At 38.1% G+C, this 57,671-nt stretch carries 52 protein-coding genes and 1 riboswitch (1 of these 53 running past the window's edge); of the genes, 24 read left to right on the top strand and 28 right to left on the bottom strand.

Annotated elements, in window-relative coordinates:
• Positions 1-154, bottom strand: partial view of an NF038105 family protein gene (locus tag AVJ19_RS05350; RefSeq protein WP_111858746.1) — the 5' portion only. Its footprint begins 32 nt before the window's first position; only the first 154 of its 186 coding nucleotides appear in the window; it begins with the start codon at positions 152-154; its stop codon lies beyond the left edge, outside the window.
• 179 nt (positions 155-333) lie between these two features.
• Here AVJ19_RS05350 and AVJ19_RS05345 point away from each other — a divergent pair, with 179 nt between their 5' ends.
• The 6 genes from AVJ19_RS05345 to AVJ19_RS05320 all read left to right on the top strand — a co-directional run bounded on the left by AVJ19_RS05345 (position 334) and on the right by AVJ19_RS05320 (position 5,339).
• Positions 334-1,308 carry a class 1 fructose-bisphosphatase gene (locus tag AVJ19_RS05345; protein ID WP_111858745.1) on the top strand — a complete coding sequence of 325 codons (975 nt, stop codon included), beginning with the start codon at positions 334-336 and terminating at the stop codon, positions 1,306-1,308.
• A 103-nt stretch (positions 1,309-1,411) separates the two neighbouring features.
• Positions 1,412-2,188 (top strand): TrmH family RNA methyltransferase, encoded by a 777-nt coding sequence (locus AVJ19_RS05340; protein WP_111858744.1) that lies wholly within the window; start codon positions 1,412-1,414, stop codon positions 2,186-2,188.
• A gap of 158 nt (positions 2,189-2,346) precedes the next feature.
• Positions 2,347-2,961 (top strand): RNA polymerase sigma factor, encoded by a 615-nt coding sequence (locus tag AVJ19_RS05335; protein WP_162626542.1) that lies wholly within the window; start codon positions 2,347-2,349, stop codon positions 2,959-2,961.
• Positions 2,954-3,280: a hypothetical protein gene (locus tag AVJ19_RS05330; protein ID WP_111858742.1), complete on the top strand. Its 327-nt coding sequence runs from the start codon at positions 2,954-2,956 to the stop codon at positions 3,278-3,280. The genes AVJ19_RS05335 and AVJ19_RS05330 overlap by 8 nt, the downstream gene beginning before the upstream one ends.
• Entirely contained in the window at positions 3,270-3,674 is a 405-nt protein-coding gene (locus AVJ19_RS05325; protein WP_111858741.1) for a DUF3106 domain-containing protein, read from the top strand. The genes AVJ19_RS05330 and AVJ19_RS05325 overlap by 11 nt, the downstream gene beginning before the upstream one ends.
• A gap of 111 nt (positions 3,675-3,785) precedes the next feature.
• Complete coding sequence (locus AVJ19_RS05320; RefSeq protein ID WP_111858740.1) at positions 3,786-5,339, top strand: DUF4139 domain-containing protein; 1,554 nt, start codon at positions 3,786-3,788, stop codon at positions 5,337-5,339.
• 191 nt (positions 5,340-5,530) lie between these two features.
• On the opposite strand, the gene AVJ19_RS05315 is transcribed toward AVJ19_RS05320, so the two are convergent.
• From AVJ19_RS05315 to cysD, 4 genes are all read right to left on the bottom strand, one after another.
• Complete coding sequence (locus tag AVJ19_RS05315; protein WP_111858739.1) at positions 5,531-6,850, bottom strand: DUF262 domain-containing protein; 1,320 nt, start codon at positions 6,848-6,850, stop codon at positions 5,531-5,533.
• A complete protein-coding gene (locus AVJ19_RS05310) occupies positions 6,851-7,618 on the bottom strand; it encodes an FRG domain-containing protein (RefSeq protein ID WP_111858779.1) in 768 nt (255 codons plus the stop codon).
• Between the two features lie 86 nt (positions 7,619-7,704).
• Entirely contained in the window at positions 7,705-9,318 is a 1,614-nt protein-coding gene (cysN, locus tag AVJ19_RS05305) for a sulfate adenylyltransferase subunit CysN (RefSeq protein ID WP_111858738.1), read from the bottom strand.
• Positions 9,319-9,475: 157 nt separating this feature from the next.
• Positions 9,476-10,384 (bottom strand): sulfate adenylyltransferase subunit CysD, encoded by a 909-nt coding sequence (cysD, locus tag AVJ19_RS05300; RefSeq protein ID WP_171334166.1) that lies wholly within the window; start codon positions 10,382-10,384, stop codon positions 9,476-9,478.
• Between the two features lie 147 nt (positions 10,385-10,531).
• Between cysD and AVJ19_RS05295 the strand changes: the two genes are divergently transcribed.
• Positions 10,532-10,978: a GNAT family N-acetyltransferase gene (locus AVJ19_RS05295; protein ID WP_111858736.1), complete on the top strand. Its 447-nt coding sequence runs from the start codon at positions 10,532-10,534 to the stop codon at positions 10,976-10,978.
• A gap of 1,055 nt (positions 10,979-12,033) precedes the next feature.
• On the opposite strand, the gene AVJ19_RS05290 is transcribed toward AVJ19_RS05295, so the two are convergent.
• Together AVJ19_RS05290 and lysS are read right to left on the bottom strand one after the other, a co-directional pair.
• A complete protein-coding gene (locus AVJ19_RS05290; protein ID WP_111858735.1) occupies positions 12,034-13,491 on the bottom strand; it encodes a capsule assembly Wzi family protein in 1,458 nt (485 codons plus the stop codon).
• Positions 13,492-13,717: 226 nt separating this feature from the next.
• The gene (gene lysS / locus AVJ19_RS05285) at positions 13,718-15,244 is read right to left on the bottom strand and encodes a lysine--tRNA ligase (protein WP_111858778.1); all 1,527 of its coding nucleotides are present in this window, start codon (positions 15,242-15,244) and stop codon (positions 13,718-13,720) included.
• Here lysS and AVJ19_RS05280 point away from each other — a divergent pair.
• Together AVJ19_RS05280 and AVJ19_RS05275 are read left to right on the top strand one after the other, a co-directional pair.
• Complete coding sequence (locus tag AVJ19_RS05280) at positions 15,233-16,075, top strand: hypothetical protein (protein ID WP_162626541.1); 843 nt, start codon at positions 15,233-15,235, stop codon at positions 16,073-16,075. The genes lysS and AVJ19_RS05280 overlap by 12 nt on opposite strands.
• Positions 16,076-16,451: 376 nt before the next feature.
• The gene (locus AVJ19_RS05275) at positions 16,452-16,943 is read left to right on the top strand and encodes a YqiA/YcfP family alpha/beta fold hydrolase (RefSeq protein ID WP_171334163.1); all 492 of its coding nucleotides are present in this window, start codon (positions 16,452-16,454) and stop codon (positions 16,941-16,943) included.
• Between the two features lie 78 nt (positions 16,944-17,021).
• Here AVJ19_RS05275 and AVJ19_RS05270 read toward each other — a convergent pair whose 3' ends face one another.
• The gene (locus tag AVJ19_RS05270; protein ID WP_111858732.1) at positions 17,022-17,564 is read right to left on the bottom strand and encodes an adenine phosphoribosyltransferase; all 543 of its coding nucleotides are present in this window, start codon (positions 17,562-17,564) and stop codon (positions 17,022-17,024) included.
• 600 nt (positions 17,565-18,164) lie between these two features.
• Here AVJ19_RS05270 and rubA point away from each other — a divergent pair.
• The 4 genes from rubA (at position 18,165) to oxyR (ending at position 21,529) form a co-directional block, all read left to right on the top strand.
• Entirely contained in the window at positions 18,165-18,329 is a 165-nt protein-coding gene (gene rubA, locus AVJ19_RS05265) for a rubredoxin RubA (RefSeq protein WP_065994895.1), read from the top strand.
• 91 nt (positions 18,330-18,420) lie between these two features.
• Complete coding sequence (locus AVJ19_RS05260; protein WP_111858731.1) at positions 18,421-19,608, top strand: NAD(P)/FAD-dependent oxidoreductase; 1,188 nt, start codon at positions 18,421-18,423, stop codon at positions 19,606-19,608.
• 60 nt (positions 19,609-19,668) lie between these two features.
• Positions 19,669-20,607: an esterase EstB gene (gene estB, locus AVJ19_RS05255; RefSeq protein ID WP_111858730.1), complete on the top strand. Its 939-nt coding sequence runs from the start codon at positions 19,669-19,671 to the stop codon at positions 20,605-20,607.
• Positions 20,608-20,620: 13 nt separating this feature from the next.
• Positions 20,621-21,529, top strand: a complete 909-nt coding sequence (oxyR, locus tag AVJ19_RS05250; protein WP_111858729.1) for a LysR family transcriptional regulator OxyR — start codon at positions 20,621-20,623, stop codon at positions 21,527-21,529.
• Positions 21,530-21,597: 68 nt separating this feature from the next.
• Here the strand turns inward: oxyR and ppk1 are convergent, their stop codons facing one another.
• On the bottom strand, positions 21,598-23,673 hold the full coding sequence (gene ppk1 / locus AVJ19_RS05245) for a polyphosphate kinase 1 (RefSeq protein ID WP_111858728.1): 2,076 nt from the start codon (positions 23,671-23,673) through the stop codon (positions 21,598-21,600).
• Positions 23,674-23,799: 126 nt separating this feature from the next.
• A complete protein-coding gene (gene mtgA, locus AVJ19_RS05240; protein ID WP_111858727.1) occupies positions 23,800-24,474 on the bottom strand; it encodes a monofunctional biosynthetic peptidoglycan transglycosylase in 675 nt (224 codons plus the stop codon).
• Between the two features lie 75 nt (positions 24,475-24,549).
• Here mtgA and AVJ19_RS05235 point away from each other — a divergent pair, with 75 nt between their 5' ends.
• Positions 24,550-25,359: a rhomboid family intramembrane serine protease gene (locus AVJ19_RS05235; protein WP_111858726.1), complete on the top strand. Its 810-nt coding sequence runs from the start codon at positions 24,550-24,552 to the stop codon at positions 25,357-25,359.
• A 75-nt stretch (positions 25,360-25,434) separates the two neighbouring features.
• Here the strand turns inward: AVJ19_RS05235 and AVJ19_RS05230 are convergent, their stop codons facing one another.
• Both AVJ19_RS05230 and AVJ19_RS05225 read right to left on the bottom strand, forming a co-directional pair.
• Positions 25,435-27,942 (bottom strand): ABC transporter permease, encoded by a 2,508-nt coding sequence (locus tag AVJ19_RS05230; RefSeq protein ID WP_111858725.1) that lies wholly within the window; start codon positions 27,940-27,942, stop codon positions 25,435-25,437.
• Positions 27,939-28,670 (bottom strand): ABC transporter ATP-binding protein, encoded by a 732-nt coding sequence (locus AVJ19_RS05225; RefSeq protein WP_111858724.1) that lies wholly within the window; start codon positions 28,668-28,670, stop codon positions 27,939-27,941. Before AVJ19_RS05225 ends, AVJ19_RS05230 begins: the two co-directional genes overlap by 4 nt.
• Positions 28,671-28,686: 16 nt before the next feature.
• Here AVJ19_RS05225 and AVJ19_RS05220 point away from each other — a divergent pair, with 16 nt between their 5' ends.
• Complete coding sequence (locus AVJ19_RS05220; protein WP_111858777.1) at positions 28,687-29,331, top strand: arylesterase; 645 nt, start codon at positions 28,687-28,689, stop codon at positions 29,329-29,331.
• A gap of 444 nt (positions 29,332-29,775) precedes the next feature.
• On the opposite strand, the gene thrH is transcribed toward AVJ19_RS05220, so the two are convergent.
• Entirely contained in the window at positions 29,776-30,393 is a 618-nt protein-coding gene (gene thrH / locus AVJ19_RS05215) for a bifunctional phosphoserine phosphatase/homoserine phosphotransferase ThrH (protein WP_068973431.1), read from the bottom strand.
• A 353-nt stretch (positions 30,394-30,746) separates the two neighbouring features.
• On the opposite strand from thrH, the gene AVJ19_RS05210 reads away from it, so the two are divergent.
• Both AVJ19_RS05210 and AVJ19_RS05205 read left to right on the top strand, forming a co-directional pair.
• Positions 30,747-31,481: a phosphoadenylyl-sulfate reductase gene (locus AVJ19_RS05210; RefSeq protein ID WP_111858723.1), complete on the top strand. Its 735-nt coding sequence runs from the start codon at positions 30,747-30,749 to the stop codon at positions 31,479-31,481.
• Positions 31,482-31,653: 172 nt separating this feature from the next.
• Positions 31,654-33,045, top strand: a complete 1,392-nt coding sequence (locus AVJ19_RS05205) for a WS/DGAT/MGAT family O-acyltransferase (RefSeq protein ID WP_111858722.1) — start codon at positions 31,654-31,656, stop codon at positions 33,043-33,045.
• 63 nt (positions 33,046-33,108) lie between these two features.
• Here AVJ19_RS05205 and AVJ19_RS22180 read toward each other — a convergent pair whose 3' ends face one another.
• The 6 genes from AVJ19_RS22180 to AVJ19_RS05180 form a co-directional block, all read right to left on the bottom strand.
• Positions 33,109-33,282 (bottom strand): PA1571 family protein, encoded by a 174-nt coding sequence (locus tag AVJ19_RS22180; protein ID WP_171334162.1) that lies wholly within the window; start codon positions 33,280-33,282, stop codon positions 33,109-33,111.
• Between the two features lie 128 nt (positions 33,283-33,410).
• Positions 33,411-34,865 (bottom strand): ribonuclease G, encoded by a 1,455-nt coding sequence (rng, locus tag AVJ19_RS05200; RefSeq protein ID WP_111858721.1) that lies wholly within the window; start codon positions 34,863-34,865, stop codon positions 33,411-33,413.
• A gap of 39 nt (positions 34,866-34,904) precedes the next feature.
• A complete protein-coding gene (locus AVJ19_RS05195) occupies positions 34,905-35,471 on the bottom strand; it encodes a Maf family nucleotide pyrophosphatase (RefSeq protein ID WP_111858720.1) in 567 nt (188 codons plus the stop codon).
• Positions 35,459-35,956 (bottom strand): rod shape-determining protein MreD, encoded by a 498-nt coding sequence (gene mreD, locus AVJ19_RS05190; protein WP_111858719.1) that lies wholly within the window; start codon positions 35,954-35,956, stop codon positions 35,459-35,461. The genes AVJ19_RS05195 and mreD overlap by 13 nt, the downstream gene beginning before the upstream one ends.
• Complete coding sequence (gene mreC / locus AVJ19_RS05185) at positions 35,943-36,800, bottom strand: rod shape-determining protein MreC (RefSeq protein ID WP_111858718.1); 858 nt, start codon at positions 36,798-36,800, stop codon at positions 35,943-35,945. The genes mreD and mreC overlap by 14 nt, the downstream gene beginning before the upstream one ends.
• Positions 36,801-36,831: 31 nt before the next feature.
• Entirely contained in the window at positions 36,832-37,872 is a 1,041-nt protein-coding gene (locus AVJ19_RS05180; protein ID WP_111858717.1) for a rod shape-determining protein, read from the bottom strand.
• A 134-nt stretch (positions 37,873-38,006) separates the two neighbouring features.
• Here AVJ19_RS05180 and gatC point away from each other — a divergent pair, with 134 nt between their 5' ends.
• The 4 genes from gatC to AVJ19_RS22330 all read left to right on the top strand — a co-directional run bounded on the left by gatC (position 38,007) and on the right by AVJ19_RS22330 (position 42,123).
• Positions 38,007-38,321 carry an Asp-tRNA(Asn)/Glu-tRNA(Gln) amidotransferase subunit GatC gene (gene gatC, locus AVJ19_RS05175; RefSeq protein WP_111858716.1) on the top strand — a complete coding sequence of 105 codons (315 nt, stop codon included), beginning with the start codon at positions 38,007-38,009 and terminating at the stop codon, positions 38,319-38,321.
• Between the two features lie 51 nt (positions 38,322-38,372).
• A complete protein-coding gene (gene gatA, locus AVJ19_RS05170; RefSeq protein ID WP_111858715.1) occupies positions 38,373-39,851 on the top strand; it encodes an Asp-tRNA(Asn)/Glu-tRNA(Gln) amidotransferase subunit GatA in 1,479 nt (492 codons plus the stop codon).
• A complete protein-coding gene (gene gatB, locus AVJ19_RS05165) occupies positions 39,851-41,326 on the top strand; it encodes an Asp-tRNA(Asn)/Glu-tRNA(Gln) amidotransferase subunit GatB (RefSeq protein ID WP_111858714.1) in 1,476 nt (491 codons plus the stop codon). Before gatA ends, gatB begins: the two co-directional genes overlap by 1 nt.
• A 113-nt stretch (positions 41,327-41,439) precedes the next feature.
• The gene (locus AVJ19_RS22330; RefSeq protein ID WP_213067194.1) at positions 41,440-42,123 is read left to right on the top strand and encodes a hypothetical protein; all 684 of its coding nucleotides are present in this window, start codon (positions 41,440-41,442) and stop codon (positions 42,121-42,123) included.
• Positions 42,124-42,217: 94 nt separating this feature from the next.
• On the opposite strand, the gene AVJ19_RS05155 is transcribed toward AVJ19_RS22330, so the two are convergent.
• Positions 42,218-42,601, bottom strand: coding sequence for a lysozyme inhibitor LprI family protein (locus AVJ19_RS05155; protein WP_111858713.1), 384 nt, complete (start codon positions 42,599-42,601; stop codon positions 42,218-42,220).
• Positions 42,601-43,125 carry a hypothetical protein gene (locus AVJ19_RS05150; RefSeq protein ID WP_111858712.1) on the bottom strand — a complete coding sequence of 175 codons (525 nt, stop codon included), beginning with the start codon at positions 43,123-43,125 and terminating at the stop codon, positions 42,601-42,603. Before AVJ19_RS05150 ends, AVJ19_RS05155 begins: the two co-directional genes overlap by 1 nt.
• Positions 43,126-43,355: 230 nt before the next feature.
• Here AVJ19_RS05150 and AVJ19_RS05145 point away from each other — a divergent pair, with 230 nt between their 5' ends.
• Positions 43,356-45,521, top strand: coding sequence for a TonB-dependent siderophore receptor (locus tag AVJ19_RS05145; RefSeq protein ID WP_228203293.1), 2,166 nt, complete (start codon positions 43,356-43,358; stop codon positions 45,519-45,521).
• A gap of 95 nt (positions 45,522-45,616) precedes the next feature.
• Here AVJ19_RS05145 and AVJ19_RS05140 read toward each other — a convergent pair whose 3' ends face one another.
• The gene (locus AVJ19_RS05140; protein ID WP_111858711.1) at positions 45,617-46,720 is read right to left on the bottom strand and encodes an AAA family ATPase; all 1,104 of its coding nucleotides are present in this window, start codon (positions 46,718-46,720) and stop codon (positions 45,617-45,619) included.
• Between the two features lie 131 nt (positions 46,721-46,851).
• Positions 46,852-48,267, bottom strand: a complete 1,416-nt coding sequence (gene sthA / locus AVJ19_RS05135) for a Si-specific NAD(P)(+) transhydrogenase (protein WP_111858710.1) — start codon at positions 48,265-48,267, stop codon at positions 46,852-46,854.
• Positions 48,268-48,465: 198 nt separating this feature from the next.
• Between sthA and lipA the strand changes: the two genes are divergently transcribed.
• A complete protein-coding gene (gene lipA, locus AVJ19_RS05130; protein ID WP_111858709.1) occupies positions 48,466-49,479 on the top strand; it encodes a lipoyl synthase in 1,014 nt (337 codons plus the stop codon).
• 100 nt (positions 49,480-49,579) lie between these two features.
• Here lipA and AVJ19_RS05125 read toward each other — a convergent pair whose 3' ends face one another.
• From AVJ19_RS05125 to AVJ19_RS05105, 5 genes are all read right to left on the bottom strand, one after another.
• On the bottom strand, positions 49,580-50,200 hold the full coding sequence (locus tag AVJ19_RS05125; RefSeq protein ID WP_111858708.1) for a hypothetical protein: 621 nt from the start codon (positions 50,198-50,200) through the stop codon (positions 49,580-49,582).
• A 67-nt stretch (positions 50,201-50,267) separates the two neighbouring features.
• Positions 50,268-53,888 carry an urea carboxylase gene (uca, locus tag AVJ19_RS05120; RefSeq protein WP_111858707.1) on the bottom strand — a complete coding sequence of 1,207 codons (3,621 nt, stop codon included), beginning with the start codon at positions 53,886-53,888 and terminating at the stop codon, positions 50,268-50,270.
• Between the two features lie 4 nt (positions 53,889-53,892).
• A complete protein-coding gene (locus tag AVJ19_RS05115; protein ID WP_111858706.1) occupies positions 53,893-54,543 on the bottom strand; it encodes an urea amidolyase associated protein UAAP2 in 651 nt (216 codons plus the stop codon).
• Between the two features lie 17 nt (positions 54,544-54,560).
• Positions 54,561-55,304: an urea amidolyase associated protein UAAP1 gene (locus tag AVJ19_RS05110; RefSeq protein WP_111858705.1), complete on the bottom strand. Its 744-nt coding sequence runs from the start codon at positions 55,302-55,304 to the stop codon at positions 54,561-54,563.
• Positions 55,305-55,332: 28 nt separating this feature from the next.
• Positions 55,333-55,455, bottom strand: a riboswitch (guanidine-I (ykkC/yxkD leader).
• Positions 55,456-55,682: 227 nt separating this feature from the next.
• Complete coding sequence (locus AVJ19_RS05105) at positions 55,683-56,642, bottom strand: TauD/TfdA dioxygenase family protein (protein WP_111858704.1); 960 nt, start codon at positions 56,640-56,642, stop codon at positions 55,683-55,685.
• 350 nt (positions 56,643-56,992) lie between these two features.
• Between AVJ19_RS05105 and AVJ19_RS05100 the strand changes: the two genes are divergently transcribed.
• The coding region (locus AVJ19_RS05100) for an aliphatic sulfonate ABC transporter substrate-binding protein (RefSeq protein WP_162626540.1) at positions 56,993-57,671 on the top strand (679 nt) is incomplete at its 3' end.

Here is a 57,671-nt window from a genome sequence, read left to right as displayed (position 1 = left end):
GCATGGATTCAATGAGATCATGCTTATTGAATTTTTTATACTCAGGTTTTGCTTCGTAATCTTTCCATGCAGCCTTTACATTTTCGGTACTAATTTCAGCTAAATCAATACCTTCACCTTGTGTTGGAGTCGCTTCAAACTTTTGCGTGGTCATAACAGTGCTCCTTAACGCTATCCTTTTGTACCTTCAACATAGCAGTTTCTAAAATACTTTCAAGCCTAAAATCACGACAAATAACACAGGATGATTTTTAATTTGCAGCAAACTCATCTAAAATAGCCAGATTGTTTAATTTGTTAGAAAATTATCGCTTTTATTGGAGCAGCTTTGCTATGTCAAATCGCACTTTATCCCAGTATTTACAACTACAACAAGGGAACTTAACACCTGAACTTGCAGATGTTATTGAAACCATTGCCAACACGTGTAAATCTATTGACCAACTGCTACAAAAAGGTGCATTGGCTGGTGTTTTAGGAAGTGCGCAACATGAAAATGTTCAAGGCGAAGAACAGAAAAAATTGGATGTAATTTCAAACGATTATTTAATTGATGCCTTAAAAATCAATAAAAATGTTGGTGGCTTAGCATCTGAAGAATTAGATGAATTCACTGCTGCACAAGAAAATGGTAAATACTTGGTTTTATTTGATCCACTCGATGGTTCAAGTAACATCGACATTAACATGTGTGTCGGTACGATTTTCTCTATTTTAAATGCAAAAAATGCAGTCACTCAAGCAGAAGACTTCATGCAAGCAGGTAAAGATCAAGCTGCTGCAGGTTATGTACTTTATGGTCCATCTACCATGATGGCATTAACTGTAGGTGCTGGTACTGTATTCTTTACTTTTGACCCTGAATCAAAAGAATTCTTATTGACTTCTGAAAATATCCAAGTCGCTGCTGACACCAAAGAATATGCGATCAATGCATCAAATCAACGTCACTGGGAAGCACCTGTAAAACGTTATATTGATGAATTACAAGCAGGTAAAACATCTGTACGTGAAAAAGATTTCAACATGCGTTGGGTGGCATGTATGGTTGGTGACATTCACCGTATCCTTTGCCGTAGCGGTATTTTCTTATACCCATACGATACCAAAGATCCGAAAAAAGCTGGTCGTTTACGTTTGATGTATGAAGCAAATCCGATGAGCATGCTCATGGAACAAGCAGGTGGTGCGTCAACTACTGGTCGTGTCCGCATTTTAAATATTCAACCAACAGAATTACACCAACGTGTTCCTGTGGTGATTGGTTCTAAAAATGAAGTTGAGCTTGTAACAAGCTACCACAACTAAGTTATTATATTTTAATCATTTTTACTCTCTGTAAAGGGAGTAAGTCCATTTAGGGGTTGTTGCATATGCACAACCCCAATTTACATTTTTTGGATGCACTCCCATGCCTACCATATTTTTAGAATCACGTGATAACCCAAAAATTAAACACTTACGTGGCTTAATTGAACAAAACACCTATCGTAAAAAACAAGGTCAAACCGTACTTGAAGGTACACACTTGACTTTGGCATGGCTTGAAAAAAAGCGTCAGATCAAATCAATTTTCACCACTGAACATGCACTTGAACACCCTGATTTTGATGAAATTTTTTCTCAATACACAGGTATCGTTTTTGTCTTAAGCGAAGCGTTATATAAAGATCTCAGCACTTTAGGTACATCTATCGCCTGCCTAGCAATCGTAGACCTACCATCATCACGTGAAGCATTAAATTTTACCGAAGACACTTTAATTCTTGAAAATATCCAAGATCCTGGAAATGTAGGTACACTGCTGCGTTCAGCTGCTGCAGCAGGAATCGAACAAGTCGTCTGCACGAAAGGCTCAGCATCGTTATGGTCACCACGTGTCCTCCGTGCAGGTATGGGTGCACATTTTTCACTACAAACTTATGAAAACATTGTTTTAGAAGATATTCTCAAACAATTTAAAATCCCTGTATATGTGACTAGCTCACATGAATCTGAAAGCCTATATAGCAAAAATCTACGCCCACAATGTGTTTGGATCTTAGGCAATGAAGGTCAGGGTGTCTCTGAATTTGCACTACAACATGCGCAGGCAGTCAGTATCCCCCAACCAGGCGGTCAAGAATCACTCAATGTTGCTGTTGCTGGTTCAATTTGTTTCTTTGAAATGGTACGTCAACGCCTTTAATTGGTTAAATTATTTTATTGTCTGTACCGTACCTTAAAAAATCCTTTAAACTGATAAAAATAATTGTATTGTTTGTCAACCCACCTTAGTTTTTAAACGTTATATGTGTAGGTTTATAAAATTATGGTGGGTGCCCAATGACGGGATTTTCCATCTCTATGGATTTAGCGCCAAAGAAGTCACAGTCTGAAACAACTGCAGCTCTAAAGAGTACGGCTGAACAACGTCTGAAGTTTTTTATGCAAGACGTGACAGGTCGTGCCTTGGTGATGATGGAAAGTGCAACACAGGGTCATAATGGTATCGCAATGGACTTGGTGCAAGAAGCCTTCATTTCTTTACACAAGTCTTATGCTGAGAAATCAACTGAGGAATGGTATCCCCTATTTTATACGATCTTAAACAATAAGTTACAGGATTGGCGTCGTAAAGAAGCTCGTCGTGCTTCACCTTTTTCATTATTCCGTAAAGTCGATCTCGACAGTGACGATGAAGAAGTGATGGACATAGTTGATGAATCTACGCCTAATCCTTTACAGTTTTTAGATCAAGACCTAACTATTGAAGAGATTCAAGAAGCGATTAGTCGTTTACCTGTACGTCAACAACAAGCATTTATGTTACGTGCATGGGAAGGCTTTGATACTCAAACCACAGCATCTATTATGAACTGTACAGAAGGTAGCGTTAAAACCCATTACCATAGGGCGATTCAAGGATTGAGAACTACGTTATCGCATTTAAATCCTTATGGAGGATCATCGGATGAATAATGATGATTTTACGAAACAAGTAACATCTAAATTGGACGGTCTTGCTCGCAATCACCGTAACAAAGCGGTGGTCATGAATAATGTACTTGAACATATTCATGATAAACCGACATCTCGTTTTGGTCATTGGAAAATGACAGGTTTCGCTTTGGCAGCAGCATTAACAGGTATTGTGATTTTACCCAATGCTTTTGATTCTGAGCAGACCACACCTGCTGCACAACATGTTGTTGTTACACCTAAACTTTCACCACAAATGATGGAAGATTTAGAGATGTTATCTGTATTTGGTGAGGATAGTCATTCCCATGGCAGCTAAAAAACTCGTTTTGGCTTTTTGTGCAATTGGTTTTTTACAAACAAGTTTTGCAGGCTTTGAGCGTTTTTGGATTTTTTCCAAAGATGCGGATACGCAGGTCAACGATACTTGGGATGCGTTATCTGAAGACGAACAACGGGCTTTAATTAAGCGCTATCAAAATCTGAAAGAAATTCCTGAGTCACAAAGTGTCGCTTTGCAGCAGAGAATGGATTGGTTTACCCAACTCCCCGAAGAAGAAAAGCAAAAAATGCGTGAAGTTTGGCAGCAAATGAGTAGCTCTGAACGCAATGAAATGCGCCATAAGATGCAAAAAGCAACAACGACTGTACAGCGAAATGAGTTACGTGAAGAATATATTCAAAAGTATCTTTCTTCAGTCAGCTCACATTGATCATTTGCCTCGAAAGAGGCTTTTTTATTTAAATTTTATTTTACTTTGCCCTATACTAAATAAGCTTTAATATCTAAAAATCATATTTTTACAAACTTTATAGAGCTGACAATGAAAATTAAATCTATTGGCTATCTCATTTTACTCAATTTACCAATTTCAATGTGTTTTGCATTAACCCTCGCTGATGCCCCCATTCAACACGTCACTTTATATCCAAGCACCGCAAAAATTGAACGCAATATTCCTGTCAAAGCGGGAGAAAATATTGTCACTTTGCAAGGTCTTGCTGCCAATTTTGACATTGCACAACTGCAATATCAAACTGAAAACAATATTGAAATCAATGCTGTGTCACATCAAGACAGTGCTTTAGACAAACCTTCTGGCACAGAGTCTCGTGAATTAAAAAATCAAATAGAACAGATCGAAAAACAAATTTCTGAGCAAAATTCAATTATTCAGGCAGCTGAATTACAAAATAAATTTCTAGAAAATATGACGAAAGGCTCAGCAAACAAAGTACGCAATAAAGCCTATGATGCTTTTATTGCCATAGATCAAGCCAAAGTTGAAAAAACCAAATTAGAACAACGTTTACAAGAACTTCAGCAAGATTTAGCCGCAATTGGTGATCATCAATTTAAGCAACGTAGCTTAAAATTTTATGTACAAGCACCTAGAAATGGCATAATTAAACTGAGTTATTTGGTGCCATATGCACGTTGGCAGCCGATGTACAAAGCCGAATTAGATACACAATCTAAACAAGTCAAACTAACTCGTATGGCGATGATTGCACAAAAAACAGGTGAAGATTGGACAAATGTAAAATTAACCCTTTCCACTGCTACCCCACAAGGTTATGTGCAACAACTCACACCACAAAATTGGTGGGTAGATTATTATGAACCTCAGCCAGCTCGTGTGAATTATCTTTCAGGAGGAGCGATATTCCAAGAACCTGTCATGCCTGCACCCGTTGCTAAACTTTCCAATGTTCAAGATTCTTTAGAAAAACCACCTCTATTTCCACAATTCCAAGCCAATCAGTTAAATTTAAGTACCGAATTTCGCTCAAATACCCAAGCTACAATTTATAGTAGTCAACAGCAGATTTATTTACCTTTAAGTAGTGAAAGTTTCTCTACACAACTGGCTATTTGGGCAATTCCAAAGCAAAGTCAAAAGGCTTCTATCATTGCGAATATTACGAAATTAGACTCAAACTTGCCGAATGGTTTGGTGAAGTTATACCGTGATGGTGACTTTATTGGTGAGCGTCAATGGTCAAATACAAGTAATGACGGTATGCAAATCAGCTTCGGTACAGATGAACAGATTCAAATCCGTGTCATTGATTTATCAGATCAAAAAAGACCACTTGCGGATGCGAAATCTCAAACGATTCAAAAGCAGCAATATAGCATTGAGAACCTACACCCTTATCCTGTTCAACTGACTGTTTTTGAAGCTGAACCACAAAGTCGCAATGGAAAATTAGTAACGCATTCTACTTATCAGCCGCAACCGAATAGTACAACTTGGCAAGGTCAACCCAATATTAACCAGTGGAATATTGAGTTACGTCCAAAACAGAAATTTACGATAGACCTACAGCATCAATTTACTTATCCGAGTAAAGGGAATGTGTCGGGGTTGTAGATAAAATGTAATATCAAAAATAGGAAAGCTATTTAATAGCTTTTCTAAATGTAGATTTTAAAGAGTTTGCCATTCATTTTGACTATGTCGGGATTATAGCGATTTTGAGTAGGGTTTATTTGGTGTATAGAAGACCTTAGCTAAAAAACCCACTCCAATCTGAATCTGAATCTGAATCTGAACAGTATTAATTAAATTAAATTAAGCTGATCTTTCTCCACTAATTCAAAAATATCCACAGCCTCTATCAACTTTGTTAATTCAACATAATTTGTCGATGATGCATTATAATTAGGATCTTCTAAATAAGAGCTAGATAATAATTTACTAATATATTTAGTGACTTTAGTGATATTATTTAAATTAGTAACATTTTCACCAGAACTTAATAATTTATGAACTATTCCAGCTAAAATCATAGCAATTGATATTTGAAATTTATAATTTCTGCTAGATATTCCATAAATCTCTCTAGAAAAAGGATATTCAATTTTTTCGTTAATTTTAAGAATTAGACTATTAAACTGTCTAAATTTATCTTTAACAGTTACAAAATTTTTTTCAACTTCATCTTCTTTAATTTCAATAGTCCTTTTTAGTTCATCTATTTCAGTATCAGAAGTGCCTCTAGAATAATCCTCTTTAATCATAGAAATTTGAATTTCGTAATTATTAATGACTTCTTCTTGTTTTGCCTTTTCTTGCATATAACTTTCAGCATATTGAGGTGATTTTTTTAATTGCTCACTAAAACCATTCTCTAATACATTAAGAATTACAAAAACACTTTCTTGAATTTTTTTCTTTAAGAATCTATCCTGCGTTGCATTATAAATTTCACCTAGTTTTGCAAGATCATCTAAGCTATAAATATCAAAATCAACTCTCTGCTCTTCTTTTATACAAATCATTTTTGAAAAATTATTAACATAAGAATTAAATTTTGAACTATAAACAGCATTTCTTATTTCCTGCTGTGTCAAAGGTTTTGTACCTTTGTTATATCTATTAAATATTTCTAATTCAAAAACTTTACCAGGAAATTCTTTAAATATAATTTGTTGAATATTTGATGAAATAATTTTTTCTTTAACATCTGAATCAAGATCTCTAAAAAACTTATCATTTAAGTTTTCACATAGTTTAAGATTTTGTAATTTAAAGTCATTATTAATATACCGATGAAATGCCGTCAAACGATGTTGTCCATCAACAACATTTAATACTTGTATCCCTAAGTAACGAGTGTTAGCTAAAAAAATTGGTGGTACTGGAATACCTACAATAATAGACTCTATTAATAAACTTTCATCAGTAATCGTATAACGATATTCACGTTGATAATCTGGTTGAACAATAATTGCATCAATATATTCAAATCGTTCATTTTCTTCTAATAACTTTATATCATCACTAGTTAATTCCTGAAGTTTAAGACCATTCTTAATTTGTTTATTTAAATCTCTAATAGAACTACTTCTATCTTTAGGGTCAATTTTTGGAAAGCTCATTTATTCTTCACTCATTTTCACATATTCTTCAATATTTCTTTTCAACATTATATCTTTAGAGACTGAACCTAATTCAGGATATAAAGATGAATAACCAATTCCTAAAGCACTCAAAGATTTTAGAATTTCTTTCTTATAATCTTTTTTTATGACTACTCTCTTTAAAATATTACCATCAGCGTAATTTTGTAGTGACATCATTGAGTTTTCTTCTTGGAAATATACAAAGAGTCCATTTTGAGCTTGAATTCTTTCATGAATTTTTTTGCAAGTTACAGCTATAGGTCCAGATGCCTTATCTAACTCTTCACTTTGAATACTAATATTTAATACCTTACAACTAGATCTATCTGTACTTTTTTCATTAAGCGCACAAGGGTCAAGAAACCAAATCTCACCGTCTTCTGGGTCATTTTCATTAAATGCATTTTCAAGTGCAAACATTAACGATATTACATGAGAATATGTAAAATCTAACAGTTTTGTCGGAACACCATAGTGCTGTGCATATACCATCCATTCCTTATCATTTACAATAATGTTGGTATTCGAAATATAAGGATGTGAATTAATTTGAAAATCATCTAAAAATCTTTGTAAATCAATTTTCCTATATAATCTCTGTCCTTTCTTATTTTTTCTAAAAGCTGTTGGCAACAATTCATAGGCTTTCGAATGCCCTCTTGAAAGTATAAAATTTCTTGGCACACTTTCTAAAAAAGCAATGAATTCACTTAATTTTTCAATTTCAAAAACTTCAATTTCCATATGTATTTCATTAAATTCAATATTTATAATAATAAAACAAAAACCCACTTATTTAAAGTGGGTTTTATTTCAATCAGTCCAACCTATTAAAGACGAACCAATTCCACAATTTTTTCTGCCAGTTCTTCAACAGTTTCCTGAGCAAAACTCACATCGGCACCTTGCACAACATCACTGATGATCACAACACCCGTCTGACGAAGCAATGCTACTTGCTCAGCAGATAAACCTGCTTTGGCAATCGCAACGATACCTTGTTGAATCAACACGCTTTCAAGTGATTGCGCATTCTCAAGTGCTTTAGCTGATACCGCAACTACAGCAGGCTTTTGCCCCAAACGTGCAGCACGTGCTTCAGCAGTTACAGGCTCATCATGTGCAGTCCATTCCACCGCAGCTTCAACCATACCTGCACCAACCGTTACGTTGCTTAAACGGTCGATGAAGATGAACGAACCTGTATAACGACTATCTTGGTAACGGTCAAATACCACTGGCGCATCAAACTCAATCTCAACATCTGCAATAGCATTCAGATCAAGTTGTTCAACTTGGATTTTTTCCAAAGTATTCACGTTGGTACGATAGTTAATTTTTTCAACTTTCGCAGGAATGGTTTGCGTACCAATTTTGACATTGTACAACTTACCAATCACAAGCGGTTGATCCGCCATCCATACCACAGAGGCACGTACAGAACGAGACAAAGACGGTTGCTCGCCTGCTTTCACAAGGACATTACCACGAGAAACGTCGATTTCATCATTCAGTGTCAATGTCACGGCTTGACCAGCAATCGCATGTTCAAGATTGCCATCAAAAGTCACGATTTCTTTCACTGTAGACTTTTTGCCCGATGGTAAAGCCACAAGCTCATCGCCAACTTTTACTTCACCTAGAGCAATCGTGCCACAGAAACCACGGAAGTCGAGGTTTGGACGGTTGACATATTGCACTGGGAAACGAAATTCATGTGCACTGGTGTCACGTGTAATTTCAACCGTTTCTAGGGTATTCATCAGGGTTTTACCTGTATACCACGGCGTATTTGGTGATGGATTCACCACGTTATCACCATTCAACGCAGAAATAGGCGTGAAGATGATATTGGCAGGTTTACGATCACCCAGTTGGTTTACGAATGTATTATATTCTTCTTGAATTTCATTAAAGCGTGCTTCAGAAAATTCAACGAGATCCATTTTATTGATCGCAACCACGATATTGCGAATACCCAACAGACTCGCAATAAATGAGTGACGACGGGTCTGTGTTTGTACGCCATATCGCGCATCAATCAGGATAATCGCAAGATCAGCTGTAGACGCCCCTGTTGCCATGTTGCGCGTGTACTGCTCATGCCCTGGAGTATCGGCAATAATGAACTTACGTTTTTCAGTTGAAAAATAACGATAAGCCACATCAATGGTAATACCTTGCTCACGCTCCGCTTGCAGACCATCTACAAGTAATGCCAAATCAGGCGCATCACCTGTGGTACCGACTTTTTTCGAGTCACGGGTAACCGCTTGTAATTGATCTTCATAAATCAATTTTGAATCGTAAAGTAAACGACCAATCAAAGTCGATTTACCATCATCGACATTACCGCAAGTGAGAAAACGCAATAAGTCTTTATTTTCGTGCTGTTTTAAATATGCCAAGATATCTTGGCTAATCAATTCTGATTGATGAGACATTGCTCAAAACTCCACATATTCTTTAGAAATCGGTTTCTGTATCTGTTCAATCTTCAATCCCTCTAAATCTCCCTTTGTTAAGGGAGACTTGCTCCTTTCTATGAGAGTCCCCCCTCTTTCACAAAGAGGGGGTTAGGGAGAGATCATATAGAAATACTTAGAAATAACCTTCCTGCTTTTTCTTTTCCATCGAGCCCGCTTCATCATGGTCAATCATACGACCTTGACGTTCAGAACTCGTCGCCAAAAGCATTTCCTGGATAATTTCAGGCAATGTCGTTGCAGTTGACTCAACCGCACCCGTCAATGGATAACAACCTAAAGTACGGAAACGTACCGATTTCATTTGTGGAACTTCGCTTTCTTTTAAACGCATACGTTCATCATCCACCATGATCAGCGTACCACTGCGTTCAACCACTGGACGTTCAGCAGCTAAATATAGAGGCACCAAAGGAATACTTTCTTGGTAGATATATTGCCAGATGTCCAACTCAGTCCAGTTCGACAATGGGAATACACGGATACTTTCACCTTTGTTCACTTTACCATTGTAAAGATTCCAAAGTTCAGGACGCTGGTTTTTTGGATCCCAACGATGTTTATTGTCACGGAACGAGTAAACACGCTCTTTGGCACGTGATTTTTCTTCATCACGGCGCGCGCCACCAAATGCCGCATCAAACTGATATTTATCCAAAGCCTGTTTTAAGCCTTGAGTTTTCATGATGTCAGTATATTTAGAGCTACCATAATCAAATGGATTGACGTTGGCGTCTTTACCTTCTTTATTTTGATGTACGATCAGATCGAAACCATGTTCTTTCGCCATGTTGTCACGGAACGTGATCATGTCCTTGAACTTCCAGCCTGTGTCGACATGCAACAGTGGGAAAGGCAGCTTGGCAGGATAGAACGCTTTTAAAGCAAGATGCAGCATCACAGCTGAGTCTTTCCCGATTGAGTAAAGCATCACTGGGTTTTCAAACTCAGCAGCAACTTCACGGATAATATGAATACTCTCAGCTTCAAGCTGTTTGAGATGAGTAAGTCTTTCCTCAGATATAGACATTGACAGCACCAGCTCACAAAAAGGTGTACTTATTACACATATTAAAATTTATATTCATTATAGTGATTTGTAACTCACTCCATTTGCTTGTTTTTTTATATTCATATATAAAAACATCATAAGCAAATAATAGAGAAACCCATGACTATTCATATTCTTCCATTGGAAAACATTACTTTTGAACAATGGCTCCCGCTTTGGCAAGGCTATCTGACTTTTTATAAATCACAACTGAGCGAAGAACAAATAAGATTATCTTGGAAGAGAATCACAAATCCTGAACAGACTGATCTGTTTGGATTTGCCATTCAGGTGAATGATGATGTCGTGGGCTTTGTCCATTTAATTTCGCACATGAGCATGTGGACAGACAAGCCCTATTGTTATTTACAAGATTTGTATGTCAGTGAAACACATCGAAACCAAGGCTTGGTAAAACAACTGATTGAGCATAGCTATCAAGTCTGTGCTGGAAAATTTGACCGTGTCTATTGGCTCACGCAAGAATCCAACCTGACTGCCCAATATCTCTATGACAAAGTCGCAACAAAGACAGGCTTTATTCAGTATAAACATAATTTAGCTTAGATCACTGCGTTTCTTGGTATTACCCAACAATAAACTCTATACCAGAACAGGAGAAATTTATACATCCAAAATGGGTGGTGTTTCAAAAAGCATACTAACTATCTTTTACTCACCACCTCAATATTATAAAATATTAAAAATACAGTGAGTTTAGTTTCTAGATTTTCAATTTTTCTATTGACAGATTTGACTAGTATGCAGTTTATAACACAGCCAAATTCTACTTACTATATACAGATAAATTCTACTTACTATATACAGATAAATTCAAATCTATTCTTGCAGCAAAATAATTTGATCAAGCACAATTAAATTTTTTAGATATTATTATATTAAAGAACCAAATCCACAAAGTTAAAATATCCCTTGAATCAAATATTTTATTCTACAACAAGCTTTAGAAATACGAGTGCCTATTCAATAAAAAATAGACAAAAAAAAAGCTTAACTCTGGAGGAAGATAAGCTAAAATTAAATCTATACTGTTGATATCATATTATTATTCTTCAAACTATAAATTACATTTTTATGATTATTTAAATAATTTATGAAATATTAAAACGAAACACATCACAATTCTATACCCTAAATTAGGTATAAATCACACAAAATAATCATTTTCATATTATTCCTAACAAAACTTATAGAAAATGAATTTTTATATTAAATAATTTTCAGGCAAAAAAAAGCTTATCCATGTTAGATAAGCTATAAAAACAATTAAAAATATAACTTTGACATCATATTTTTAATGGTAGGAATTACTTCTTTATGGTCATGTAAAGAAGTCATTTAATATTAAGAAAAAAGTACTCCCTAATCTATACCCTAAATTAGGTATATTTCATAAAAATATCATTATATTTAAAGCAAAAAAAAAGCTTATCTATATCAGATAAGCTATAAAATACGATTAAAAATATAACTGTTATATTATATCTTTAATGGTAGGAATTACTTCTTTATGGTCATGTAAAGAAGTAACATCATTTTATTTCGCAACACATTTCCAATCTATCCCTGAGATCAGGTATTTTTTAGAAATTAAAGATCAATTAATGACCAAATATTGCTTTTTCCAATGGAATTTCCACACCTATTGATGCACCCGCATCATTACCATCATGATCAGAATCACTCACCCAACCATTAATTTTCAATGGAATGCTCGGTTTTAAATAATGTGTCCATGTAATATCCAAGGCTTTAACTTTATCATCTTCAGGGAAAGCAACATTAGTTAAACGATTTGATTGATTAACTTTAGCAAAGATCGCACGACCACTTAAACGATTCATAATATCAAAACGAATATCACCACCAACCGAGATCATTTCACCATCGCCACCCATTGCATGACCAAGCGAGAAACCATGTTGATAATAACCATCTTTATAAATGTGATGGTTATAAGAAATGCCTTTGGCATCACCATTGGTTTCAGTATTTGCCCATTCTGCATAAAGCTGGAAAGGCATATCTTTATATGAAGATGAGTAATCAGCACCCGCTAAATACATTTTTTTAGATGGTAATAAACCTGCTTCATCTTCACCAATAAATTGCCCATAAAGGCTCATAGGTACATTCGCCAATTGTTGTAAATTCAAACGTGCATCAAAACCTGCCAATTGGTTAGATGCATTGCCTTCACCAGAACAACCTTGTGCATTACATTCATTGTCTTTACCAATAAAGGCATTCCAATAAGCTTTACCACTACCAGGTTGACCTTCACCATCAATTTGGAATGTACGTGAAGCACCGAGTTCCAAATATGGCAAAGGTTGTGCAGTTAAACGTAAACCAACTAAATTTGCATCAGGCACAGCATTATAATCATCTAGACGACCTGCAAATGCCTGATATTGCCAAGGACCAATCCAAGATAACCATTTAGATTCAAATGCTTTTTGTTCTGCACGCTGTGCTGTAAAGCCATAGACTGGACGACTTGCATCACCACGAATTAAGCTACCATCATGTCCAGGTCCCCAATAAGTTGGAATCTGACCTGCAATTAACCATTGGTTAAACAGTTTACCTGCAAGATAAGAACCTTCAACATTGACATCTTGACCATTGTCAATCTGTGGATCTTTCTCACCATTCACACGAATTTTAGCATCCCAGTTTTCACCACCAGCATTAAACTCTAAAGAACCTACATATTGTGCTTTTTGACTATCACCAAATGCTTGCGGTACATTCTTTTGATCCGTTTCTGCAAATAAACCCAATTTTGCAGTTTGATTGTCAGCTTTTAAGGCATTTTGAATAGAATCAATAACTTTTTGCTGGGTATTATTACTCACGTTGGCTGCTGAAAGCGCACGTTGAATCTCATCACCGCTCATTGGCCAAGTTGATGTACTGATTTGAATCACACCTTGTTGATTTAACCAGTTTAAATCTGTACGAATATCTTCATTGTTCAATACCAAGCCTTGTGCGAACACAGGTAAAGATAAACTTGCCAATACCACAGCACATAATGATTTCTTGAAAAACATGCGTCTTATATTCTCTAAACATTGCTGTGCTCCACCTTAATTTTTTTAACCAAACTTTTCAATGGTGAAACTGTTTTATTACAATATTTTAACAGTGTAATAAATCATTTGCATTATGCCTTGATTTATATCAAATCATAATATTTTAAAATATGCTTTGTATACACAATACATTTAAATACAAAAGCCACTGTATTCAGTGGCTTTTTTACAATTTGGATTTCACTTAGTTTTTATGACGCATATGTGGGAATAAAATCACATCACGAATACTCGCTGCATTGGCAAATAACATCACCAAACGGTCGATCCCGATGCCCTCACCTGCAGTCGGTGGTAGACCATATTCCAATGCTTCAATAAAGTCTGCATCATAATGCATTGCTTCATCATCACCTGCATCTTTTTCTTCCACTTGCGCTTGGAAACGCTCTGCTTGGTCAATTGGGTCATTCAATTCTGAGAAGCCATTTGCCAGCTCACGACCACCAATGAAGAATTCAAAACGATCCGTAATGTGTGGATTGTCATCGTTACGGCGCGCTAGTGGAGACGTTTCCGCTGGATATTCAGTAATGAATGTCGGTTGACGTAATTTGGTTTCAACCGTTTCTTCAAACACGATGGTTTGCAGCTTGCCCAAACCAAAACCTGGTTTCACTTGCTCTTTTAGTTCATTTTTAACAAAGTCTGCAAGGAAGTCACGATCACCGACATTTTCAGGTGTGAATTGTGGGTTATGTTCCAAAATCGCATCAAACATTGAGATTTTCTTAAATGGACCTTTGAAGCTAAACACTTCTTCACCATAAGGCACATCAGTTGAACCTAAAATATCAATCGCCAATTTCTCAAGCATATTTTCAGTCAAAGCCATTAAGTCTTTATAATCTGCATAAGCTTGATAGAATTCAATCATGGTGAATTCTGGGTTATGACGAGTTGAAACACCTTCGTTACGGAAGTTACGGTTAATTTCAAATACACGTTCAAAACCACCCACCACCAAACGCTTTAAATAAAGCTCAGGGGCAATACGTAAGAACAATGGCATATCCAAAGCATTATGATGTGTTTCAAATGGACGTGCAGTTGCACCTCCAGGAATCACGTGCATCATTGGCGTTTCAACTTCCATATAACGTTCATTGATCAAAAACGTACGAATTCCAGCGATTACTTTGGCACGAATTTCAAAGGTTTTACGTGTTTCTTCATTCACGATCAAATCTAAATAACGTTTACGATATTTCGCTTCAGTATCAGATAAACCGTGGAATTTGTCTGGAAGTGGGCGCAGTGATTTTGTTAATAATTCAAAATGTTCAATATGAACATATAGATCACCTTTACCTGAACGACCGATATAGCCTTCAATTGCAATAATATCGCCAAGATCTAAACTTTTAATTGTATCTAGTACTTCAGGAGCAAGTTCTTTACGTGCGACATAAAGTTGAATACGTCCAGTCATATCTTGAATTACGATGAATGAACCACGGTTCAACATCACACGACCAGCAACTTTTACATAAACCTTGTCACCAGCTTCGATTTGTTCTTTAGATTGGTCAGCAAATTGGTCTTGTAAATCTTGTGCATAATGCTCACGCTTAAAGGTGTTTGGCCACGGGCTCACACCTGTTTCCTTAGCATGATCTTGAATTTGCTTGAGCTTGGCATGACGCTGTGCAATTAAATCGTTTTCGGAAATGTGTTGTTCAGAAGTCGATTGAGCGTTATGTTGCGTCATCTCTGCCTCGATTGTAATAAAAAACGGAAGTTGCATAGCATAGCAGATTTACAACATAATAAGCAGCACACAATTGCAGCAATTTCCAATAAAGCCGAATTAAATATTAAACCTATGTCTAAATTCTCAATTATTTTTCTCAGTCATTTATTTTTTATCACAACAGCGTGGGCGCTTGAGCAGGATAGTCCAACTCAAACAATCAACTCTACGCCAAACATTCATACTTTAAAAAATAAAGTGGAACGTACTAATTTAGACACTGAAAACTATATTTGGCAAATTGAACTCATCTCTGATCCTGAGAATAAAAGCATTTCACACAAATTACTCAATCCAAATCCCAAATTCCCAATGTTAGATCAACGTGCTTTAGAACTTGCTCAAAGTGATTCTCATGAAGAACTTAAAAAGTTAGACCAAATGCTGCTTGAACAACAAAAAAGCGCCGTAACAAATACAGTCCAGTCTAAGAAACACTATATTTTAAATGTCCAATTTCCCTTAGGCATCGCTTGGAAAAAACAACCTCGTTTTCAACGCTTAGCGGATATTTCGGCAAAATTTTGTAAACTGCGAGCAGATGATCCATTGTACGAACAAGCTGTGATTCGCAAAGATCGTGATTATACCTTTGAAACTAAACTGCGTATAAATGCTGATGGTCGAATACACGCTGTCGACTTAGTCAACCCATCATCCAATGTAGAACTCAATAATTTGGTACATAAAGAGCTGATTTCTTCACGATTTCAACCTTATAATAACAATGGCAAACCTACAAACTTTGAAGCAGAACAACCGATACAGTTAGTTTGCCCTCGGCACTAAAATGATCAATAAAAGCTCACAATGCAGATATAGAACTTTAGTCTGCTCCCTGCTCTTTTAACTAAAAAATAAGTCCACTCAAGCAATACTCAATGACCTTAGAGCATCAAATAAACTTACATTTTCACAAATAAATCCAAATTAAATGTGAAATAACCTACACTAATACTAGAAAATAATATTTAATGCGCAAAATATTATTCATAAAGAACGAACACTTAAACATTTTTAAATTTATCTTAGACCAAAATCTAACTATTTTTTTTAAATGAGCTGAGTACAATAATTTGAGAAATAGTTGAAAAGTAAACTATATCAATCTCACTATCTTTGTGAATAAAGACAGTTTCAAAAAGTGAAAAAAATGAATATGTATATGTCAAAAATATTGTTTATGCATGGGCTAGACTCATCAAAAGATTCGACTAAATTTCATGCATTAGATGCTGCACAAAAATATTGTCTTGATATTGATTATCGCAATTTAAATTATGACACTGTGGCTGATTTATATCAGGATATTATCCACAAAATTCAGCCTAAACTGATCATTGGACATAGCTTAGGTGGTTATTGGGCACTCAAAATGTCACAATTATTTCGCATTCCTGCCATTATCGCCAATCCAAGTTTACATCCAGACTTTCGCGCAGATTATGCACCTATCACAGAACATGATTTAGAACATGATATTCCACAAACAGCATATATCGAGTTAGGGGATGAAATCCTCGACATGTATGAAACTTCAAATATTTTAGAATCTTATATGCATGTTGAAATGATGCAAGGCGGACATCACCGTTTAGCATCACCTGATAATCTAAATCGCATGATCGAATATATGCAAGATACTTTTGTAATATAAAAAAAGCCTTGCGAATATTTCCACAAGGCTTTAAGAATATATTTTTTAAATCATGACCTAAAGATGCAACCCAATAAATTAAGCCACAGCCTCTTCAGGTTTAGATTGTTCATCTAGAACAGACCAAATATTTAAACCTAAATCGCCATGTAAGTCTTGCAAGTCAAGAAAAATACTCGCACCTAACACAGTATGATTACACTTATTCATCAATTGTTTAACTGCTTTTAAAGTACCACCAGTTGCCAAGACATCATCTACAATCATGACTTTTTGCGGTTGAATATCCGCTGACATTTCCAAACGATCCAGACCATACTCAAGGCTATAACCAACACCGATCACAGGAGGTGGAAGTTTACCTGCTTTACGCACCAACAATAAACCTTTGCCTGTACGTTGTGCCAATAGACTTGCTAACACAAATCCACGTGCTTCTACAGCCACAAAACTTTCAACTTCTGCCAATTGCTCAACAGGAATGCTTGCCACTAATGCATCTGTCAACGGCTCAAGATTTTTCATGAAAAGTGGTGTTAAATCATAAAAACAAATACCAGGTTTTGGAAAATCTTGGACAGTACGAATGTGAGACCACAAAGCTGTAGACATGTTCATAATGGGGAGACTGTATGAATGAAAGAATGTAGTAATTTTAACTTGAATAGTCTATTTTTTAAAGTCGCTAAGATAATGGAAGCACTGTTCATTTTTATAAGTTATTGATTCACCAACAACCATTTATTTAAAAAATATTAGTTATAGATTTATATAATCCAATTATAATGAAAATTGTCTAAAAATGCTTTTAGACTATCGTCTAAATAACGTATTTTCACCTAATAACAAATACAGGAGTTTTATAGTGGAAATCCAAATATTTTGATCATTAAATAAATTTTACGAGAAATATCCTAATGCTGCGTCATAACTCATTTTTGATCATACTTAGAACTACATGAAACATCACATATTGAAAAACAAGATTGTCTAACAAAAAGCCTCTAATTCGCCCAAACAACCACGCTTTTGTCCTACTCTGCCATTCAGCTTTACAATTAGTTGGGTAAACTCCATTATTTACTTTACATTCGTTCTTGAACTGCGTAAAAATTTGTTTGAATATGTAGGCATTGCAATGCATATCGCTAGAGTTAATGTAAAAGCAAGATTTTTGACTGACAGCAAATATACGCCATCTGTCAGATTTTGGAGAATTAGATGAAAAAATATCAATGCATCGTTTGTGGTTGGATTTATGACGAAGCAGAAGGCTGGCCACAAGATGGCATCGCAGCAGGTACAAAATGGGAAGATATTCCTGATGATTGGACTTGCCCAGACTGTGGCGTGTCTAAAGCCGATTTTGAAATGGTAGAAGTATAATCAGTACGTGAAAGACCATGTTTACATGGTCTTTTTTATCACTTGTATAATTTATCACTTATATAATATTGAAAATAGTATGGAGAATGATATGCAACCAGTCGTCATCGTAGGTTCAGGCATGGCGGGTTATACCCTAGCAAGAGAATTTCGTAAATTAAGCACAGAGCAAGAACTTGTGATGATTTGCGCAGATGATGCGGTGAATTATGCAAAGCCTACTCTTTCCAATGCTTTAGTGGGCAATAAAGCCCCTGACCAAATTGGTCTAGGCAATGCTGAAAAAATGGCAACTCAACTCAATATGCGCATTGAAGCAGATACTTGGGTTAAAGCCATTGATGCAGAAAAACACCAACTGACAATTGAAAAAGATGGTCAAGTGTCAACACAAGACTACTCAAAACTCATTTTAGCTGTAGGTGCAAACCCGATTCGCCTTGCGATTGCTGGTGATGGCAGTGATGATATTCATGTGGTTAACTCACTGATCGACTATCGTGCGTTCCGTGATTCACTTGAAACCTGTACAACAGGTGATTGCGCTGACAAACGTGTAGTGATCTTAGGTGCAGGTCTGATTGGTTGTGAATTTGCCAATGATTTACAAAATACAGGTCATCAAGTCACTGTGATTGATCTCGCATCACAGCCTTTAGGGCGTTTATTGCCTACGCATGTTGCACAAGCATTTCAGCAAAATCTTGAAGAATCAGGCATTAAATTCGCACTAGGTACAACAGTTGAAAAAGTATCTAAAACTGAACGTGGTTATGTGATTTCTCTGGCAAATGGTCAATCACTTGCAGCGGATGTCGTTTTATCTGCGATTGGTTTACAACCGAATATTGATCTTGCAAAAACAGCAGAGATTGCAACCAGTCGTGGTGTGATTACCAATACACTATTAGAAACTAACCAAGCTGATATTTATGCCATTGGTGACTGTGCCGAAGTCAATGGAACATTACTGCCTTATGTTATGCCTTTGATGCAACAAGCACGGGCTTTGGCAAAAACCTTAAGTGGGCAAACGACCAATGTGCATTACCCTGCAATGCCTGTTGCAGTTAAAACTCCAGCTGCACCACTGACAGTATTACCCGCTCCAATTGGTGTCGATGTCACTTGGAACAATGAAGAATTTGATGATGGTATGTTATCAAAAGCAACCGATGCAGATGGTACATTACGTGGCTTTGTACTGCTTGGGGCAACCGCAGGCAAACAGCGTTTAACACTCACCAAACTGGTACCAGACCTTATTCCTGCAACTTAAATTCAAGCGATACACTCAAGGATGTTCTCGCAATAGAACATCCTATAAGGAAAATAAAAAATGAATAGCGCACTCCAATTTGAAGCTTCTCCATATTCAACTTTTATGCAAGAAACCAAAGTCGATTTAGGCAATGGTATTCAGCTTCATGTTGAATCTGGAGGTAATCCTGAACATCCCACCATTCTCTTGATCATGGGCTTGGGTGCGCAAATGTTATTTTGGCCTGATTTTTTTTGTAAATCGTTGATTGATCAAGGCTACCATGTCATTCGTTTTGATAACCGTGATATTGGTCTATCTTCTAAAGTCCGTCACAAAGGTCCACGTCTAAATACGATGAAAATGATGGGACGCTTTGCCTTTGGTATGCAAAACCAAGGTGCACCATATAATCTCTTTGATATGGCTGATGATGTGGCTTTATTGATTGATCGTTTAGGCATAGACAAAGTCAATATTATTGGCGCATCAATGGGTGGCATGATTTCCCAAATCTTAGCAGCAAAATATCCTGAAAAAATCGAAAAAGTAGGCTTATTATTTACCAGTAATAATCAACCTTTATTGCCTCCACCCTTTCCTAAGCAACTCTTTAGTCTCATTGGTAAACCTGAATCACATGATGAAGCTGGTATTATTAACCATTCTTTGAAGGTTTTTAAAATCATTGGCTCACCAGGTTATGTTAACCCAATGGAAGCCATGCAGATGGCACGTAAATTATATCAACGTAGTTATCATCCTGCGGGTGTACTTCAACAGTTTTTAGCAATATTATGTACAGGTTCATTGCTGAAACTGGATAAACAAATCCAAAAACCAACGCTTGTGGTACATGGTTCTCGTGACCGTTTACTACCGCCAAGTCATGGCAAGGCGGTGGCAAAAGCAATTCAAGGCGCTAAATTTGAATTAATTCAAGGAATGGGGCATGATATACCTCCGCACTTTATTCCCCAACTTAGCGGTTTATTTGCGCATCACTTTAAATCATAAACATTAGGACACTATGGCTGCATTACCATCCCTAAGACAGCTGTCATATCTTGTAACACTGTCTGAGACGTTGCACTTTACTGAAGCAGCGCGCCGTTCGTTTGTAACTCAATCCACCCTTTCAGGCGGGATTATGGAGTTGGAACGTTTATTGGGTGGCGTACTCGTTGAACGTGACCGCCAAAATGTACGTTTAACCCCACTTGGCGAACAAGTCGTTGCCCGAGCCCGTGTTCTACTCGCTGATGCTCAAGACTTAATGCGTTTAAGCCGTGAGATGAGTGAGCCTTTGACTGGCGACTTACATCTTGGGATTATTCCAACGATTGCTCCTTTTATTTTGTCGCAGCTCTTGAGTGAAGTTCATAAACAACTTCCAAAAATTCAGTTGCATTTACATGAAGCACAAAGTGAAAAAATCGTAGAAAAACTTGAACATGGTAATTTGGACATGATCATGTTGGCGCTACCTTTTGACACACGTGGTTTAAAAGTTGCAGAAATTGCCAAAGAAAATTTATTTTTAGTGTGCAATAAAGCCGATCAAAATACAGCCAATGCTCGTTCTTTGGATGATTTAGATTTATCCCATCTAATGTTGTTAGAAGAAGGTCATTGTTTACGTGATCATACTTTGAGTGCCTGCCCGATCGGTGAGCGCAAAAATGATCATCGTTTAAAAGCTAGCTCTTTGCCAACTTTGGTTGAAATGGTGAACTCTAACTTAGGCTTTACTTTACTGCCAGAAATTGCTGTGCATACCCATATGCTGAAAAGCAATGAACAATTGATTGTCAAACCAATTGAAAATGCACCATCACGCACTTTAGCTTTAGTGACACGTAAAAGCACACCACTTCAAAGTGAATTTGATGTCTTGGTTCAAATTTTACAAAAAATTATTGCGGTAGAATTGCACTAAGTTTGTATTTTGTAAAAATTAAAAAATGGAGTCATCGGACTCCATTTTTTTATTGCTTCATATTAATTTTATTTAAATGCTTCAATTAAAACACGTTGTGCATTATGCAATTCTTCACCTTCTTTCGGCTCAGCACGCACCCAAGTGCCATCACCTTGCAATAACCAAGCTTGTTGATTATCTTGTAAATAATTTAATAAACCTTGTTGATAAATACGTTTTTTCAACGCAGGATCTTCGATCGGAAAACATACTTCAACACGATTAAATAAGTTACGATCCATCCAATCTGCACTTGAACAATAAATACGTGCATCACCATGATTACTAAAATAATAAACACGAGTATGTTCTAAGAAACGTCCTACAATCGAACGCACACGAATATTTTCCGAAAGATTTGGCAAACCTGGGCGTAAACAACAAATTGAACGAATAATCAAATCAATTTGTACACCAGCTTGTGATGCTTCGTAGAGTTTATTAATCAATTGTACTTCAGTAAGTGCATTTACCTTGACAATAATTTGTGCAGCTTTACCTGCTTTGGCATTGGCGATTTCATCATCAATAAATGCTAAAAGCTGCGCATGTAAAGTAAATGGTGCGTGGAGAAGTTTTTTCAGCTTCGCCATTTTCCCCATACCAGTCAGCTCTTGGAAAATACGATGCACATCTTCACATAACTCTTTGTCTGTGGTCATCAAACCATAATCCGTGTAGATACGTGCATTGGTCGCATGATAATTTCCTGTTCCCAAATGCACATAACGGACTAACTTATTGTTTTCACGGCGTACCACCAAAATCATTTTGGCATGCGTTTTATAACCCACAATACCGTACACCACGACAGCACCCGCTTCTTGTAAAACATTGGCTACTGCAATATTTGATTCTTCATCAAAACGAGCACGCAGCTCAATTACAGCCGTGACTTCTTTACCATTACGTGCAGCTTCAGCAAGCACTTGCACGATTTCTGAGTCTGCACCACTACGATACAAGGTTTGTTTGATTGCTAAGACTTGCGGATCACGTGCAGCTTCACGCAACAAGTTAATAACGGGCGCAAATGATTCAAACGGATGATGTAAAAGAATGTCCTGTTTTTGCATCGCAGCAAAAATATTTTCGGTCTTTTTCAATACTTTGGGAATCGCAGGCACATGTGAATCATAACGCATGTGTGGACGTTTAAAATTCGACACCAAGCGTGCCAAATTGACAGGTCCATCAACTTTGTAAAGCTGTTCTTTTTCTAAATCAAACTCATCTAACAAATATTCATAGATGTGCTGTGGGCAATTTTCTGTCACTTCTAAGCGTACAGCACGCCCAAAACGGCGTGAACTCAATTCACCTTTTAATGCAATCGCAAGGTCTTCAACATCTTCATTCAATGCCAAATCAGCATTTCGGGTCACACGGAATTGGTAACAACCTGTTGCAGTCATACCAGGAAACAAGTCAGATACATGCTCATGAATGATCGCAGATAACATGACAAAATGTTCTTTTCCACCTGTTAACTCATCAGGCAAACGTACAACACGTGGTAATGAACGTGGTGCAGGCACAACCGCAAGGTCGATTTGACGACCAAAAGCATCCTTACCCTCCAAAGTCACAATAAAGTTGAGGCTTTTATTGACTAAACGTGGAAATGGATGTGCTGGATCAAGGCTAATCGGTGTTAAAACAGGTGCTACTTGTTCTTGGAAATATTTTTTAATCCACGCAGACTGTGCTGGTGTTAACTCACCACGGCGTAAAAAACAAATATCTTCTTCACGTAATTTTGGAAAAATTTCTTCATTTAAAATACGGTATTGGCGCTCAATAGCAGCATGCGCTGTCTTTGAAATAGAGTCTAAAACTTGTTTTGGGGTTAAACCATCTGGGCTACGGCTTTCATTACCTAACGCCAACTGCTCCATCACACCCGCAACACGGATTTCAAAAAACTCATCCATATTACGTGAAAAGATTAGTAAAAAATTCATCCGATCTAAAATCGGATGTAAAGGATCAACCGCTTGTTCTAAAACACGTAAATGGAAGTCTAAAATAGACAATTCACGATTGATATAGCGTTCATTATAAGTATATTCAATGGGTGTATTATTTACTGTGGTACTCATGCAAATTTGCCTGCATTTAAAAAATCTTTCTCTTAGTATGCTTCAATTTTGTGACAATTTCATAAAAAAAAGTGCATCACCTGCACTTTTTCTAAATAAATTCATCGGTTTTACAGTACTTAAAAATTATTCTGGAATACGTGTAGAACGCATATATTTCAAAATTAAACCTTTACGATATTGCACTTTGCGATCATCAGGATGTTGTTGATAATATTTAGGATTAGTCAAAATCGCTGCCAAAAAAGCCGCTTGTTCACGGCTCAAACTTTTAGCACTTTTACCATAATAATGCTGTGTCGCCGCTTCAATACCATAGATATGATCACCAAACTCAACCGAGTTCATATACACTTCTAAAATGCGCTGCTTCGACCACATACGCTCCATCATAATCGTAGCAATGGTTTCCTGACCTTTACGGATATAAGAACGGCGATTATAGAAGAATAAATTTTTTGCCAATTGCTGAGAAATGGTTGAGCCACCCGCCACCACTTTTTCTTTTTTCATATTCCGTTCAAGTGCATACTCAATACCATCCCAATCAAAACCATGATGATCAACAAATTTAGCATCTTCCGCAGCGACAATCGCATGTTTGAAATAATCACTGATCTCATCATAATCACGCCATTGATGTTTGATCGGTTCAAAATCTGAAAAATAAGTCCATCGCATAAACATCGTGGTTTCTACAGGATGACTACGCCAATAGACCAAGCTTGAAAAAATCCACAATTGAATCAGAATAAGAATACTGACAATGATTAACAAAGTACGAACAATAAAGGCTTTCATGTCAGTTTGTTACTCCTGAATTTTTTAAAATTCATGCTAAGCTTAAATACATAATAATGCACAGAATATAATGTTATGTCAGAAATGCAACCACCTTTCCAAGTCCAACCACGACAAGCCATGGGTAAAATTACCTTGATGTTAATCGTCATTAATGTCGGCTTATTTGCTTGGCAAATTCTTTCAGGTGTCGACATTCGCAACCCCAGTATGAGGGATGCATTACTTTGGGGTGCAGATTATGCACCTTTAACTTTTCTAGAAGAACCATTTCGTTTATTTAGCAGCATGTTTTTTCACTTTGGCTTGATGCACTTAGGCTTTAACATGTGGGCACTTTATTCTTTTGGCAATATCGCAGAAGAAACCTTTGGTAAATTTTATTATTTAGGTTTATATCTGCTTGCTGGTTTGATGGGAAGTTTGCTCAGTGGTTATATCGACATTCAAAATGCCTATACCTTTTTGCAAACTCATGATCAAAGCTTAGTTCCTCGTATCTCCGCAGGAGCATCAGGTGCAGTCATGGGAATCGGCGGCGCTCTCACGTTATTATCACTCTTTCCACCAACACCACAGCAACGTTATATTTTTGATAAAAAATCCCTACTCACTATTTTAGCAATTAACCTTGCATTTGGTTTCTTCACTCAAGGCATCAACAATGCTGCCCATATCGGTGGCATGATCATGGGTGCAGCATTGGCATTTGTGTGGTATTTAACACAGCGCAATAAAGCTAATCCGATGATCAATATTGTCATTTTGATCATAGGTGCTGTTGTAACTTATCTGATCTACTTATATTTACAGACATTGATTCAACCACTTACACCTTTATGGAAAGATGCAGCAATACAAATACGAAACCAATTAAATCTTTAAGCTTAAGTTTTTTAAAATATTTTTCAACAAAAAAAGCCAATGTCTTTTGCATTGGCTTTCATTTTTACAAATGTATTAATTCATTTCTCGCAAACTCTGCAACGGTGGAATATCACTTAAATAACTTAAACGATAACGCCCAATCAATGCACAAACGATGGTCATTAAAATCGGTAGCATCACCCAAATTTGCCAATGCGGTTGGATCAACATATCCATACGATAACTGGCGATTGCACTGATAATTTCGGCAAAGAAACACGAAACAATCCCTGCGATAAAACCAATAAAACCAATTTCCATGGTAAGCATATTTTTCAATTGTGCTTTGGTGCTGCCAAATGAACGTAACAATGCAACCTCTCGTTTGCGCTCATCTAAAAGTAGATTAATACATGCCACCAACACCAAAATACCCGAAATTGTTACCAACACTGCAAGTACAGTAATGATTTGCACCAAGACATTCACCAAACGTTTGATCTCATCCATAATCACAGATACATCAATAAAAACTGTATTGCTAAATTGTTGAATGATTTTCACCAATTGGCTTTTCTGTTCAGGCGCTACATAAAAACTACCGAGGAAACTACCCGCATTTTCATCCAAGGTATTCGGTGCAAAAATAAAGAAAAAATTTGGGCTAAAACTTTGCCATTCTACACTACGTAAATTAGTCACTTGAGCATCAAACTGTCCTTCAGGCAAACTAAAAGTTAAGCGATCACCAATTTTAATCGCCAAGTCTTGCGCAAGCTTGGCTTCAATAGAGACACCACCCGCTTTTAATTGTTTTTGCCCCTCAACAATGACATTGTCTTTTGGATAATGATCCGCTTGTGTCAGATTTAACTCTCGTCTTAAAGAATTATTCTTTTCAACCAATGCTTTGGGAAATGCTTGTCCATTTTTCGCAACCAAGCGTCCACGTACATTTGGATATAATGGCGTTGATGTCCATTTATTTGCTGCAATTTGTTGCTTAAAATCTGCAACATCTTGTGGTGGCAAACCATAAATAAATTGGTTCGGTGTACCCACAGGTAATTGCTGCTGCCAACGCTCTAAAATATCTGTTCGCAGCACACTCAATACCGTGATTAAACTGAGTCCCAATGCCAAAGCAGTAATCTGAATCGCAGTCTGTGCAGGAATGCGTACATAACTCGACCAGCGATTTTTAAGCGATTTTATTACTTTTAAAATCGCATAAATCACACCAAATAACACAGCACTGAGCACAATGATTGAGCCAATCACCACACTAGTCAACACAAGATTTTCAGTCAATACCAGACTAAAAATCACCAAGCTACACAAACCTGTCACAAACATCCACAACAATGAACTTTTCGATTGTTCTTGTTGACGAATCACCCGAATCGGTGGCGTTCGTAGCAGTTGCCATAAACTTGGCAAAATAAAACCAAATAACACAATCGCACTGGTAAAAATCGCAATGGGTAAAGGACCAAATAGCATGCTAACAACCGAGAATTGCAACTCTAGCGATGGAATCAATTGCAACATCAGTTGTAACAATCCATAACCAAGCAACATGCCCAAAATACTTCCCACCAGCATTGAAATCACAATAATCACTGCAAGCAATGCCATAAAGGTTTGGAAAATTTGCTTTTTACTCGCTCCCATACAACGCATCAAAGCAATATAATCTTGATTTTGTTGCACATAACGTTGACTGGTTAAAGCAATTGCTAAACCACAAAGCAAAATCGTCATGATATTTGCCAATTGTAAAAAGGTATCTAGATTTTCAATCGGTTTAATTAAACGGGTATTACCATCATTGGCGTTGCGAAGTTTTAAATCGGATGCAGCCGCAATATCTTGTTCTGCTAAATTTTCTTGTGCGCTTGAGCTTTGCTGTAAAGTTTCTAAACGTTGCTGTTGTTTATCTTGAAAAGCTTGAAAAATTTGCTCATAACGCTGCGTTTGTGCTTTCTCACCTGCAAGCAATAAACGATACTCGATACGGCTACCCACTTGAATCGCATTGGTTTTAGCAACGTCAGCTTGCGAAATAATCACGGTTGGTGAAAATTCTGAGAATCCTAACTCCTGATTATAATCATGTTCAATCTTGCCTGTAACTTTGAATTTTCCATCCGCAATTTGAATATTGTCGCCAATATTCACCTTGAGTAAATCCATCGCACGTGGGCTTAGCCACACTTGTCCTGACTGTAAATATTGTGCTTGTGGCTGAATGCGTAACTCACCACGCAAAGGGAATGTCTGATCAATGGCTTTGACATTGACCATAACAAATTGTTCATCGGTAGATGCCATTGTGCCAAATAGTGTGACATGTGATTGTTTTAACTCAAGTTGTTCTGCCTGTTTGATCCATGATGTTGTAATCGGTGCATTATCACTAAGCACCAAATCCGCAGCTTGCATTTTCGCTGCTTGTAAAGACACAGCATCTTGCACTTGTTCATTACTAAACTTCAAAGCAGTTGTCGCACTGATCGCAATACTTAATGCAACAATTAATAAATAAATCCCTGTTGTACCGAAACTCTGTCGAAACAACGGCTTAAATAATGCCATCATGCCGACACCTCAGTATGCTCAATCAATCGCCCTTCTTTGAGTTCAAAATGTCGTTGGCACTGTGCTGCAAGTTTTGGATCATGTGTCACCAACACCAAAGTTGTACCTAATTCACGATTTAATTCAAATAATAATTGTTCAATTTCTTGTGCTGTATGCCCATCCAAATTACCTGTCGGTTCATCAGCAAAAATGATTTTTGGCTCAGAAATGAGCGCCCGTGCAATAGCTACACGTTGTTGTTCGCCACCTGATAAAACTTTGGGTGTTTGTGTACTTTGTCGCTCCAAGCCCACTCGTTGTAATAATTTTAAGGCTTTCTGTTCAGCATCAGCGTAAACAAAATTGGCTTGTAAACGCAAAGGTAACATCACATTTTCAAGCGCTGATAAATGTGGTAAGAGTTGAAAGGACTGAAATACAAATCCAATATGTTTTAAGCGCACCAAAGCCCGTTGTTCTTCACCTAAATCATGTACAGCTTCACCACAAATGGATAATTTTCCAGAGCTAGCTTGATCTAAAGTTGCCAATATGCCTAATAAAGTCGACTTTCCTGAGCCTGAACGCCCTGTAATCGCCACCTGTTGCCCAGCCAAAATATCCAAATTCAAATTTTCAAAAATCGTTAAAGTTTGATGGGGCAATTGAATACTTTGTGTAAGTTGCTGTGCAGAAATAATTGCTTGTGGCATGATAAAAGTCGAATCAGGCGAAACCGAAGACATGGCAAAGAAACCCTATATGCAAACTAAAAATTTAATTCAGTTTAAAAAAATTCAAAAAATAAGTGCGTGCTTATTTTTTAGCACGATCTGCCTACTACCTGTTAGTAGTTTTGCAAAAACCGTGATGATTTTGGGAGACAGTTTAAGTGCAGGTTATGGCATCAACCCACAGCAAGGTTGGGTGAATTTATTACAATTACGCCTGAATCAAGACTTTCCCAAACAACATAAAGTGGTGAATGCCAGTGTCAGTGGAGAAACCACCAGTGGTGCGTTGGCTCGTTTGCCTAAATTATTGCAGACCCATAAGCCGAATATCGTTGTCATCGAACTGGGTGGAAATGATGGCTTACGTGGTCAGCCACCGCAAATGATTCAAAAGAATTTGGCGCAAATGATTCAACAAAGCCAAAAAAGCAAAGCCACTGTGGTTTTATTGGGAATGAAAATTCCACCCAATTATGGCACTGCCTACAGCACAGCATTTGAAAATAATTACAAAGTTTTAAGTCAGCAATATAAAGTGAAAATATATCCATTTTTTATGAATGGCATCGCTGGACATCCAAATTTAATGCAAAAGGATTTAATCCATCCCAATGCAACCGCACAGAAAATTTTATTGAATAATGTTTATCCGTTGATTAAAGGGGCATTGTAAGCAAACTCATTCTCTAATTTTCTTATTAACTGATGTAACGCAGTAACATAAAAATTTGTTTCTCGTTAAAACTGGATACGCGTTAACGTCATCCGCAACGTGTTTGAGGCAGGACTACTCCTAATCACATATGTTTCTGCGATGCATGCAATAGTTTGACGGAAGTGGACGAGTTTTGCGGATGACAATGGTTTGGGTACTTTTGCCGAAACAAAAGTACCTCGAGCCGAAGGCTAATCCCTAAATCAAAACTTTAGATGCAAGACTCCGCCGAGAAGCATTAATAAAATTTGAAAAATAAAGTATTCATTTTTCAAATACGTAACATCAATAATTAATTTACTATTATGGAAATACTAAACAATATTCTTTAAATACTTTAACATCAAAAAAAATCAACAACACAAAAAAAGACGCCTCAGCGCCTTTTCTCACCATCCAAGCTTAAGCTGGAATGTCACGTACAGAAGCATTACGAATCGCCTCTTTCAACGCTGCATAACCATGAATCGGTGGGAATTGAGGGAATTCACGAATCACATTTTCAGGCGCATCAAACAAGAAACCTTTGTCAGCTTCACCCAACATCGTGGTATCGTTATACGAATCACCTGCTGCAATCACGCGATAATTCAAACCATGAAGTGCTTTCACAGCTTCACGCTTTTGATCAGGCTGACGCAATTTATACGCAGTAATCATGCCATTTTCATCAGTTTCTAACTTGTGACAGAAAATTGTTGGCCAACCCAGTTGTTGCATCAAAGGATGAGCAAATTCATAGAAAGTGTCAGAAAGAATGATTAATTGGAAATGTGTACGCACCCATTCCACAAATTCTTTTGCACCTTCAAAAGGTCCCATGTCTGCAATCACAGCTTGAATATCATTTAAACCTAAACCATGTTGTTTTAAGATATTTAAACGCTGAGTCATCAACACATCGTAGTCTGGAATATCACGAGTTGTTGCTTCTAATTCTTTGATCCCTGTTTTTTTAGCAAAATTGATCCAGATTTCTGGAACCAAAACACCCTCAAGATCAAGACATACGATTTCCATGGGTTCTCCCAAATGTTAGTTGTAAATTTTGGCGTATCATAGCATTAAAGTTTAAAAAAAATGCTGAAAGATTTTGATACTTCAGCAAATGAAAACTTATCAATGTGAATTTCGACCCTGTTTAAATCTTTTTAATTCATAAGTATTTTCATAAATCTGCTAAGAAGCATATTTTATTTACTTTAAAATAGTATGACATTCAAAAGCATTTATACATACAAAGTCGTATTGGCTTATTTTTCGCCAAAATGCTTAAATTTACAGATCTTTTGAGAATTAATTTTTTTAAATACTTTTTAAGTGTTAACGACTTTTAAGTAAACCTAGCTTCAAGCTATAGCCAGAGGCAACAAATGACTGTTATTCCGACAATTGATCAAGTAGATGCACTTGCAGCAGAATATGCTGATAAATCCCCTTCTGAAATTTTAGAGCTAGCACTTTCTCAACAAGGTGAAATTGCGATTTCATTTTCTGGTGCAGAAGATGTGGTGCTGATCGATATGGCACACAATCTCGGTAAGCCCTTTCGAGTATTCAGTTTGGATACGGGGCGTTTGCATGCTGAAACATATCAATTCCTTGAAACTGTACGTAAACATTATGGCATTCAGATTGAAATCTGTTTTCCAGAATCTGATGCCGTACAAAAGTTGGTGAATGAAAAAGGCTTATTCAGTTTTTATCAAGATGACCATAAAGAATGTTGTGGCATTCGTAAAGTTCAACCTCTACGCAAAAAACTCGCTACTTTAGATGGTTGGATTACGGGTCAACGTAAAGATCAAAGTCCTGGTACTCGTACAGAAATTCCTGTAATTCAAGCTGATGTTGGTTTTTCTGGTGAAGGCAAACAATTGATTAAGTATAATCCATTGGCAAATTGGTCAAGCGCTGAAGTCTGGAGTTACATCCGCATGATGGAAGTTCCATTCAACCCTTTACATGAAAAAGGTTTTATTTCAATCGGCTGCGAACCTTGTACTCGTCCTGTACTACCAAATCAACATGAACGTGAAGGTCGTTGGTGGTGGGAAGAAGCTACACATAAAGAATGTGGTTTACACGCAGGCAACCTTAAAAAATAATTCAAAAAAAGCCACTGATATTCAGTGGCTTTTTTGTAAACCGACCATTCACTATATTTTTCGCCATTCTGTTTTATTTCACTTTATACTAAAATCAGATGCATAATTCTAAAAAATCAGCGCTCAAATCATCTGAGTCGTTGTTGTTTTTGCAGTGAGGCAAATCATTATCATGCGACCATTACACCCTCTTGATTTTATTTTTCTAAATCTAGAAAAGCGCCAACAACCGATGCATGTTGGAGGATTATTTTTATTTCAAATCCCTGATGATGCACCATCTACTTTTATCCAAGACCTCGTTGCGGACATACGTAACTCAAAATCAATTCCTGTCCCTCCTTTTAACAATCGCTTAAACGGTCTGTTTTGGGATGAGGATGAAGAGTTTGATATTGACCACCATTTTCGTCATATCGCACTCCCTCATCCAGGTAGAATACGTGAATTATTGGTTTACATTTCACAAGAACATAGTGCTTTAATTGATCGAGCAAAGCCACTATGGACTTGTCATATCATCGAAGGGATTGAAGGCAATCGTTTTGCGATGTATTTCAAGATCCATCATGCCATGATCGATGGTGTAGCTGGTATGCGTTTATTAGAAAAATCATTCTCTAAAGATGAAAATTCTAAAACCATTATTCCGCCTTGGTGTGTGGAAGGAAAACGTGCTAAACGTTTGAAAGAACCTAAAGCAAGTAAAATCAAAAATATTTTGGCAACCATCAAAGGGCAAATCGAAGTGACACCGAAAGTCACTCAAGAGCTGTTCCAAACGATTTTTAAAGAAATTGGTAAAAACCCTGATTATGTCTCAAGCTTCCAAGCACCAAGCAGCATTTTTAATCAACGAGTCAGCTCATCTCGTCGTTTTGCAGCACAATCCTTTGAATTAGATCGTTTCCGCATCATCTCCAAAGCTTTAAATGTCACCATTAATGATGTTGTTTTAGCTGTATGTTCAGGTGCATTACGTGAATATTTAACCAGTCAAAATTCTTTACCTAGAAAACCCTTGATTGCAATGGTACCAGCTTCATTACGTGATGATGATTCGGATGTCAGCAACCGTATTACCATGATTTTGGCAAATTTAGGTACACATAAAGATGAGCCTTTGGAACGTTTAGAGATCATTAAGCGTAGTGTGCAAAATGCGAAAAATCGTTTTAAACGTATGAATGCCAATCAAATTTTAAACTATAGCGCCTTTGTATATGGTCCTGCAGGTTTAAATATTGCTTCAGGAATGTTACCAAAACGCCAAGCATTTAACGTGATTATTTCCAATGTACCTGGTCCACGGGAACCATTATATTGGAATGGTGCCAAACTCGATGCACTCTACCCTGCTTCGATTGTATTAGATGGGCAAGCCCTCAATATTACTATGACCAGTTATTTAGATAAATTGGAAGTGGGTTTAACAGGTTGCCGCCGCACTCTGCCAAAAATGCAAAATCTTTTAACTCATTTAGAAGTTGAAATTCAGCGTTTTGAAAAATTGATTGCAGAAAAAGTACATGTGGAAGATATTGCCAAGTCCGAGTCTGCTTAAGATTTACAATTTTAAAATTATTTTTCTTGTGAAGAATAAATTAAGGGGCGATTAAATTGCCCCTTAATTTTTAATATTACGACATTGTTTGAGCAATTGATGACACATTGTCACCACCATATCTTTGGTAATGTTCACTTCTTTGCCATTTTCATCCAACATCACACAGGTATTCTTTGGTTGGCTGTCCAACACATGTTGAAGATTACGTGTGATAATTTTTTCACTTACAGTCATTTTAACCTCACTTGCTAAGACTCAAACAAGAGTCTGTGGCTACTTGCTATGTTGAGTATTGTGAAATTAATCTGCTAGAAAGTAAATTGCCAGTTGTAACAAGTGTTTAACGACATCCTGTTACAAATTTAGCTCAAAATGATATCATATTGCTCTTGCGTGTATAAATTTTCAACTTGAAACTTAATCACACGATGAATGAAATGCTCTAAATCCGCCACAGCAGGGGCTTCTGCTGTTAATAAGCGATCAATCACGGATGGATGTGCCACCACAGTAAAGCCACTTTGCGACTCAAAAGCACGTGCATATCTTAGAATTTCTCGAAAAATTTCGTAACACACTGTCTCAGCTGTTTTAACATAACCGCGACCTTGACAAGTTGGGCAAGATTCACACAGTAAATGCTCTAAAGACTCACGGGTACGTTTACGCGTCATTTCTACCAAACCAAGCTCAGACACTTGGGTAATCTTGGTTTTAGCATGATCACGCTCTAACATTTTATCAAAATGTTGCATAACGGCTTCACGATGCTCCGCCTCTTGCATATCAATAAAATCGATAATGATGATGCCACCTAAGTTACGTAAGCGTAATTGCCGTGCAATGACTTGCGTAGCCTCCATATTGGTTTTGAACACAGTATCTTCTAGTGTACGCCCACCAACATAAGAACCTGTATTGACATCAATGGTTGTCATGGCTTCTGTCTGATCAATCATCAGATAACCGCCAGACTTGAGTGCTACACGGGTTTGTAGTGCCTTTTGGATGTCTTCTTCAACATTATATAAATCAAATAATGGACGCTCACCTGGATAATGCAGCAAGTGCTGTTCCATATTGGGAACAAATTCTTTGACAAAATCTTGTAATTTGCTGTGAATTTCACGTGAATCCACATAAATTTTCGCAGTATTTTCATTTGCCAAATCACGGATTACACGTTGTGGTAATGGCAATTCTTCAAAGATCAAAGACGGTACAGCAATGGCTTTTTGTTTACGTTGAATGTATTCCCAAAGTTTCACCAAATAGCACATGTCTTGTGCAATTGATGCTTCATCAATCCCATCTGCTGCTGTACGTACAATCACCGAACCTGGTAATTTATGCTCACCTTGAATACGTTCAATAATAGAGCGCAAACGATCTCTTTCTTCTTCTGATTCAATTCGTTGCGATACTCCAATATGACTTCCATACGGCATCAGCACCAAATAACGAGAAGGAATGGAAAGATCAGTGCTGAGGCGCGCACCTTTAGTACCCAACATATCTTTCATGACTTGTACAGTCAGAATTTGCCCAGGTTGTAACAGTTCAAAAACATTAGGTGTTGGCTGATTTTTTTGCCACACCATATCATTAATATGTAAAAATGCTGTACGAGAAAGTCCTATATCCACAAACGCGGCTTGCATTCCGGGCAAAACACGCACCACTTTCCCTTTGTAAATATTGCCTACAAGACCACGCTTTACTGTACGCTCAACAAATAACTCATTGACCGTGCCATTTTGGATTAGCGCCACCCGACATTCCATAGGTGTGACGTTAATCAATAACTCGTCAGACATAATAAAACTCAAAACATTATAAAAATTCTTTTGGAGTGGTTAATTTAATGCCTTAACCGCTTTTAATAACTGTACCGTCTCATGTAAAGGTAGCCCCACAACATTACTATAACTGCCCTCAATTCGAGTGACATATTGTGCAGCAATCCCTTGAATGGCATAAGCACCGGCTTTACCTAGAGGTTCCCCTGTTGCCCAATAACGTTCCATATCATCTAGGCTTAATTTTTGAAACTCAACACGAGTTCTTACTACTTTAGTTTGGCAACTTACTGCTGTTGCAACACATATACCTGTTAAAACCTCATGTACTTGCTCAGACAATAATGACCAAATTTCAAAAGCATGTTGTTTCGATTCAGGTTTTCCAATAATTTGATCATTGAACACCAAACTTGTATCTGCTGCAAGCACCGTGGCATGTGGTCGACGAATCAGGACGGTTTGCGCCTTGGTTTCAGCCAAGCGACATACATAATCTGTTATGCTTTCATTGACCAGAACAGTTTCATCAATGTCTGGGCTTAAAATTTCAAATGTTAAACCCAGCTGTTGTAATAATTCTCTGCGTCTAGGTGAACTAGATGCCAATATTAAATTCGCCATCTTTTCAACACATAATACAAAATTGGCCAGCTCAAAATACTTGAAACTAAAGGTTGCCAATGTCGAGTTAAAGAAAAGTTTATACCAAACATGGTTTGCGCTAACAAAGTAAAGACCAAATGAGCAATCACTGCTAGTGTAATAATCACCCATAAATTATTAAAGGTCAGTACACGTCTCTCACGAATAAAATAGCGCGTCATAAATGCCAGTACAACATAACTAAGGGCATTCATACCTAATGGTGCATCAAGCAATAAATCGGTAAATAAACCCATAGCGAATGCAAACCAGACACCACACCATGTTGGCTGACACAATACCCAAAACAAGGTAATCAGCAACATAAACAATGGTCGCCAACTTGCAATGCCATAAGATAATGGATATACCACTAAAATCGAAGCAATGACCACTGATAAAACAATGACAATGAACGGATCTTGACGTTGACGTTCTGAAGGTAATTTTTTAGCGATCAACATGAGGCTGCTCCATCGCTAAAGAGTCTGAGAATAATACCACGACATGGTGACCACCCGCCAATTGTGCAGCAGGTGCAACATCAATACTGGCAAACTCACCTGAATTATGACGCATCACTTTCGATACTGTACCCACCAAATAACCCGCAGGGAAATGCTGTCCTAGACCCGAACTATATACCTTATCACCCACTTTGATATTGGCACTAGTTGGGACATATTCCATTTTCAAACGCCCCAAATCACCTGTACCCGTCACAATCGCACGCATACCTGAGCGCTCTAAACGTACAGACAGCGAGTGTTCTTTGTCAGATAACAACATGATACGGCTACTGTGTGGATAGACATCAATTATCTGCCCCATGATGCCTTTATCATCTAGTACTGTTTGTCCAACACGAAGTTGGCTCGATGAACCTCGGTTAATAATGATAATATGACGTAACGGATCAGCATCAGTGCCAATCACTTCTGCAATTTCCATGCGCCCATCAATAATCAATGGCGTATCTAACAAACCACGCAAACGGGTATTTTCTGCAGAAAGCTCAGACAATTTTTGTAGACGCACTTGTGCCTGAAGCAATTCTGCTTGCATCGCAGTATTTTCCCGACGCAATTGTGCTTCAGACTTGGTTTGCTGATTGAGCCATTCTTTCGATAATACAGGATAGCTTGCAAGTGCATAAATGGGGTTATATGCCGCATACAAGACATCTCTTGCAGGTTGAATCACATGTGGCATACGCCAGTTAAAAAACAGCACAACCAAACATGTAATCACCGCAATGATGAATGAACGAAAAGATGGCGGTTGTCTTGAAAAGAGATTCGGTTGCACCGCCTCGTCCTTAAACTTAGTCTACAGAAGATTAGCCTACAAAAAGCATATCATGGTTTGGATTGTCAAAGAATTCTAGGACTTTTCCACCACCGCGTGTGACACATGTTAAAGGATCTTCTGCAACGACCACTGGTAAACCTGTTTCTTTTGCCAGTAACTTATCTAGATTGCGTAATAATGCACCACCACCTGTCAAGACAATACCACGTTCTGCAATATCCGAAGACAATTCAGGTGGTGTTTGCTCAAGTGCTGATTTCACAGCAGAGACGATACTTTGTAATGGATCAGCAATGGCTTGACTAATTTCATCAGAAGTCACAGTAATCGCACGAGGTACACCTTCTGCCAAATTACGACCACGCACTTCAATTTCTAAAGATTTTTCCTCAGGAATCGCCATGCCGACTTCTTTCTTAATGATTTCAGCCGTAGTTTCACCAATCACACAACCATGTGCTTTACGAACATAGTTAATGATTTGTTCATCAAATACATCGCCGCCAATACGTAAAGAATCTGCGTACACACAACCTTGTAAAGAAATAATCGCTATTTCAGTGGTACCACCACCAACATCGACAACCATTGAACCACAAGCTTGTTCTACAGGCATGCCTGCACCAATCGCAGCAGCCATTGGCTCTTCGATCAAACGTACATCACGTGCACCTGCATTAAATACAGCTTCACGGATCGCACGGCGCTCAACCAAGGTGGATTTGCATGGAACACATACAACTACACGCGGTGCAGGTGGAAATAAACGTTTTTCGTGCACTTTACCAATAAATTGATTTAACATGGTTTCAGTGACTTCAAAATCTGCAATTACGCCATCTTTCATCGGACGGATCGCAGAAATGTTTGCAGGGGTACGGCCTAGCATCTGCTTAGCATCTAAGCCTACAGCTGCTACAATTTTTTGTGAACCACTGTGGCGAATTGCCACAACTGTCGGTTCATTTAATATAATGCCCCGTCCTGGCGCATAAATAAGTGTATTAGCAGTACCTAAATCAATGGCAAGATCTGGCGAAAACAAGCCAATTAGTCGTTTTAGAATCACGGGTCGTTCTCAGTTAAACTTTAGTATGGACGCAAGATGGCAACTTTAACTAAATGTGATGCTTTGGACAAGTCAATCGCTTATTATAACGCACGATATTTTAACTTTTTTTAAAACTGATTAGGTGAGACATCATGTCAACTTCAGATGCTCAGCATTCTGCGGACTTAAATGCGCAAACTGTAACGCAAATTGCAAAACTTGCCCGATTGTCGCTTGATGACGCGCAATCTGCTGAATATGCACAGAGTTTAAATAAAATTCTTGGGATGATGGAAACGCTGAAAGGCATTGATACTGAGGGTGTTGAGCCACTTAAGAGCCCATTTGACAACCCACAGCCTTTGCGTGAAGACATCGTAACTGAAAACAATCATCGTGAAGAATATCAAGCCATCGCGCCTGCTGTTCAGGACGGTTTGTACCTCGTCCCACGTGTGATCGAATAAATTTTATTCAGTTAAATCTATTTTCCAAATTAATCGTAAAGAATTGTTCCCATGACTGATTTACATCGCTTATCTATTCGTGAAATGGCTGAAGGCTTAAAAAGCACACAGTTTTCATCTCGTGAATTGACACAACATTATTTAGACCGTATCGCAAAAATTGACCAACAGGTGAAATCTTACGTTACGGTGACCCCTGAGCAAGCACTGATCCAAGCCGATGCTGCTGATGCTGCCTTAAAATCAGGTCAAGCAACTGCACTGACCGGTGTTCCTCTCGCCCATAAAGATATTTTCTGTACCCAAGGCATTAAAACCACTGCGGGTTCAAAAATGTTGGATAACTTCATTTCTCCATACGATGCCACTGTGGTTGCGAAAACCAAAGCAGCAGGTTTGGTGACTTTAGGTAAGGTCAACATGGATGAGTTTGCCATGGGCTCAACCTCTGAAAGCTCGTACTTTGGCGCAACTAAAAACCCTTGGAACTTAGACTGTGTACCGGGTGGTTCATCAGGCGGTTCTGCGGCAGCGGTTGCAGCAGATCTTGCACCTTTTGCAACAGGTACAGATACAGGTGGTTCGATTCGTCAACCTGCATCATTCTGTGGCTTAACAGGCTTAAAACCCACCTATGGTCGTGTATCCCGTTTTGGGATGATTGCCTATGCATCATCACTTGACCAAGGTGGTCCAATGGCACGTTCAGCAGAAGACTGTGCGTATCTGATGAATGTCATGGCAGGTCATGACTCAAAAGATTCAACCTCAGTCAATAAAGATACTGATGATTATCTTGCGAATTTAAATAGCACTGCGGTCAAAGGCTTACGCATTGGTATTCCAAAGCAATACTTCAATGTGCAAGGTTTGGATGCAGATGTTAAAGCACGTGTTGAAGAGTCTTTGAAAAAGTTAGAAGAGATGGGGGCAACTTTGGTTGAGATCGACCTCAACATGACCGATGCCTATGTGCCAACTTATTACCTGATCGCACCTGCGGAAGCATCTTCAAACTTACAGCGTTATGACGGTGTGCGTTATGGTTATCGTGCTGAAAATCCAACGGATATTTTAGACCTGTATAACCGTTCACGTTCAGAAGGTTTTGGTGCAGAAGTACAACGCCGTATCTTGATCGGTACATACGCACTCTCTGCAGGTTATTACGATGCTTATTATGTCAAAGCACAAAAAGTACGTCGTTTGATTCAACAAGACTTCTTAAAAGCATTTGAAAATGTTGATGTGATTGCTGCGCCATCTGCACCAACCACAGCTTATAAAATCGGTGCGTCTTTAGATCCTGTAGAAATGTACTTAGGTGACATTTACACCATCGCTGTGAACTTGGCAGGCTTACCTGCAATCAACGCCCCTGTTGGTTTTGATGCAAACAACTTACCTGTAGGCTTACAGTTGATCGGAAATTATTGGTCAGAATCTCAATTGTTGTCGATTGTTCATCAATATCAACAAGCAACAGATTGGCATACCAAACGTGCGGCAATTGCGGAGGAGAATGCATAATGGCTCAGAACAACACAAAACCTAAATCATTACTCATTGATGGTTGGGAAGTCGTGATCGGGATCGAAATCCATACGCAACTTGCAACCAATTCTAAAATTTTCTCAGGTTCTTCAACCACTTTCGGTCAAGACCCAAATACGCAAGCCAGCCTTGTTGATTTGGCGATGCCGGGTGTATTGCCTGTACTGAATAAAGAAGTGGTTGATCTTGCGATTCGCTTTGGTTTGGGGATTGATGCGTACATCGACCAAGCTTCTGTATTTGCACGTAAAAACTATTTTTACCCTGATTCTCCGAAAGGCTACCAAATCAGCCAAATGGACAATCCAATCGTGGGCTTAGGTCATATCGACATTCAACTTGAAGACGGCACCGTAAAACGCATAGGCGTGACTCGTGCGCACCTTGAGGAAGATGCTGGTAAATCTATTCACGATCAGTTTGAAGGTCAATCGGGCATCGACTTAAACCGTGCAGGTACACCTTTGCTTGAAATCGTGTCTGAACCTGATATGCGTTCAGTGGAAGAAGCGGTTGCCTATATCAAAGCCATTCACACTTTAGTGCGTTGGTTGGGTATTTCTGACGGTAACATGGCAGAAGGTTCGTTCCGTGCTGACTGTAACGTGTCTTTACGCCGCCCGGGTCAACCTTTTGGTACGCGTTGTGAGTTGAAAAACTTGAACTCATTCCGTTTCATTGAACAAGCGATCAATGTTGAAATTGATCGCCAAATGAATATTTTGGAAGATGGTGATACAGTCGACCAAGAAACACGTTTATTCGATCCTGTGAAAATGGAAACACGTTCAATGCGTTCGAAAGAAGAAGCGAACGATTACCGTTATTTCCCTGATCCTGACTTGTTGCCTGTGATCATTTCGGATACGCAAATTGCGGAAGCTAAAGCCAATCTGCCTGAGTTACCTGCTGCTCGCCGTGAGCGTTTCGTGGCTGACTTTGGCGTAACTGAGTATGACGCACACGTTCTTACACTTACTCGTGAAATGTCTGAATTTTATGAAGATGTGGTCAAAGCTGCGGGCGGTGCTGCTCAAGGTAAAGTGTCTGCAAACTGGGTGATGGGTGAGTTTTCAGGTGCTTTAAATAAAGCAAGTTTGGAACTTCAGGACTCGCCTGTTTCAGCTGAAAAGCTGGGTGGTATGGTTGCTCGTATTGTCGATAACACCATTAACGGTAAGATTGCGAAACAAGTATTCGGCTTTATGTGGGATGAAGGCAAATCTGCGGACGAAATTATTGCGGAAAAAGGCTTGAAACAGGAAACTGATACAGGTGCGATTGAAGCAATTATTAAGGATGTACTTGCAGCCAACGAGAAGATGGTTGAAGAGTATAAGTCTGGTAAAGACAAAGCCTTTAACGGTCTTGTTGGTCAGGTGATGAAGGCAGCTAAAGGTAAAGCCAACCCAGCACAAGTAAATGAATTGATGAAAAAATTGATTGGTTGATTTGTTCGCTAATTAATTGATTTTATGTTATAAAGACCTCACGATTTGTGGGGTTTTTTTATAAATCTTTCTCTTAAATAATATTCCTTTCATATAATAGTTAGTTGGACATTATGAAAATACGTTGTCGATCTTGTGGACATTCAGAAACATTAAACAAAGAATTAATTGTCACTCTTCTTGGTGGTGCAGTGGCAGGTTTTGGTTTTTGGGCATGGGTTTCATTTTTATTCGCAGGAACTGGCTTCGCTATGCCATTATGTATTGCAATTGTAGTAGGTGGTCCTGCATTAGCCATAAAGTACGGTGATGAAATTGTCGAATGGCTTGCTAAACATGGTTATAACTGTAAAAAATGTGGAGCTAGCGATTGGATGGCATTAACCGAAGAGGCAAACCAACAATTGGATCAAAAAGAACTACAAAAAAAATCATTACAAACTCAGACAGATAATTTATTACGTGAGTCTGAGACCCATGCCATCCATTTATTAAAGACACGTTTCAATACACTATACACTTCCTTAATTTTCAACAAGCGAGTATTAAAAAGTTTCCATAATTTAAATAAAGAAAATCAAATGAAATTTGAACAAATATTTGGTCAATTACAATATCACCCACAACTACTTGCTCTTAATAATAAAATTTCAGGCACAGATGTTATACAATTAGATTTAAATACATCTGACCTTCTTTTATTTCTTCAAAAAGAGAATACATCTTTTTTAATCATTTCTATTAGCAATAAAAATAGTTTATCTGAAGAGCTGAAACACATTAAAGAATATTACTAATCAGTACATATCAAGCATTATTTAATTAAAGACACAACCATTTTCAAAATTTATTTTTCTAAAAAAGACCTGAAAAATCAGGTCTTATTCTCTATTAAAGCGAAGCTAAATTTTCCAACTCATTCGCCCTTTTTAATGTTTCATTCATCACACAATTGGCACTTTTTACTTGAGCAATCGTGCCACCATTCGGATCTAAATAAAACTTACAATTTGCATCACGATACTTGATCCATAAACGCTGAACACTTTGTAATTCTTGCTTGCGATTTTCACTCTGCTTCAACATCAAACTATTATATGCCTTGTTTAAACGTACATCCTGACGAGCCATTTCATTCGATACACACTGTACCATACTAGCGGTATTGCTCGCTTTATTCATACATGTTGTATATTGATTACTTACTTTCGAATCAGCATAAGCTGCTTGCAAACCAAGTATAAGTAATGAACTTGCAATCATTAATTTTTTCATTATTGCTCTCTCACCACACCCAATTTATTCCAAATATCAGGGGTTAAAAACGTCATCACCAATTTATTTAAGTCGATATATTTCAACACACCATTTAACTGCTGCTTGATCTCAGGGGTCTTTAAAATTTCCTCACCTGTGATACTACCTAACTCCTGAAAACTATCCCCCACAGCTTGCAAACCCTCAGCTTTAATCACGGCTTGCGCTTGTGCAGAACACTGCTCGGTTAAAATGCGTTGTAAAGTCTGCGCCAAACTTTTATCTAAAGCTGTTTTTTGTTCAGGTGTCACATGACTAAATACTTTCAATTCAGGATGCTGAGCCAAAGCCGTAAACGTCCATTGCAACACAGTGGTTTTGTCGGCTGCGGTGGTAGATTTCACTAGACATTCACTGAGTTGATCGACTGCCTGCCCTGCAACAGCAAATTGAGTCGTACCTAATAATGCACAAGCAAATAAAGCAGACTTAGAATGATGAGAAATTTTTTGTACAAAAGCACGATAAACAAGGCGTGACATTAGCGTAACTCCAAAAATATATGCGCTATTTTTAGCATAAATCAAGTAAATAGACCTGTTAGAACTATGTAACGTATACGAAAAATAAAGCTTTATTTACCTCACAAGCATTCAATATTCCGATACAAATACATGAGATCATTCATTTTACTATTAAAAATAATAATGATAATTATTATCATTTAATATATGATGCCGCCATATTTCCTTTAATAAATTCGGAAAAAGACATGATGGAATACAAAAGAACCTTATTAGCACAGTCGATTTTTACGATTATTTTGAGCAGTTTGGCACATATCAGTTATGCAGAAGAACAAAGCCAACCTCAAGTATTAGATGCGATTGAACTTACTGCAAAAAGTAAAAATTTAGATAAAGAAACCACCTCAAGTTATACCGTAAAAAGCTCAAATTCATCAACAAAGCTGAATTTAACCCTAAAAGAAAACCCACAAAGTATTTCCGTTTTTACTCAAAAACAGATCCAAGACCAAAATTTAAATACTACAGATGAAATTTTAGCGCAAACACCGGGTGTTTCGGTTTCACAATACGGTCAAGTCGGTGCGGGATATACTTCTTACTATGCACGTGGTTTTGAGATTAGCAATGTGCAACGTGATGGGATTCCAACCTCTACAGCCTCTTTTGGTGATCCTGATATGTTGGGTTTAGAAGACTCTGCGTTGTATGACCGTATCGAAGTGGTTCGTGGTTCTACAGGTTTGACCAATGGTTCAGGCAATCCAAGTGCCAGTATTAACTATGTGCGTAAACGCCCAACCAAAGAATTAACAGGTTCGTTTAATGTACAGGCAGGCACATGGGATAATTATCGTAGTCAAGTTGATATTTCAGGTGCGCTGAATCAAGACCAATCTGTACGTGGTCGTGCCATTGCAGTTTATAGTGAAGGTGGCAGCCAACAAGAACGTTTTGCACGCCAAAATGCAGTGATTTATGGTGCATTGGATATTGATTTAACAGATCAAACCACCTTAACCACTGCAATTACGGCGCAACAAGTGAAAATTGATGATGCAACTGCACATGGTTTCCCCTTTGCGACCCATGACAAACCAACACAAGCACAGACGACATTTGGTTGGAAAGATAACCCTGCTGCCGATTGGACTTATAGTGATACCGAAAAGCTCAATGTCTTTTTGGGTTTGGAGCATCAGTTTAATGATGATTGGAAAGGTGTTGCAAATTATGCTTATACCAAAGCCAAAAATGATCGTATTTATGGTGTCGCAGGCTCAGGCGGTATAGTCTATGACTCAGAATTTAAAGTGCGTAACTTAACCTTAAAACCAGGTGAAATGGTAGTAACCAGTGGTCGTTTTGTCGATACGCCTGAAATTCACGCTTTAGATCTATACCTTTCAGGTGATTTTGATGCCTTTGGGCAACAACACAGTGTTAGTTTTGGTGCAAATGGTTATCGTATCAAATCTGATGATCCTGCATTTTCTCGATATTTTACAGCAACGCCTATCGAAGGTTGGAATGGTCAAGTTGCTCAACCTGACATTCTCGAAAGTGGACGTAATGTAGTCGATGAATATCAAATGGGCGCTTTTGCTGCTGCAAAATTACAACTTTTAGATCCATTAAAACTGATTATTGGTGGTCGTATCAGTCAATGGGAAAGAAAAGTCACAGACAATGAGCAAAAAGAAAATGGTGTGTTTACACCTTATGCTGGTTTAATTTTTGATATTACAAACAATCTTTCCGCCTATACCAGTTACACCACGATTTTTAACCCATCAAGTAATAAAGATGTGGCAGGCAATTATTTAGACCCCGAAGAAGGCAATAGTTTTGAAGTTGGCTTAAAGTCGGATTTCTTTCAGGGTCGGCTTAACGCCAGTGCTGCCTATTTCCAAATGCAACAAGATAATTTTGCTGTAAAAGATGGAGATCTGCGTACACCTGATGATGCACAAGCTTATCTTGCTGTTGATGGTGCTGAGGTCAAAGGTTATGAAATCACTGTTACAGGTGAAATTTTACCGCATTGGCACATGCAAGCAGGCTATACCCACACACGAGCTGATAGCAATGAAGGTGAACCTTTAAATACCGATTTACCTGAAAATTCATTTAAATTATTTACCACCTATCAATGGGACAAACTGACTGTGGGTGGTGGTGTAAATTGGCAAAGTAAAATTTATTCTGCAAGCAGTACAGGACTGGCAGCGGAGTTAAATCGCCAAGACAGTTATGCTTTGGTAAATCTAATGGGACGTTATCAAGTCAGCCCTGAGCTAAGTGTCGGTTTAAATGTAAATAATCTCTTGGATAAAGAATATAAAGCGAATGTATCAAATACATGGGGTACAAGTCGTAATATGACTGCTTCTGTTCATTATAAATTTTAAGTTTAGAATGCCCCATGAAAAATCGTGGGGCATCAACCTATGACTGATTTTGCAATATCAACATACTCTTAGAATATCCCATATTGCTCTATATTTTATGATTCAGATATCGCCACCACAACCGTTTCACCATTGTTCTGATCCAACCGAATATGCTGTAATTCGCAATAACGTCCAATCATGTCCGCCAAATCAGGCGAATGACTCGTGACCCAAAGTTGGGTATATTGACTTGCTTCTGCAATCAGCATGGCAAGCGCAGGCAATAAGTCAGGATGTAAACTATTTTCAGGCTCATTCAATGCCATAAAATTTGGTGGTCGTGGACTGAGCAAAGCCACTGCCAAACAGAGAAAACGTAAAGTTCCATCAGAAAATTCAGCACTTTCCAATGCTCTTAAAATACCCTCTCGCTTCATCATCATCTGAAAGCGCCCACCCATTTCCTCCACATAAAACTGTGTATTTGGAAAGGCTTTGTCCAAAACTGCATATAAAGCTTCGGTCTGCCCACGCTCTCGTAAAGTCTCAAAAGCGGCTGCCAAATTTGCACCATCATGTGCCAAAACAGGTGAACGAATCCCCACTTGTGGCACACGCATCGGAGAATGTGAACTGACTGAAAATTCATGATAAAAGCGCCAATTTTTTAGCGTTTCCCGCACTTGCGACACTTCAGGATATAAATGTGGATCGGATAATTGTCCAAAAATTGAATCTTCCTGTGTCAATGTCATCGGATAACTGATACGTTCATCTTCAACATTTTTTAAAAATGCAGCTTGATTGATCCGTTCCATCAACTGACTCATACGGCGGCGTTGATAACCACTGAGCCAAATATTTTCTTTTTTCACTAAAGGATCTAAGGCAAATAAACTGATCAAAGGCTCAGGAAAGCCTATTTCCATCTGATAATCATAATGTTGCATTTCAACAGATAAAATCATCCGTTTCGGATCTTTGGCTCGATCACCTGCACGATGTCCACCCGCCCACATCACTTTTTGAATACCGCCTTCTTCTGCAATCGCCTGTGACAGCCGTCCATTGGCTGCTTCATGCAATAAACGCACAGCTTTGTAGAGATTGGATTTGCCACAGCCATTTGCACCACTGATGATATTCAGTTGTTTTAAAGGCAAGTTGAGATTGCGAACTGAACGAAAGCCTTGAATCGTGACAGATTGAATGGTCATATGATTTTCCACATTTTCTAATTTTGTGAAACTTTTATACTTGTTCATTTTACAGTTGTACTGAATGGATAAAAAACCCGCAAGCCGAAACTTACGGGTTCAAAACATCGGAACAGAAAAGTTAAATCGTCTTAGAACAAACGATTCATACCATTCAACGTTGCTACACGATAAGCTTCCGCCATCGTTGGATAGTTAAATGTCGTTTCCACAAAATACTTAATGGTATTGTTACCACTTTGCATCACAGCTTGACCAATGTGGATAATTTCCGCAGCGTTATTACCAAAACAATGTACACCAAGAAGCTCTAAAGTATCACGATGGAACAAGATTTTAAGCTCGCCCACGGTATCACCTGTGATCTGCGCACGTGCCAAATGACGGAACGATGCTTGACCGACTTCATACGGGATTTTTTCTTCAGTCAACTGACTTTCAGTTTTACCAAAGAATGAAATCTCAGGAATGGTATAAATCCCAGTTGGGATATCTTTCACAGGTTTGATGTCTTTTTCACCTGACATATTTGAACCTGCACAGCGACCTTGGTCATAAGCCGCCGAAGCAAGTGATGGCCAACCGATCACATCCCCCGCAGCATAAATATTTTCAACTTCAGTTTGATACTGATCATTGACTGCAAGCTGACCACGGCTGTTTGGTGTGATGCCAACATTTTCCAAACCTAAGCCATCGGTATTCCCCGAACGACCATTACACCACAAAATCGCATCGGCTTTGATTTTCTTACCACTTTGCAAATGCAATACCACGTGATCATCAGCAGTTTCCAAATGATCAATTTGTTCATTGTGGCGAATGAGTACACCTTGCTCACGTAAATGGTATGACAAGGCATCCGCGATTTCATCATCCAAATAGCTGAGTAGCTGATGTTGAGTATTGATCAAGTCAACTTTATGATCTAAACCAATGAAAATAGAGGCATATTCACAACCAATAACCCCTGCACCATAAATAATGATTTTATGAATCGTAAAATCAAGGTCTAAAATTTTATCTGAATCGAATACACGCGGATGATTAAAGTCCAAACCTTGTGGATGGTATGGACGGCTACCTGTCGCCACGACCAATTGACCATAACCTAAGGTTTCTTTAATGCCATCTTCACCAAAAATAACAACAGTATTTTTATCCTGAATATAGGCTTGACCATGAAATACATCAATATTATTACGGTCATAAAAACGTGAATGCGTATCGACTTGTTGTTGAATCACTTTATGTGCATTACGCAATACTTGTTTCATGGTGAATTGTTTCCAATCCCCCACTTTTTTAAACATCGGATCACGTTGATAACGAATAATACTCGATACCGTTTGACGTAGTGCTTTACTTGGAATCGTGCCAACATGAGTACAGTTACCGCCAAGTTGTTCACGCACATCCACAATTGCAACACGCTTACCCGATTTAGCAAGCTTCATTGCCGCGCCTTCACCAGCAGGACCTGAGCCAAGTACGACTGCATCGTATTTCACATAATTCCCACCAACGACTTCTTTTTTACGTGGCATTCAAAGCTCCTTCCAAATTCTGTCTATCTATATGCAATGTATATTATGAACTAAAGTAACAAAGTTTTCTGTATTTCCCATGCATATATTCTGTGATAACCACATTTAGAAAATGAATAGTGTTTTTACCCTTTCATTTTTCAATTCCGCTATAATATATATAAATACCTACCGTCAAAAACAGTGGAAAAGTTGAATATGTCAGAAAACCGTAAACCTGAACAGGGTGTTAAATTACGTGGTGCAGAAAAAGTTGCTCGTATTCCTGTAAAAGTTATCCCAACGGTTGAAACTCCTCGAAAGCCAGATTGGATTCGGGTGAAAATGGCTGCGCCTGACGAAGTTCAGCGTATCAAAACAACGCTTCGTGCTCAAAAACTACATACGGTGTGTGAAGAAGCTGCTTGTCCAAACCTGCCTGAATGTTTCGGTGGTGGTACTGCAACCTTTATGATCATGGGTGATATTTGTACCCGCCGTTGCCCATTCTGTGATGTGGCACATGGTCGTCCAAATGCACTTGATGCAGATGAGCCTCGTCACATGGCAGAAACCATTGCCAATCTTGGCTTGAAATATGCCGTGATCACATCTGTAGACCGTGATGACTTGCTTGATGGTGGTGCACAACATTTTGTCGATTGTATTAAAGAAGCACGTTCGCAAAGCCCTAAAACATTATTGGAAATTTTAGTCCCAGACTTCCGTGGTCGTATGGATGTGGCGTTACGTATCATGACTGAATGTCCACCTGATGTGTTTAATCACAACATCGAAACTGTGCCACGTTTGTATAAAGCAATGCGTCCGGGCTCTGATTATCAACATTCTTTAAATTTATTGAAAATGTTTAAAGAGTATTGTCCTGATGTCCCAACCAAATGTGGTTTGATGGTCGGCATTGGTGAGACTGAAGAAGAAGTGATTGCATTATTGGATGATCTTCATGCGCATGGTGTGGACTATGTGACGATTGGTCAATACCTGCAACCATCGAAAGAACATGCACCGATTGACCGTTTTGTAACGCCTGAAGAATTTGAGCGTTATACTGCACATGGTCAAAAGTTAGGTTTCCGCAATATTTGGGCTGCACCTATGGTACGTTCAAGCTACTTTGCAGATCGTCAATATTATGGTGAACCTGTTCCTGCGGTACGTCGTAAAACTGATCCTGCGAAAAAAATTGCAGTTCAGACGATTGAAGCTTAATTAATTTTTTGATTAGAAAGTAAAAAGCCAATCTAGAATGATTGGCTTTTTTATTCTTTTAAATATTCAGTTAAATTCAAAAGACTTAGAAAGAATCAACCTAATGCTCTATTTTTAACAATGATTTAAGGTCTTGAATGGCTTCTCTAGGATCAATAGAGTTAGTTTTAGCAATGAAATCTGTACCAACTAACATAGGTTTATACTTCGACCTAAATTGTCGTGACATTTCTCCTGCTCTATTAATAAAAATAGGTGGTAAATCTAAAACACCATAAAACTTTAAAATTCTATCAGGCAATGCCATATCGATAATAATATCATCCCCAATAGTAACCCAAGCATGAATATTTTGAATTCCTTCAGCAACTCTATTATTATATTCATAGAATAACTCTTCTATACTAACATCAAACTCATTAACTCCATTGATTTCAACTTCTCCATATACAATATCAGACTCATAACCAAGTGCTTGCAACCAAATAAATAAATTTATGGATAAATCTATACATGATGTACCTTTGTACTTATCTCCAACCGATTGCCATAAAATAGGTAAAATTTTTTGATAAATTATATTCTGCAAATTCTCCAATTTTTTATTGGAAATTTTTGGATAAGGTTTTATGATAATTTGATTTAAATAATTCAATTTCTTAGAGCTAATAAGTGCATTTGATAATTGCTGTCTATAACTTTCTGAATAGTTTTCAGCCATAACTATATTCCTAACTATTAAAAACAGCTAGATCCACCCAACTGTTTTTATATTTTAGTTTATTTTATCAAACCACAGGCGATAACGTAAACAACACCTGCCCTGTTTTCACCGTTTGCCCTTTCTCGATCACGATTTCTTCTACTTTCATCCGTTCAGGGGCAATAATCGGAATCTCAATTTTCATTGCTTCAATCACCGCTAAGGTTGCGCCTTCTTCCACAATATCCCCTGATGCACATTCAATCTTCCAAATTGACCCCGGCATGTGTGATTCCACCACACACCCACCTTCAGGAATCAAAATATCACCATCATCTATCACAGCATCCAAACTTTCAGAGATATATTCTGCAAGCCCTGCCTCATGCCAACGATTACGCTCCTCATCAAAATTGGCTTGTTGTACTGCTTTAAATGCTGCAATCGAATCCTGATTTTCTATCAGAAAGTCATTATATTCTTTAAGGTTGAGTACCCCTTCTTCAATGCGTAATTTTAAACGACCTGCTTTAAAGTCTTCACGCATTTGCATCAGTTCAGTTTCTGACACTTCATAAAATTTAATTTGGTCAAAAAAGCGTAGTAACCATGGTTTACCTTGCTCAAAGTCTGGGTTTTTACGATAACGTGACCACATTTGCGAAGTCCGCCCCACAAACTGATAACCCCCCGGTCCTTCCATGCCATAAACACACATATATGCACCACCAATCCCGACTGCATTTTCAGGTGTCCATGTCCGTGCAGGGTTATATTTGGTGGTGACTAAGCGGTGGCGTGGATCAAGTGGCGTTGCCACAGGCGCACCTAAATATACATCACCCAAGCCCATCACTAAATAATTGGTGCTATATACAATCTCTTTTACTGCTTGTTTGTCTTTTAAGCCATTGATACGGCGGATAAACTCAACATTATCTGGACACCACGGTGCATCACTACGCACGGTTTGCATATAACGTTCTGTTGCAAGTTGTGTTTGTGAATCTTCCCAAGCAAGTGGTAAATACACCGTACGGGATGGTACTTGCATTTCGGTAATGCTTGGCAATTCAGCTTCAGCTTTTTGCAATAGTTCTAAAAGTTTCTTTTGATCTAATACGAGCGAATCAAAATGAATTTGCAGTGAACGAATGCCCGGTGTTAAGTCAATAATGCCTTCAAAGTGTTGATCTTTTACCCACTGCATTAAGGCATGGATACGGAAACGTAAATTCAGATCAAGTACTAATTCACCATATTCAACCAATAAGTAATTATTACCCGCAGGGCGATAGACCACATCAGCTAAACCGTTTTCACCTTTTAAAGTGGCAAGTACAGCATCTTGTAGTGTATCCATTTCTGCATTAAAGCTTGGTGCAAAATTAACTGTCTCTGTTGCATCTGCTTTTAAAGCAGTGCTATACGCTTGATTTAATGTTTGTGCTTGCTCATAAGACACAGGAATAAATTTGACTTGATCCCCTGCTTTCAGCTGACCTATTTTCCATAGTTCTGAGCTGATAATCACCGCAGGGCAAACAAAGCCACCTAAACTTGGACCATCTGGACCTAAGATAATTGGCATATCACCTGTAAAATCAATCGCCCCTATCGCATAAGCATTGTCATGAATATTGGACGGATGTAAGCCTGCCTCACCGCCATCAATACGTGCCCATTCAGGTTTTTCACCGATCAAACGCACGCCTGTACGGCTAGAGTTAAAGTGAATTTCAAATTCTTGTGCAAAAAAACGATCTATATCGTTTTTGGTAAAGAAATCAGGCGCACCATGCGGACCATACATCACCGCAATTTCCCAACGATTTGAGAAGGTCGGAATTTGATCTTCGGCAAGTGCTTTGCTTTCAGTTGATGAATATGCTGTGATTGGCAACATATCACCAATTAACAAGTTACGCCCTGCATGACCACCAAATTGCCCCAAGGTAAATGTCGCTTGTGAACCCAAATATTCAGGTACACACAATCCGCCTTTAATCCCGATATAACTACGGCAACCTGTAGCAATTTTACCTGTTTTAAGGATTTGCCCTTTTTGTATGTTAATGGTCTGCCACATTGGCACAGCGACACCATCGAGCATAGCAGACATGTCCCCACCTGTGAGCACAATTTGACTATTGCAATGGAACTTTAAAGTTGGACCTTGTAGCGTACATTCCAAACCAGCCGTGTTATATGCATTTCCAAGCAATTGATTTGCTACATTTAAAGACAATGGATCAATTGCACCTGATGGTGGCACACCAACATCCCAATAGCCCAAACGCCCTGTCACATCTTGCACCGCCGTTTGAATGCCTGCTTGTAACACTTCAATTTTTTGGGTTTTCCATTCAAAGGTATTTAGAAAACGTGTGGTTTGTGTGCCTGCCTTAAATACATCGCCATCAACAATGTTTTGTAAATATTCAAGATTTGTTTCGATGCCTGCTACTTGAGTTTTCGCCAAAGTCTCTATCATGGCTTGGATTGCTGATTCACGAGAATCGCTTGTCACAATAATCTTGGCAATCATCGGATCATAGAATGATGAAACATTTGAGCCTGTTTCGACCCAAGTTTCATTCCTTGCATTGTCATCAAATACTACATGTGTCAGTAAACCCGCACTTGGTTGGAAATTTTTAATCGGGTCTTCCGCATATAAACGCACTTGGATCGAGTGACCTTTAGACGTTAATTTTTCAGTTGGTGCAACCCAATCTCCACTGCCTAAGGTGATCATCCATTCCACTAAATCGACACCAAAGACTTGCTCTGTCACGCCGTGTTCTACTTGCAAACGTGTATTGACTTCCAAGAAATAAAATTCTTGCGTGTCAGTATCCATCACAAATTCAACTGTACCTGCGGAACGGTAATTCACCGACTGCATCAGTTGAATCGCAACATTTTGAATATAGGTACGTTGTTCGTCATTCAGGTGTGGTGCAGGCGTTTCCTCTATCACTTTTTGATTCCGACGTTGCACAGAACAATCTCGCTCACCCAAAGCCAGGATTTTTCCCTCACCATCACCAAAAATTTGCACTTCGATATGACGTGCATTTTGCACAAATTTTTCTAAATATAATCCTGCATCTTTAAAATTGGCTTGCGCTAAATACGAAACAGTTGCGTATGCTTCTTTAAGTTCTTCGGCATTCCACACCAAGCGCATACCAATCCCACCACCACCTGCTGTACTTTTGAGCATAACGGGATAGCCAATACGTTCTGCTTCAAGCAGTGCTTCTGCTTCATCTGCGAGTAATTGACTACCAGGCAATAACGGTACATTAGCTTGAATCGCCAATTCTCGTGCGGTATGTTTTAAGCCAAAAGACTGCATTTGCGCTGAATTCGGTCCTAAAAATACAATGCCTTGTGCTTCACATAGATCACAAAATTCCGCATTTTCAGATAAAAAACCATAACCGGGATGAATGGCATTTGCACCTGTTTGCTTCGCCACAGCCAAAATTTTATCGACATTTAAATAACTTTGACTTGCGGGAGAATCACCAATAAATACTGCTTCATCAGCCAAAGTCACATGCAACGAATCACGATCTGCTTCTGAATAAACTGCAACTGATTGAATACCTAGTTTTTTTAATGTACGAATAACACGACATGCAATTGCACCACGATTGGCGATTAAAACTTTATTGAAGCCATTTTTTAAAGTCATGGTCTTATACCTCGCCTTCACGGATGATCAGTTGAATTTTGGTTGGGTTATAGGCATTACATGGATTATTCAGTTGCGGACAATTGGAAATCAGTACAATGAGATCCATTTCCGCTTTAATTTCGACATATTTACCCGGTGCAGAAATGCCATCATCAAACTTCAATTTCCCATCAGACGTCACAGGCACATTCATAAAAAAGTTAATATTGGGTCCAAGATGACGCACAGTTAGAGCATGCTTTTTAGCAATCGCATGTTGCGACAAAGCGATCATGAAATTATTACGACAACTGTGCATCGGAAATTTGTCATGTGCATAACGAACGGTATTACTTTCACATGAACATGCACCGCCTAAGGTGTCATGGCGACCACAGTTGTCATCGTTGATGGTGGCAATTTTATTGCCAAAGTTGGTGTATAAATCCGTGCCTTTTTCTAAGTAAATCTGTTGATTAATGGCTAAAGTATCGGTTGCACTATAGCGTTCTTCAGGATTTGAAGCAGAAATAAATAAAGTATCGACTGCTTGATTGCCTTCAACATCGACAATACGGAAATACTGCCCTTTTTTAACTTCGCACATCCATGCTTCACCAGCAGGACAAACGTCATCTAATACTGTTTTTTCTAATGTATGAAATACTGACATAATGTTCTCCCCCCCAATTAAGCGCTTAATGCGTAATAGCGATTATTATTTTGGAATGCACGCTGATTTTGCGGGCAAGAATCACGGCAAACATCGTGTGCTATGCTTAGGCTATTTGCCTTAAATAAACTGAGCTGAACATCAGCAGGTTGATAAGTCGATGCAATATCTAAGCCATGTGGCGCACTCGATAAAAATACCAAGCAATCCATCTCAAAGCGGAGTTCAATGATTTGATGATGATTATCTGTAGAAATATAAGATAAATTTCCTGCATCATCTGGTGCGACTTTAGAAAATAAATTCAGCGTAGCACTCAAGTCTGTAGCACCTAGACCAAACTTGGTCATTTCCAGAATCAAACTGTCTTTGGCATTGCGGAACATGGCATTACGTGCATCTTGGAAAGTCTTCGTACCAAATTGTTTTTCGATTTGTGATGACGTACTTGGCGCACAAAAAGCATCATTCCAACCATGATCATCTTTAACAATTGAAATCATCGCACGACCTAAGTCAGAAGCTAAAATATGACCTGTACTTAAAAATGCTGTGTGCTGTGCTTTTAAACTATCAGGCATATTAAAGCGTTCAAGTTTATCTTCAGCATTTACACAAAATAAAGATACATTGGCATGCGCACCCAAAGCTTTGAGTTGTAATACTGCACCACGTTGAATGCGTGCTGACCAATGATGCCCCCCCGGTAGAAGCTCTGTCCATAATGCTTGATCATGATGATATTGATGAATATTGCTCATTTATGCGACCTCTTTTCAGGTTGTTCCAACCTCCCGGGCTTTTATCCCTCCGTGTAGCTCTGTTTTTGATGGATCAAAACTAAGCCGTGAACTCTCGGTCTCAGACATACGTTCTTCATCGAACTGTATCGGAACCCTAGATCACTTTGATGATGTAGAGATAAATGCAAATGACGTGCCAATATCATCATACGATTTTGCGGATTCGTCATACGATTTATGAGCGATGATTGAACACTTTCTAAAAAATTGAATTCACAATGCACTGTGATATGGCTTTTTATTTTTATTTTGCGTTGAAATAAACATGGACAATAAAAAGTCCTCTATATAAGAGGACGCAGAAAAAATTAATTTACTCAGTTCATATTTTCAACATTAAAAAGGACGTCCACCTGCTAAGCTGACACGTTTTAACAAACGGCGCTGATTTTCAGGAAAAGGCTCACGAGAATGCAAAGTTACCTGATTATCCCAAAAGACAATATCACCCACTTCCCAAGCATGTTCATATTTAAATTCAGGTTTTAATAAATGTTCACGTAAATCTGCAATCAATTGACTACCCGCTTGATCATCATAATTAACCAATTCGACTTCAGAACGAGTATTCAGCCACAAAGCTTTGCGCCCCGACTCAGGATGTGTCCGCACCAATGGATGTGGATAAGCATGTCCAATAATCGGCTGATCTTTAAAACGATAATACGGTGTATTAATCGAATAATTTCGTTGACCATTATTACTTTGCGCACGAACAAAAGGATTATAGGTAATCAGTTGTAAACCATCTAAATGCTGCTGTGTTTTTTCATCCAATGCTTCATAGGCTTTAATCGTATTAAACCATGAGGTTTTTCCACCATCTTGTGGTAATTCAATCGCATAGAGTAAAGAACCAAAAGATGGCGTAGGCGTCCATTGATGATCCGCATGTGGTGTAAGCTCACCATGCCCTGTGTAATCTCCTTGACCAACCGCATTCGATACAGGCACAACATCAGGTGGCGTACCTGTATCGTCAGCACTTGCCAATACAGGATTATCCGCACTTGGTCTAAAAATTGCTCCAAAATAACTCGCAAATGCTAAAAACTGTAAATCATCCAAACTTTGCTTTTTAAAAATCAGAATCAAATGCTCTGTCAAAGCTTGTTTCAAACGGTGAATGGTTACACCTGATTGTGCTTTACGTGCATCCAAACCATAGACCACAGCCCCCAAGGCTTCGCCATCTAAAGGTACGATTTTAATGTCTTCTGGATTTTGTAATTGTGCTTCAATATGCCATAAAGGTGCATCATGAATAGCTTGTGAAAGCTGTGTTAAACTGGTCATATATTCATCCTTTTTTGTATATTTTTAAGATTAGATGAATAAATACAGCTTTCAAATGAGAAAATATGGATAGCTTAGCAGCGAAATTAAATTTCTATCATTTTAAATAAATACTTAAAATATCCACATCAAAACTCTATTTAAAACACAACATCAATAATAAGATAAACCATTGTTTTTATTTAAATGAAAATTAAAAATTCATCTTTTAAATAAATTGAATTATTAAAAAATGCTAAATATATTCAACATAGCATTTAAAGTTCATAGTATTGCAAAATTAATCATTAAACAAAATATTGCTAAACGCTTAAATTAAAACCCAAAGATGAAATAATGAAATTTTAATGATGCAATATAATCCTATAATTAGCCTTAGCCTCTTTACACTGCTCAGCATTGGACTCACAGCATGTCAAAAAAATGATGCAGTTGAACACAAAACCGCTCAACAAAACAATGTGAGTGAAATTAAAACACTTAGCATTGGTTATCAAAAATCAGCTTTGACGTTATTAATCGCCAAACAGCAAAAGTTCTTAGAACAAGAATTTCCCAATACCACGATTCAATGGAAAGAGTTTCCAGCAGGACCACAAATGCTTGAAGCTTTGTCTGTTGGAGCTTTAGATCTTGGCTTTGTCGGCAATACACCACCAATTTTTGCACAGGCTGCGGGTAAAAACATTCAATATGCAGCTTATGAAGAAGTACCCATTCGTTCTCAAGCTCTCGTTATTGCTGAAAATAGCCCGATTAAAAACTTAGCAGATCTCAAAGGGAAAAAGATTGCCGTACAAAAAGGCTCTAGCTCACATGAACTTTTAGGTAAAATTTTAGAAAAAGCTGGCTTAACATGGCAAGACATCACACCTGTTTGGCTGCCACCTGCTGATGCACGTGCAGCTTTTGACCAAAAAGCAATTGATGCTTGGGTGATTTGGGACCCATTTTTAAGCGTGGCTGAACGTGATGCACATGTCAAAGTACTTATAGATGGATCAGCATTTCCTTTTACTTATCAATATT

Source organism: Acinetobacter sp. CFCC 10889, from assembly GCF_003268395.1.
Lineage (GTDB): Bacteria > Pseudomonadota > Gammaproteobacteria > Pseudomonadales > Moraxellaceae > Acinetobacter.
This window is presented reverse-complemented; position numbering and strand designations above follow the sequence as displayed.

Coding starts and splice junctions, on each gene's coding strand:
- AVJ19_RS05105 (WP_111858704.1), bottom strand. CDS start 56,642: ATGACCAGTTTAACACAGCTTTCACAAGCTATTCATGATGCACCTTTA.
- oxyR (WP_111858729.1), top strand. CDS start 20,621: ATGGCTGCATTACCATCCCTAAGACAGCTGTCATATCTTGTAACACTG.
- AVJ19_RS05310 (WP_111858779.1), bottom strand. CDS start 7,618: ATGGAAATTGAAGTTTTTGAAATTGAAAAATTAAGTGAATTCATTGCT.
- AVJ19_RS05335 (WP_162626542.1), top strand. CDS start 2,347: ATGGATTTAGCGCCAAAGAAGTCACAGTCTGAAACAACTGCAGCTCTA.
- gatA (WP_111858715.1), top strand. CDS start 38,373: ATGACTGATTTACATCGCTTATCTATTCGTGAAATGGCTGAAGGCTTA.
- AVJ19_RS05230 (WP_111858725.1), bottom strand. CDS start 27,942: ATGATGGCATTATTTAAGCCGTTGTTTCGACAGAGTTTCGGTACAACA.
- AVJ19_RS05220 (WP_111858777.1), top strand. CDS start 28,687: ATGCAAACTAAAAATTTAATTCAGTTTAAAAAAATTCAAAAAATAAGT.
- AVJ19_RS05210 (WP_111858723.1), top strand. CDS start 30,747: ATGACTGTTATTCCGACAATTGATCAAGTAGATGCACTTGCAGCAGAA.
- AVJ19_RS05150 (WP_111858712.1), bottom strand. CDS start 43,125: ATGTCACGCCTTGTTTATCGTGCTTTTGTACAAAAAATTTCTCATCAT.
- AVJ19_RS05235 (WP_111858726.1), top strand. CDS start 24,550: ATGTCAGAAATGCAACCACCTTTCCAAGTCCAACCACGACAAGCCATG.
- AVJ19_RS05260 (WP_111858731.1), top strand. CDS start 18,421: ATGCAACCAGTCGTCATCGTAGGTTCAGGCATGGCGGGTTATACCCTA.
- AVJ19_RS05145 (WP_228203293.1), top strand. CDS start 43,356: ATGATGGAATACAAAAGAACCTTATTAGCACAGTCGATTTTTACGATT.
- AVJ19_RS05225 (WP_111858724.1), bottom strand. CDS start 28,670: ATGTCTTCGGTTTCGCCTGATTCGACTTTTATCATGCCACAAGCAATT.
- AVJ19_RS05340 (WP_111858744.1), top strand. CDS start 1,412: ATGCCTACCATATTTTTAGAATCACGTGATAACCCAAAAATTAAACAC.
- AVJ19_RS05295 (WP_111858736.1), top strand. CDS start 10,532: ATGACTATTCATATTCTTCCATTGGAAAACATTACTTTTGAACAATGG.
- AVJ19_RS22180 (WP_171334162.1), bottom strand. CDS start 33,282: ATGACTGTAAGTGAAAAAATTATCACACGTAATCTTCAACATGTGTTG.
- estB (WP_111858730.1), top strand. CDS start 19,669: ATGAATAGCGCACTCCAATTTGAAGCTTCTCCATATTCAACTTTTATG.
- AVJ19_RS05205 (WP_111858722.1), top strand. CDS start 31,654: ATGCGACCATTACACCCTCTTGATTTTATTTTTCTAAATCTAGAAAAG.
- lysS (WP_111858778.1), bottom strand. CDS start 15,244: ATGACGCAACATAACGCTCAATCGACTTCTGAACAACACATTTCCGAA.
- ppk1 (WP_111858728.1), bottom strand. CDS start 23,673: ATGAGTACCACAGTAAATAATACACCCATTGAATATACTTATAATGAA.
- AVJ19_RS05280 (WP_162626541.1), top strand. CDS start 15,233: ATGTTGCGTCATCTCTGCCTCGATTGTAATAAAAAACGGAAGTTGCAT.
- thrH (WP_068973431.1), bottom strand. CDS start 30,393: ATGGAAATCGTATGTCTTGATCTTGAGGGTGTTTTGGTTCCAGAAATC.
- cysN (WP_111858738.1), bottom strand. CDS start 9,318: ATGTCTCATCAATCAGAATTGATTAGCCAAGATATCTTGGCATATTTA.
- sthA (WP_111858710.1), bottom strand. CDS start 48,267: ATGCCACGTAAAAAAGAAGTCGTTGGTGGGAATTATGTGAAATACGAT.
- AVJ19_RS05195 (WP_111858720.1), bottom strand. CDS start 35,471: ATGGCGAATTTAATATTGGCATCTAGTTCACCTAGACGCAGAGAATTA.
- uca (WP_111858707.1), bottom strand. CDS start 53,888: ATGACTTTAAAAAATGGCTTCAATAAAGTTTTAATCGCCAATCGTGGT.
- AVJ19_RS05140 (WP_111858711.1), bottom strand. CDS start 46,720: ATGACCATTCAATCTGTCACGATTCAAGGCTTTCGTTCAGTTCGCAAT.
- mreD (WP_111858719.1), bottom strand. CDS start 35,956: ATGTTGATCGCTAAAAAATTACCTTCAGAACGTCAACGTCAAGATCCG.
- mtgA (WP_111858727.1), bottom strand. CDS start 24,474: ATGAAAGCCTTTATTGTTCGTACTTTGTTAATCATTGTCAGTATTCTT.
- AVJ19_RS05125 (WP_111858708.1), bottom strand. CDS start 50,200: ATGGCTGAAAACTATTCAGAAAGTTATAGACAGCAATTATCAAATGCA.
- AVJ19_RS22330 (WP_213067194.1), top strand. CDS start 41,440: ATGAAAATACGTTGTCGATCTTGTGGACATTCAGAAACATTAAACAAA.
- AVJ19_RS05155 (WP_111858713.1), bottom strand. CDS start 42,601: ATGAAAAAATTAATGATTGCAAGTTCATTACTTATACTTGGTTTGCAA.
- AVJ19_RS05345 (WP_111858745.1), top strand. CDS start 334: ATGTCAAATCGCACTTTATCCCAGTATTTACAACTACAACAAGGGAAC.
- AVJ19_RS05110 (WP_111858705.1), bottom strand. CDS start 55,304: ATGAGCAATATTCATCAATATCATCATGATCAAGCATTATGGACAGAG.
- rng (WP_111858721.1), bottom strand. CDS start 34,865: ATGTCTGACGAGTTATTGATTAACGTCACACCTATGGAATGTCGGGTG.
- gatB (WP_111858714.1), top strand. CDS start 39,851: ATGGCTCAGAACAACACAAAACCTAAATCATTACTCATTGATGGTTGG.
- AVJ19_RS05330 (WP_111858742.1), top strand. CDS start 2,954: ATGAATAATGATGATTTTACGAAACAAGTAACATCTAAATTGGACGGT.
- AVJ19_RS05290 (WP_111858735.1), bottom strand. CDS start 13,491: ATGTTTTTCAAGAAATCATTATGTGCTGTGGTATTGGCAAGTTTATCT.
- AVJ19_RS05275 (WP_171334163.1), top strand. CDS start 16,452: ATGTCAAAAATATTGTTTATGCATGGGCTAGACTCATCAAAAGATTCG.
- AVJ19_RS05315 (WP_111858739.1), bottom strand. CDS start 6,850: ATGAGCTTTCCAAAAATTGACCCTAAAGATAGAAGTAGTTCTATTAGA.
- AVJ19_RS05325 (WP_111858741.1), top strand. CDS start 3,270: ATGGCAGCTAAAAAACTCGTTTTGGCTTTTTGTGCAATTGGTTTTTTA.
- AVJ19_RS05320 (WP_111858740.1), top strand. CDS start 3,786: ATGAAAATTAAATCTATTGGCTATCTCATTTTACTCAATTTACCAATT.
- AVJ19_RS05115 (WP_111858706.1), bottom strand. CDS start 54,543: ATGTCAGTATTTCATACATTAGAAAAAACAGTATTAGATGACGTTTGT.
- lipA (WP_111858709.1), top strand. CDS start 48,466: ATGTCAGAAAACCGTAAACCTGAACAGGGTGTTAAATTACGTGGTGCA.
- rubA (WP_065994895.1), top strand. CDS start 18,165: ATGAAAAAATATCAATGCATCGTTTGTGGTTGGATTTATGACGAAGCA.
- gatC (WP_111858716.1), top strand. CDS start 38,007: ATGTCAACTTCAGATGCTCAGCATTCTGCGGACTTAAATGCGCAAACT.